At 70.9% G+C, this 57,671-nt stretch carries 50 protein-coding genes (2 of these 50 only partly in view); 25 read left to right on the top strand and 25 right to left on the bottom strand.

The annotated features are described in order from the left end of the window. Positions 1-499, top strand: partial view of a transglycosylase family protein gene (locus tag ACWGR4_RS09320; RefSeq protein WP_452128824.1) — the 3' portion only. Its footprint begins 122 nt before the window's first position; only the last 499 of its 621 coding nucleotides appear in the window; its start codon lies beyond the left edge, outside the window; its stop codon occupies positions 497-499. Positions 500-658: 159 nt separating this feature from the next. On the opposite strand, the gene ACWGR4_RS09315 is transcribed toward ACWGR4_RS09320, so the two are convergent. The 5 genes from ACWGR4_RS09315 to ACWGR4_RS09295 form a co-directional block, all read right to left on the bottom strand. Next, positions 659-1,408: a coiled-coil domain-containing protein gene (locus ACWGR4_RS09315; RefSeq protein WP_379998324.1), complete on the bottom strand. Its 750-nt coding sequence runs from the start codon at positions 1,406-1,408 to the stop codon at positions 659-661. Between the two features lie 87 nt (positions 1,409-1,495). Beyond that, complete coding sequence (locus ACWGR4_RS09310; protein WP_452128825.1) at positions 1,496-2,860, bottom strand: carotenoid oxygenase family protein; 1,365 nt, start codon at positions 2,858-2,860, stop codon at positions 1,496-1,498. A gap of 255 nt (positions 2,861-3,115) precedes the next feature. Next, a complete protein-coding gene (locus tag ACWGR4_RS09305; RefSeq protein WP_452128826.1) occupies positions 3,116-4,183 on the bottom strand; it encodes a threonine aldolase family protein in 1,068 nt (355 codons plus the stop codon). Continuing rightward, positions 4,165-4,866 (bottom strand): SDR family NAD(P)-dependent oxidoreductase, encoded by a 702-nt coding sequence (locus ACWGR4_RS09300; RefSeq protein WP_452128827.1) that lies wholly within the window; start codon positions 4,864-4,866, stop codon positions 4,165-4,167. Before ACWGR4_RS09300 ends, ACWGR4_RS09305 begins: the two co-directional genes overlap by 19 nt. 99 nt (positions 4,867-4,965) lie before the next feature. Beyond that, positions 4,966-6,351 (bottom strand): DUF6421 family protein, encoded by a 1,386-nt coding sequence (locus tag ACWGR4_RS09295; protein ID WP_452128828.1) that lies wholly within the window; start codon positions 6,349-6,351, stop codon positions 4,966-4,968. A gap of 730 nt (positions 6,352-7,081) precedes the next feature. Between ACWGR4_RS09295 and ACWGR4_RS09290 the strand changes: the two genes are divergently transcribed. Then, positions 7,082-7,831: a class I SAM-dependent methyltransferase gene (locus ACWGR4_RS09290; RefSeq protein WP_452128829.1), complete on the top strand. Its 750-nt coding sequence runs from the start codon at positions 7,082-7,084 to the stop codon at positions 7,829-7,831. A 184-nt stretch (positions 7,832-8,015) separates the two neighbouring features. Then, positions 8,016-8,603: a hypothetical protein gene (locus tag ACWGR4_RS09285; protein WP_452128830.1), complete on the top strand. Its 588-nt coding sequence runs from the start codon at positions 8,016-8,018 to the stop codon at positions 8,601-8,603. Here the strand turns inward: ACWGR4_RS09285 and ACWGR4_RS09280 are convergent. Together ACWGR4_RS09280 and ACWGR4_RS09275 are read right to left on the bottom strand one after the other, a co-directional pair. Continuing rightward, the gene (locus ACWGR4_RS09280; protein WP_452128831.1) at positions 8,595-10,382 is read right to left on the bottom strand and encodes a cholesterol oxidase substrate-binding domain-containing protein; all 1,788 of its coding nucleotides are present in this window, start codon (positions 10,380-10,382) and stop codon (positions 8,595-8,597) included. The genes ACWGR4_RS09285 and ACWGR4_RS09280 overlap by 9 nt on opposite strands. Positions 10,383-10,747: 365 nt before the next feature. After that, positions 10,748-12,241 (bottom strand): sensor histidine kinase, encoded by a 1,494-nt coding sequence (locus ACWGR4_RS09275; protein WP_452128832.1) that lies wholly within the window; start codon positions 12,239-12,241, stop codon positions 10,748-10,750. Between the two features lie 246 nt (positions 12,242-12,487). On the opposite strand from ACWGR4_RS09275, the gene ACWGR4_RS09270 reads away from it, so the two are divergent. The 4 genes from ACWGR4_RS09270 to ACWGR4_RS09255 all read left to right on the top strand — a co-directional run bounded on the left by ACWGR4_RS09270 (position 12,488) and on the right by ACWGR4_RS09255 (position 16,777). After that, positions 12,488-13,459 carry an alpha/beta hydrolase gene (locus tag ACWGR4_RS09270; RefSeq protein WP_452128833.1) on the top strand — a complete coding sequence of 324 codons (972 nt, stop codon included), beginning with the start codon at positions 12,488-12,490 and terminating at the stop codon, positions 13,457-13,459. After that, a complete protein-coding gene (locus tag ACWGR4_RS09265) occupies positions 13,452-14,585 on the top strand; it encodes an acyltransferase family protein (RefSeq protein ID WP_452128834.1) in 1,134 nt (377 codons plus the stop codon). The genes ACWGR4_RS09270 and ACWGR4_RS09265 overlap by 8 nt, the downstream gene beginning before the upstream one ends. Positions 14,586-14,658: 73 nt before the next feature. Continuing rightward, positions 14,659-16,041, top strand: a complete 1,383-nt coding sequence (locus tag ACWGR4_RS09260; protein ID WP_452128835.1) for a sensor histidine kinase — start codon at positions 14,659-14,661, stop codon at positions 16,039-16,041. Positions 16,042-16,111: 70 nt separating this feature from the next. Further along, the gene (locus ACWGR4_RS09255) at positions 16,112-16,777 is read left to right on the top strand and encodes a response regulator (RefSeq protein ID WP_452128836.1); all 666 of its coding nucleotides are present in this window, start codon (positions 16,112-16,114) and stop codon (positions 16,775-16,777) included. On the opposite strand, the gene ACWGR4_RS09250 is transcribed toward ACWGR4_RS09255, so the two are convergent. Continuing rightward, positions 16,774-17,418, bottom strand: coding sequence for a TetR/AcrR family transcriptional regulator (locus ACWGR4_RS09250; RefSeq protein ID WP_452128837.1), 645 nt, complete (start codon positions 17,416-17,418; stop codon positions 16,774-16,776). The genes ACWGR4_RS09255 and ACWGR4_RS09250 overlap by 4 nt on opposite strands. A 119-nt stretch (positions 17,419-17,537) precedes the next feature. Between ACWGR4_RS09250 and ACWGR4_RS09245 the strand changes: the two genes are divergently transcribed. Next, complete coding sequence (locus ACWGR4_RS09245; protein WP_452128838.1) at positions 17,538-18,413, top strand: NAD(P)-dependent oxidoreductase; 876 nt, start codon at positions 17,538-17,540, stop codon at positions 18,411-18,413. Here ACWGR4_RS09245 and ACWGR4_RS09240 read toward each other — a convergent pair. The 7 genes from ACWGR4_RS09240 to ACWGR4_RS09210 form a co-directional block, all read right to left on the bottom strand. Next, a complete protein-coding gene (locus ACWGR4_RS09240) occupies positions 18,373-19,377 on the bottom strand; it encodes a lactonase family protein (protein WP_452134193.1) in 1,005 nt (334 codons plus the stop codon). The two genes, ACWGR4_RS09245 and ACWGR4_RS09240, sit on opposite strands and share 41 nt — an antisense overlap. Before the next feature lie 50 nt (positions 19,378-19,427). Beyond that, positions 19,428-20,336, bottom strand: coding sequence for a GNAT family N-acetyltransferase (locus ACWGR4_RS09235; RefSeq protein ID WP_452128840.1), 909 nt, complete (start codon positions 20,334-20,336; stop codon positions 19,428-19,430). Between the two features lies 1 nt (position 20,337). Next, positions 20,338-22,359: a peptidase C14 gene (locus ACWGR4_RS09230; RefSeq protein ID WP_452128841.1), complete on the bottom strand. Its 2,022-nt coding sequence runs from the start codon at positions 22,357-22,359 to the stop codon at positions 20,338-20,340. A 246-nt stretch (positions 22,360-22,605) separates the two neighbouring features. Further along, positions 22,606-23,439 carry an SDR family NAD(P)-dependent oxidoreductase gene (locus ACWGR4_RS09225; protein ID WP_452128842.1) on the bottom strand — a complete coding sequence of 278 codons (834 nt, stop codon included), beginning with the start codon at positions 23,437-23,439 and terminating at the stop codon, positions 22,606-22,608. After that, positions 23,436-24,302 (bottom strand): amidohydrolase family protein, encoded by an 867-nt coding sequence (locus ACWGR4_RS09220; protein ID WP_379998284.1) that lies wholly within the window; start codon positions 24,300-24,302, stop codon positions 23,436-23,438. Before ACWGR4_RS09220 ends, ACWGR4_RS09225 begins: the two co-directional genes overlap by 4 nt. Beyond that, on the bottom strand, positions 24,299-25,489 hold the full coding sequence (locus ACWGR4_RS09215) for a mandelate racemase/muconate lactonizing enzyme family protein (RefSeq protein WP_379998282.1): 1,191 nt from the start codon (positions 25,487-25,489) through the stop codon (positions 24,299-24,301). The genes ACWGR4_RS09220 and ACWGR4_RS09215 overlap by 4 nt, the downstream gene beginning before the upstream one ends. Then, entirely contained in the window at positions 25,489-26,862 is a 1,374-nt protein-coding gene (locus ACWGR4_RS09210) for an aspartate aminotransferase family protein (RefSeq protein ID WP_452128843.1), read from the bottom strand. The genes ACWGR4_RS09215 and ACWGR4_RS09210 overlap by 1 nt, the downstream gene beginning before the upstream one ends. Before the next feature lie 204 nt (positions 26,863-27,066). Between ACWGR4_RS09210 and ACWGR4_RS09205 the strand changes: the two genes are divergently transcribed. The 11 genes from ACWGR4_RS09205 to ACWGR4_RS09155 all read left to right on the top strand — a co-directional run bounded on the left by ACWGR4_RS09205 (position 27,067) and on the right by ACWGR4_RS09155 (position 40,640). Then, entirely contained in the window at positions 27,067-27,900 is an 834-nt protein-coding gene (locus ACWGR4_RS09205) for an IclR family transcriptional regulator (RefSeq protein WP_379998278.1), read from the top strand. A gap of 734 nt (positions 27,901-28,634) precedes the next feature. Then, complete coding sequence (locus tag ACWGR4_RS09200) at positions 28,635-30,437, top strand: peptidase C14 (protein WP_452128853.1); 1,803 nt, start codon at positions 28,635-28,637, stop codon at positions 30,435-30,437. A 62-nt stretch (positions 30,438-30,499) separates the two neighbouring features. Then, a complete protein-coding gene (locus ACWGR4_RS09195; RefSeq protein WP_452128844.1) occupies positions 30,500-31,810 on the top strand; it encodes a Gfo/Idh/MocA family protein in 1,311 nt (436 codons plus the stop codon). Between the two features lie 101 nt (positions 31,811-31,911). Continuing rightward, entirely contained in the window at positions 31,912-33,171 is a 1,260-nt protein-coding gene (locus ACWGR4_RS09190; RefSeq protein ID WP_379998272.1) for an ABC transporter substrate-binding protein, read from the top strand. An 84-nt stretch (positions 33,172-33,255) separates the two neighbouring features. Next, entirely contained in the window at positions 33,256-34,161 is a 906-nt protein-coding gene (locus tag ACWGR4_RS09185) for a carbohydrate ABC transporter permease (RefSeq protein WP_379998270.1), read from the top strand. A 2-nt stretch (positions 34,162-34,163) separates the two neighbouring features. Further along, positions 34,164-35,138, top strand: coding sequence for a carbohydrate ABC transporter permease (locus ACWGR4_RS09180; RefSeq protein ID WP_452128845.1), 975 nt, complete (start codon positions 34,164-34,166; stop codon positions 35,136-35,138). A 31-nt stretch (positions 35,139-35,169) separates the two neighbouring features. Next, a complete protein-coding gene (locus ACWGR4_RS09175; protein ID WP_379998266.1) occupies positions 35,170-36,228 on the top strand; it encodes an NAD-dependent epimerase/dehydratase family protein in 1,059 nt (352 codons plus the stop codon). A 53-nt stretch (positions 36,229-36,281) separates the two neighbouring features. After that, the gene (locus ACWGR4_RS09170) at positions 36,282-37,313 is read left to right on the top strand and encodes a dihydrodipicolinate synthase family protein (RefSeq protein WP_395787038.1); all 1,032 of its coding nucleotides are present in this window, start codon (positions 36,282-36,284) and stop codon (positions 37,311-37,313) included. Further along, positions 37,297-38,379 carry a hydroxyacid dehydrogenase gene (locus ACWGR4_RS09165; RefSeq protein WP_452128846.1) on the top strand — a complete coding sequence of 361 codons (1,083 nt, stop codon included), beginning with the start codon at positions 37,297-37,299 and terminating at the stop codon, positions 38,377-38,379. Before ACWGR4_RS09170 ends, ACWGR4_RS09165 begins: the two co-directional genes overlap by 17 nt. Positions 38,380-38,519: 140 nt before the next feature. Continuing rightward, positions 38,520-39,371, top strand: a complete 852-nt coding sequence (locus ACWGR4_RS09160; protein WP_452128847.1) for a fumarylacetoacetate hydrolase family protein — start codon at positions 38,520-38,522, stop codon at positions 39,369-39,371. A 117-nt stretch (positions 39,372-39,488) separates the two neighbouring features. Then, positions 39,489-40,640, top strand: a complete 1,152-nt coding sequence (locus ACWGR4_RS09155; RefSeq protein ID WP_452134192.1) for a low temperature requirement protein A — start codon at positions 39,489-39,491, stop codon at positions 40,638-40,640. Between the two features lie 18 nt (positions 40,641-40,658). Here the strand turns inward: ACWGR4_RS09155 and ACWGR4_RS09150 are convergent, their stop codons facing one another. Next, the gene (locus ACWGR4_RS09150; protein ID WP_452128849.1) at positions 40,659-41,270 is read right to left on the bottom strand and encodes a TetR/AcrR family transcriptional regulator; all 612 of its coding nucleotides are present in this window, start codon (positions 41,268-41,270) and stop codon (positions 40,659-40,661) included. Between the two features lie 129 nt (positions 41,271-41,399). Here ACWGR4_RS09150 and ACWGR4_RS09145 point away from each other — a divergent pair, with 129 nt between their 5' ends. Together ACWGR4_RS09145 and ACWGR4_RS09140 are read left to right on the top strand one after the other, a co-directional pair. Then, on the top strand, positions 41,400-42,143 hold the full coding sequence (locus ACWGR4_RS09145; RefSeq protein WP_452128850.1) for an SDR family oxidoreductase: 744 nt from the start codon (positions 41,400-41,402) through the stop codon (positions 42,141-42,143). Positions 42,144-42,229: 86 nt separating this feature from the next. Next, complete coding sequence (locus ACWGR4_RS09140) at positions 42,230-42,718, top strand: isochorismatase family protein (RefSeq protein ID WP_452128851.1); 489 nt, start codon at positions 42,230-42,232, stop codon at positions 42,716-42,718. Between the two features lie 206 nt (positions 42,719-42,924). On the opposite strand, the gene ACWGR4_RS09135 is transcribed toward ACWGR4_RS09140, so the two are convergent. Further along, positions 42,925-44,640: a Cys-Gln thioester bond-forming surface protein gene (locus tag ACWGR4_RS09135; protein WP_452131790.1), complete on the bottom strand. Its 1,716-nt coding sequence runs from the start codon at positions 44,638-44,640 to the stop codon at positions 42,925-42,927. A 445-nt stretch (positions 44,641-45,085) separates the two neighbouring features. Between ACWGR4_RS09135 and ACWGR4_RS09130 the strand changes: the two genes are divergently transcribed. Continuing rightward, the gene (locus ACWGR4_RS09130; protein WP_379998250.1) at positions 45,086-45,787 is read left to right on the top strand and encodes a transcriptional regulator; all 702 of its coding nucleotides are present in this window, start codon (positions 45,086-45,088) and stop codon (positions 45,785-45,787) included. Between the two features lie 66 nt (positions 45,788-45,853). Here the strand turns inward: ACWGR4_RS09130 and ACWGR4_RS09125 are convergent, their stop codons facing one another. The 3 genes from ACWGR4_RS09125 to ddaH form a co-directional block, all read right to left on the bottom strand. After that, a complete protein-coding gene (locus ACWGR4_RS09125) occupies positions 45,854-46,708 on the bottom strand; it encodes a zf-HC2 domain-containing protein (RefSeq protein ID WP_452131789.1) in 855 nt (284 codons plus the stop codon). Beyond that, a complete protein-coding gene (locus tag ACWGR4_RS09120) occupies positions 46,705-47,268 on the bottom strand; it encodes a sigma-70 family RNA polymerase sigma factor (protein ID WP_126635762.1) in 564 nt (187 codons plus the stop codon). The genes ACWGR4_RS09125 and ACWGR4_RS09120 overlap by 4 nt, the downstream gene beginning before the upstream one ends. A 257-nt stretch (positions 47,269-47,525) precedes the next feature. Further along, positions 47,526-48,371, bottom strand: coding sequence for a dimethylargininase (gene ddaH / locus ACWGR4_RS09115; protein WP_452131788.1), 846 nt, complete (start codon positions 48,369-48,371; stop codon positions 47,526-47,528). A gap of 1,590 nt (positions 48,372-49,961) precedes the next feature. Here ddaH and ACWGR4_RS09110 point away from each other — a divergent pair. Then, positions 49,962-50,531 carry an LmbU family transcriptional regulator gene (locus ACWGR4_RS09110; protein WP_379998244.1) on the top strand — a complete coding sequence of 190 codons (570 nt, stop codon included), beginning with the start codon at positions 49,962-49,964 and terminating at the stop codon, positions 50,529-50,531. A gap of 141 nt (positions 50,532-50,672) precedes the next feature. Here the strand turns inward: ACWGR4_RS09110 and ACWGR4_RS09105 are convergent, their stop codons facing one another. Beyond that, positions 50,673-51,317 carry an FMN-binding negative transcriptional regulator gene (locus ACWGR4_RS09105; RefSeq protein ID WP_379998242.1) on the bottom strand — a complete coding sequence of 215 codons (645 nt, stop codon included), beginning with the start codon at positions 51,315-51,317 and terminating at the stop codon, positions 50,673-50,675. 414 nt (positions 51,318-51,731) lie between these two features. On the opposite strand from ACWGR4_RS09105, the gene ACWGR4_RS09100 reads away from it, so the two are divergent. Beyond that, complete coding sequence (locus tag ACWGR4_RS09100; protein WP_452131787.1) at positions 51,732-53,018, top strand: lysine N(6)-hydroxylase/L-ornithine N(5)-oxygenase family protein; 1,287 nt, start codon at positions 51,732-51,734, stop codon at positions 53,016-53,018. 18 nt (positions 53,019-53,036) lie between these two features. Here ACWGR4_RS09100 and ACWGR4_RS09095 read toward each other — a convergent pair whose 3' ends face one another. The 3 genes from ACWGR4_RS09095 to ACWGR4_RS09085 form a co-directional block, all read right to left on the bottom strand. Next, on the bottom strand, positions 53,037-53,759 hold the full coding sequence (locus ACWGR4_RS09095) for a hypothetical protein (RefSeq protein WP_452131786.1): 723 nt from the start codon (positions 53,757-53,759) through the stop codon (positions 53,037-53,039). A 126-nt stretch (positions 53,760-53,885) separates the two neighbouring features. Then, the gene (locus ACWGR4_RS09090) at positions 53,886-54,761 is read right to left on the bottom strand and encodes an SAM-dependent methyltransferase (protein WP_452131785.1); all 876 of its coding nucleotides are present in this window, start codon (positions 54,759-54,761) and stop codon (positions 53,886-53,888) included. A 203-nt stretch (positions 54,762-54,964) separates the two neighbouring features. Next, positions 54,965-56,740, bottom strand: coding sequence for a CDGSH iron-sulfur domain-containing protein (locus tag ACWGR4_RS09085; protein WP_452131784.1), 1,776 nt, complete (start codon positions 56,738-56,740; stop codon positions 54,965-54,967). Between the two features lie 118 nt (positions 56,741-56,858). On the opposite strand from ACWGR4_RS09085, the gene ACWGR4_RS09080 reads away from it, so the two are divergent. Continuing rightward, positions 56,859-57,467 (top strand): TetR/AcrR family transcriptional regulator, encoded by a 609-nt coding sequence (locus ACWGR4_RS09080; RefSeq protein WP_379998231.1) that lies wholly within the window; start codon positions 56,859-56,861, stop codon positions 57,465-57,467. A gap of 13 nt (positions 57,468-57,480) precedes the next feature. On the opposite strand, the gene ACWGR4_RS09075 is transcribed toward ACWGR4_RS09080, so the two are convergent. After that, positions 57,481-57,671: the final stretch of a hypothetical protein gene (locus ACWGR4_RS09075; protein ID WP_452131783.1), read on the bottom strand. 361 nt of this gene lie beyond the right edge of the window; the window shows 191 of its 552 coding nt (coding positions 362-552); its start codon lies beyond the right edge, outside the window; the stop codon is at positions 57,481-57,483.

The raw sequence follows: 57,671 nt of genomic DNA, 5'->3' as shown, positions 1-57,671 counted from the left end.
GAGCACCTGGAACGCGTTCGGCGGCAGCCAGTACGCGGCCAGTGCCGCGCAGGCCTCCAAGGCGCAGCAGATCGCCGTCGCCGAGCGGGTCCTGGCGAGCCAGGGCCCCGGCGCCTGGCCGGTCTGCTCCGTGAAGGCCGGTCTGGGCAAGGGCGGCGACGCCAACGCCACGGCCGAGTCCTCGACCACCGGCAAGACCAAGTCCTCGGTCGAGCCGAAGGCCGCGCCGACGTCCGAGGCCAAGCCCGCGACCGGCAACGCGCCGAAGCTCAACGTGCAGCCCAAGCAGGACGTCGCCAAGCAGGACGCGCCGAAGTCGGCCGCGACCGAGCGGGCGTCGGGCTCCGGCACCTACACCGTCAAGTCCGGTGACACGCTGTCCGCGATCGCGGCCAAGTTCGGTGTCAAGGGCGGCTACAAGGCCCTGCACACGGCCAACGCCGGCGTCCTCGGCGACAACCCGAACGTGATCGCCGTGGGCACCAAGCTCGCCGTCTGATCCATACCCTCACCACGTGGGCCCCGCCGAGACATTCGGCGGGGCCCACGCGCGTTCGACCAGGCCCGGCCGGGCCGTTGCACGCGCCCATCCCGATCCGGACATGCGCGCGATGGCGTTGGCGGTGAGCACCGGACGCGAGTAGGCCGAACGGCCCGGTCAGCTCTGCTCGGTGCGCAATAGCCGCAGGAACGCCTTGATGCCGGAGATGACTTCCTGGTTGTCCGTCAACTGGCTGATGGTGTCCTCGAAGCGGCGGCCGAGGGCGTCCACCTTGCGGTCCGCCTCCTGGAAGCGCTTGGTGGTGTCGGCCGCCCCGAAGACCGTCGTCTCCTTGAGCTGCTCGATGCTCTCCAGCAACTCCTTGGTGCGGGTCTCCAGGGCCTCGACCTTGGCCTTGAGGGCCGTGACGTCCTGGCTGACCGCGAGCACGTCGTCGCGGGGGTGGGTCACCTCGCGCAGCATGGTGCGCAGCCGCTGGGACAGGTGCTCCGCATACGCCTGACCGGGTCGAAACAGGGTGCTGAGCAGGTAGAACCCGGCGAACCAATAGCCCACCACGCCACCGGAGATCCAGGTGATCAGCGCGATCACGGCGGCGGAGAGCACGTGTGCGCCGATCGCGCCGTAGAGCAGTCGGCGGGCGATCCGCCGGGCCTCGACGTCACGCCCTTCCGGTACCGCCAGGCCCCGCTCCCGGCTGATCGCGATCTCCGTGATCACCCGCTGGGCCCGGAAGTACAGGTTCCACGGCGCGGTGAGCACCAGGATCAGCCAGAACAGACACACCGCCCCCGCCCCGAGCGAGAGCAGATCCGCCAGTGACGTGTCCTCGACGAAGTACAGCACGATGCCCAACGCCGTCGTGCCGACGAACAGCAGAACCGCAAGCAGCCTGGTCGCACCCACCCGAATCGCACTCCCACCCCACCCGGCGCCCGGCCCACCCGAGCACGCTGCTCGGACTGTAGAGCACGGAGATCACCGTGATCGGGTTCAGCCGTCGGCAACCGATCCGTCGGGGTCGGGGATCCACGAACCGTGGATCCCGGCCGGCACCCGGCGCGGCAATTCGACGGCCGCCATCGGCGGCGCGGTGATCCTGCGCGCGTCCAGTACCAGCAACTCCGAGGCATTCCGGGCCAGATCACTGACCACGGTGAGCAGGTAGCCGTCGTCCTCGGCGGTGCCGCCCTCGGCCGGCACGAACACCGCCTCGCCGGGCATACGGTCGCGCCCCTGTCCGGCGATCCACCGCTCCCCGCTCACCCGGTCGTACTTGACGATCGCGTACTCGCGCAGCCCCGCCCCGGGAAAGGCCGACGCGTAGCCGAATCGGTGCGGCCGGCCCACCGCGCGGGCGTCGATCGTGGGGAACTCGACGACCAGCGAGTCCAGTGCCTGCTCGCCCGCGACGCCCGAGGCCGGGTCCAGGATCCATCGGTGCGAGATCGCGCCGACCACGGGTGACTCGGGGTAGCCGGGCGCACCCACCCACCACCGCCAACTCGTCTCCCACGCGGCCCGATCGAACCTCGGTGCCTCCAGCACGATCCGACCGCGCGCGTCCTCGTACGCGTTGGCCACATGCAGCACCATCCCCGGCGACACCTCGAACCAGGTCGGCACGGCCGGGCCGGTGCGCGGCATCACGCCGATCCGGGGCGCGTAGGACTCGCTCCAGCGGTAGGGCACACCGGAGGACTCGGCCGGGTTGAACACCACCGGCAGGTCGAGCCAGACCACATGGCGTCGCGTCAGCCCGAAGTCGTGCATCAGCGAGGGTCCCGCGCCGCAGATCACCTCGCTGCGGATGATCCGCCCCCGGGGTGACGCGACGTGGTACGTCAGATACGGCGGGGTCGGCGAGTAGCCGAAGAAGTGCAGTTCGCCGGTGCCCGGATCGGTTTTGGGATGCGCGGTCATCGCGGTGGTCAGCCCGCCGGCGAAGTCGTACGGGCCGACCGTGTCCAACTCGCGGGTCACCTCGAACGGGAGGTTGGCCTCCTGGAGCGCGAGCAGCCGACCGGCGTGTTCGACGATGTGCGTGCCGGCGATGCTCGCGGTCAGGTCGACGCTGCCGTCCGCGCGCACATACGGCGCGCCGTTCCACGCGGGGGTGCGCACCCACCGGTTGCGGTACCACTCGGCCCGGCCGGCCCGCAGCCGGATGCCGTGCAGCATGCCGCTGCCCCGGAACCAGTGCGACGGCACGTCGCCGGGTCGCGGGTTGTGCCCGTTGCGGATGTAGCGACCGTTCAGCTCCGGCGGAAGCATGCCCCGAACCTTCAGGTCGCGCCGGTCGATCTCGTCGGCGACTGGTGCGAAGTGCTCGGCGAGATAGGGCTTTCGCAGGTCCACGACGGCGCGCTCCGATCACCTGGGTCGGTGACTGTAGCACCTGCCGCCGCTGATCCGGCACCCGATGTGAACGAGCCCTCGCCGACCCGTGCGCCCCGAAAGAAGTCCGCAACCGGCCGGAAACCGGCACCACTTCGAGGTCGATGCGACAAAGCCCCGGCACCACTTCGAGGTCGACCCGACAAAGCCCCGGCACTACGCGAAGGCGGGCCGGGGCACCCGCCCCGACCCGCCCACCGCCGTGCGCCCGTTCGGTTAGCGCGCGCCCAACTCCTCGGCCAGCGCGGTCGCGAAGGCCTCGATGTCCGCCTCGGTGGTATCGAACGCCGTCATCCAGCGCACCTCGCCGATCGACTCGTCCCAGGTGTAGAACCGGAACCGCTTCTGCATCCGCTCGGTCACATCCGCCGGCAGCACCGCGAACACCGCGTTGGCCTGTGGCATCCGAGACAGCGTCACCCCGTCCAGGTCGGCGACCTTCTCGGCGAGCAGCGCCGCCATCGCGTTCGCGTGCCGCGCGTTGCGCAGCCACAGATCGCCGGACAGCAGCGCCTCGAACTGCACCGACACGAACCGCATCTTGGACGCGAGTTGCATCGCCGCCTTGCGCAGATACTTGATGCCGCGCGCCGCGTCCGGGTTGAGCACGACCACGGCCTCGCCGAACATCAGGCCGCTCTTGGTGCCGCCGAAGGACAACACGTCCACGCCCACGTCCGTGCTCAGCGCGCGCAGCGGCACGTCCAGCGCGGCGGCGGCGTTGGCCAGGCGCGAGCCGTCCAGGTGGGCGAGCATGCCGTGGTCGTGCGCGTGCGCGACCAACGCGGCGATCTCGTCCACCGTGTAGACCGTGCCCAGTTCGGTGCTCTCCGCGAATGAGACCACCCGCGGCTGGGCCCGGTGTTCGTCGCCCCAACCCCACGCATGCGTATCCACGAGTTCGGGGGTGAGCTTGCCGTCGGGGGTGGCCACAGTGAGCAGCTTCAGGCCCGCCACCTTCTCCGGCGCGCCGCACTCGTCCACGTTGATGTGCGCGGTGGCCGCGCAGATCACCGAGTCCCAGCGGTCGGTCATCGACTGCAGGCCGACCACGTTGGCCCCGGTGCCGTTGAACACCGGGAACACCTCCGCGCGTTCGCCGAAGTGGGCGCGGAAGACCTCGGTCAGGTGCTCGGTGTAGACGTCCTCGCCGTAGGAGATCTGGTGTCCACCGTTGGCCGTGCCGATCGCGGCCAACACCTCGGGATGTATGCCCGCGTAGTTGTCGCTGGCGAAACCGCGCGCGTCGGGGTCGTGACGCGGGGTCAGGGGACGTTCAGGCACAGTCGTTTCCCGTTCAGGTCGATGGCCGGGGTGTTCCACAGACCCGCGATCTCGGCGGCGAGATCGGCGACGTCGGTGAATCCGGCGAACTTTGCGTTGGGTCGGGCCTCGCGCATCTCGTCGTTGACGAGCGCCTTGACCACCAGGATCGTGGCCGCCGCCTCGGTGTCGGTGAACGCGTCGGCGAGCGCGAGGGTCCAGGTCTCCGCCGCGGCCTTGGCGGCGGCGTAGCCCGCGTTGCCCTGGGTCGGCTGTCCGGCCGCGGCGGCGGAGATCAGTACGAACCGACCGCGCGGGCTGCGCGCGAGCGCTTCGTGGAAGGCCAGCGTGGTGTGCTGGAGGGTACGTACGAGCAGGTTGTGCAGCAGGGCCCAGTCGTCGAGCGAGTTGTCGCCGAACTTCTTGCCGCCGCGCCAGCCGCCGACCAGGTGCACCAGCCCGTCCACTCGGCCGTGCTCGCGCTCGACCTCCTCCGCCCAGCGGCGGGTGGCGTCCGGGTCGAGCAGGTCCACCACCGCGCCGTGCGCTCCGGGCGCGGCGTCCACGCTCGCCCGCAATCGTTCGGCGTCCGCGTCCGCGCCGTACACGCGGGCGCCGGCGCCGACCAGCCGTTCGAGCACCGCCCGCCCGGTGGGTCCACCCGCGCCCGCGACCGCGATCACCGCGCCTTCGAGACCGTTCATCACTGCGACTCCTCGTTCACGTGCCGTTCGTCCTGCCCCGTACCCCGGTGGGCGCACGTCGCACCCATCACGTCGGTCGCATCCGTCGCATCCGCACGGTCACGACACCGCGGCCTCCCGCTCGCGCGCCCCGACCGGGCCCGTGGGCGGGGCGTCGGCGGTGATCCCGCGCGTGGACGCGATCACGTCGCGCAGCCGCCGGTTCAGCGCCTCGTAGAACATGCTCAGCGGGAACTCGTCGGGCAGCACCGCGTCCACGAGCGCCTTCGGCGGGCCGTCCATCGGCAGCGCGGCGGTCCCCTTGGCCCACACCGACCCCGGGTGCGACGGCACATACTTGGCGACCAACTGGTAGCCGGCCAGCCAGTGGCCGACCTTCGGCCGGTCGACACCCTCGCGGTAGAGCCGGTCCACCTCGTCGAACAGGCCGAGCACCGCGTCGGTGATCCGGTCCCAGTCGATGGTGAGCCGGTTGTCCGACCAGTCGAGCACACCCGCGCGGTGCAGGTAGGCGAACAACAGCTGCCCGCCGAGCCCGTCGTAGTTGCGCACCCGCCCACCGGTGACCGGGAAGCGGAACAGCCGGTCGAAGATCACCGCGTAGCGCACCAGCGGCGCGGTCGGCTCGCCCTCCGCGGACAGCGCGACCGCCTCGCGGAACGCGGTCAGGTCGCAGCGCAGCTCCTCCAGGGCGTACATCCAGAACGGCATGCGCTGCTTGATCATGAACGGGTCGAACGGCATGTGCCCGCGCATGTGGCTGCGGTCGTGGATCAGGTCCCACAACACGAACGCGTTCTGGGCGAGCTGCTGGCTCTCGACCAACGCCTGTGCCTCCGGCGGCAGTTCCAGGCCGAGGGTGTCCGCCGCGGCGGTCCCGACCCGGCGGAAGCGAGCCGCCTCGCGGTCGCAGAAGATGCCGCCCCAGGTGAACCTGGGTACTTCGCGGACGGCGACGGTCTCGGGGAAGAGCACCGCCGAGTCGGTGTCGTATCCGTCGGTGAAGTCGACGAACGCGAGCGGCACGAACATCGCGTTGTCGTAGCGCGTCGCCTCCAGGTCGGCCAGCCACTGCGGCCACACCACGCGCAGCAGGACCGCCTCGACGTTGCGGTTCGGATTGCCGTTCTGGGTGGTCATCGGGAAGACCACCAGGTGCTCCAGACCGTCCCGCCGGTTCTGCTCGGGGCGGAAGGCGACCAGCGAGTCCAGGAAGTCCGGGCGCGCGAAGTCGGCCTCGGCCCAGCGGTGGAAATCGGCCACGACGGCGTCGAGGTAGGCCTCGTCGTGCGGGAACAGCGGGGCGAGCGCCGCGATGGCGGCGGTGATGTCGGCGACCAGAAGGCGGGCGGCAGCATGCCCGGACGGCTCGATCGAGCCGTCCTTGGCCTGAAGCGGACGCAGGTCGGCAACGGCTTCCTTGAGCACCGGCCACTGCGGGTGGTCGACGGCGGTACGGACGGCTACGCGGGTCATGTCGGACATGAAACCCCCTCAGGGAAACGCAGGAACCACGGCCAGGCGAACCTATGTCAAAAGAATTTCACGTGGCAAGGCCGATTCAAACGCAATCTTATCGTCTCCAGTGCGTTTTGCCCGAATAAGTTGAGAATGCGATCATCTTGCTCCCGGCAAGTCCACGGCCGGCCCGATGCCGACCGAAGCGCGGCCCGACCCTGATCGCCCGGGGAGAAGCCAGAAGATTTCCCGACCCAGCCGCCGAAGGTTGTCGCCATGGACCGTCGATCCGCTCTTCGGAATACTGATTCCGGATCACGAAACCAGTCGACCATGGGAACGCTCCCGGATCCGCATCCACTCTCACTGCCCGAACCTGCGATCCCGTACGCCGATGGGCCGGAGCACGAGCGTCACGGGCGGCAGGGGGTCACGCTCGGGCAGGAAGTGCGGTCAGCCCCGACCCGTATTGCTTCGGGCCGGGGCTGACACGGTGCGGTGCCGGCCGCGCCGGTCTGCGGGGTGGTACCAGCTCGGCGTGGCGGGATCGGGGGCCCTGATGACGAGGTCCGGGCCCAGACATACCGACGAACGCGGCCACCTGTGCGCCACGTGCACCGCTCTCGGGGACGGGCCGCACGAACCCGGCGCGTGCGTGGCACGGAGTTCGGCCACCAGGGCGGCACCGCCACACCTGCAGTGACCCACTCTCGATATTCGGGTGAACGCAGGGAAGGGGCTGCGTAGGGTGACGGGCGTGGACCCAGCGGACTTCTACACCGGCATCGTCGCGGAGCTCTACGGACCGCTGAAATCCTTCTCCCAGGATCCCGAACCCTACGCGGCCTTCATTCGTCAAGCCGGCATACCGGCACTGGAGCTGGGGTGCGGAGACGGTGACCCCCTGCTCGAACTGTGCCGACGCGGCCTGGACGTCGACGGCGTCGACTCCTCCGCCGACATGCTGGAGCGGCTCCGACGCCGGGCAGACGAACAAGGCATCCGTGCCACCGTGTTCCACCAGCGCATGGAGGCTTTGAACCTGCCCCGCCGCTACCGGGCGATCTTCCTGGCCGGGCCGACCTTCACCCTGCTTCCCGATGACGCCACAGCGCTCACCGCCCTGCGCGGCATCCGCGATCACCTGACTGAGGGCGGCACCGCCCTGGTGCCCCTGTTCACCCCCGCACCCACCCCCGCCGAACAGATCGGCCGGGTGCGCACGGCCGCCGCACCCGACGGCGCCGAACTCCGGGTATCCGTCGTCTCCGAGGAACGCGACGAGACAGCCCGGACACAGACGACTCTTCTACGCTACGAACGGCACCACGGCTCGGACAGCACCATCGAAGACCGCCCGTGGATCATGCATTGGTACCCCCGGGACCGGTTCGAGACGCTGGCCATGACCGCCGGCCTGACCGTGATCGCGGTCACCGACCCGGACGGTGAACCCGCCCTTGCCGATTCGACCGACCTGCTGCACTTCCGACTCCGAACCACCTGAGCGCCTCGCCTCCGAGAAGGCCCAGGATCACCCTCCGCGACCGCTCCCCAAGATGGGGCGCCGTCGATTATTGCGTCGTTCGTGGTGCCCCACCTGGGAGGATGGGCGTGTGTACGGGTCGGGTGAGGTTGATGGTGCGGGGTTTCCCGGTGCGGCGGTCGGGCTTTTCGAGACGCATGTCACCGTGGGGACCCCGGATGTGGACGGGTTGGTTCGGTGGGCCGCCGAGGCGGGCGTCGGGGTGACGCACATCGTGTTGGCGCGAGGGCGGACCGTGTCGCAGCCGATGGTCACCGAGCGGGCCACCACGACCCTGCCGGCGGCTCGGGAGCGGGCCGCGGAGTTGGCCGATGTGTTGGCGCGGGGCGGGCATCGGGTGACGCGGACCAAGATCGAGGTGGCGCCGTGGCATCCGGGGGTGCCTCGGACGGACGCGCGGGCGCGGGAACTCGGGTCCGGGATGTATTTCGAGCATCACGTGAAGCTGGTGTTGGCCGAAGGCGCCGCCGAGTCGGGCGGGTTGGTGGCCGCGGTGCTGCGGCATGGGGCGCATCTGTCGTACAACGCGCGACGGGTGCGGGCGGACGGGCGGGCCGAGCGGTTTGTCACGCAGCGCTGCCACGGGGTCGGGGACGTGGCGGCCACCCGGGCCGCGGAGGACCTGGTGACCGCCCTGGCCGAGTACGAAATCGCTTCGATGGAGCGAGAGTTCGTGGTGTACGACGACAACGGGTCGCTGGATGACGGCTGGTTGGGCGGGCGGTCAGGGTAGGAGCACGTCCAGGAACGGGTTGGCGAAGACGCGACTCGGGTCGTACCTGTTCAAGGTGGCGCGGGCCGTGTCGAAGTTCGCCGTCGTGGGCAGGCCGGCGCGGAACGCGTTCGGGATGCGGCCGGTCACGGCGGCCGTGTCGGTCCAGGCGCCGCCGAGGCCGTACGCCCAGCCCTTGGACCACTCCGGGCGGACACAGGCGTAATTGCCGGTGTAGTTGGCCCAGATCCAGGAGTCCATCTCCCGGTAGAAGTCGTGGTTGGCGGGGGTGCCGGGCAGGGTGGCGACGTCGAGCCAGACCACGGTGTCCCATTCGGGATGGTCGGGGCGCGGGCGGGCGGCGGACAGGGTCGGCTCGACCGCGTTCGCGACCACGACCTCGCTCGCCCGGTCCACGCCGGTCACCCGCAACTCGATCGGACTGTTGCACGGATACTGTCCGTTGGCCTTGTACGCGCTCAACAGGCCCGTGTAGCGCACGAAGAACTCGTTGAGCACCCGCTGCACATTCGCCCGCGCGGTCAGCACCGCCCAACCGCCCTCGTGGATGCGCAGCGTGGTCGGTTCGACGAAGAGCTGGGTGTTCTTCGACCAGCCCCAGATGTCCCAGGTCCAGGTCACGATCAGGCCCGAACCGACCACCGCCATCTCGGCGTTGGTGAACACCTCGGTGCCGCCGACGTTGCCGGTGGCGATGTCGGCGAGGAATTTCGCCTGGTCCTCGGTGACGAAGTTGGCGAACGTGTACGGGTACGGCGCGTTGATCTGGGTCGACACCCACGGCTTGCTCGGCGCGACGCTCCACACCTTGAGCCACGGCACCGTGGTGAACGGGAACCAGATCACCTCGACCCGGCCGGAGTCGCGCAGGTAGTCGGCGAGTTTCTTGCCGGAACCGCCGGGTGGCCCGAGCAGGGTGCCGATCTGGTCGTGGTAGAAGTTCTGGCAGCGCAGCCGCTGGTTCGTGTTGGTCTGGAGGGTGACCTCGGTGACGAAGGCCCGGCCCAGGTGCACCAGGAAGGGGCCGATCTCGGGGTTGTCGCGCCGGAAGGTCTTCAGGACGTACGCACCGGCCGCCGGATCCCACACCACGGCCGTCAGCGCCGTCACCAGGTTGCTCAACGTGCCGTAAGTGCCGCCCTGGGGCAGGGTTTCGCCGGGTGTCGGGATGCCGCTGCCGTGTGCGCCGATGGCCAGCACCCCACCCACGCTCAGCTTGCCCGGCGCGGTGGTCGCGATCATCCCGCGACCGACCTCCTCCAGTTTGGTCAGCAGGCGCTCGATGCTGCATCCGGTCTCGACGGTCACCGTGGTGGGCGAGCCCGGGTTGATCACCAGCGAGGTCAGGTTTCGTGTGGTGTCCACCATCAGGGTGCGCGAGGTGTCCGCGCCGGGCGGGATCAGGATCGGCGACCAGTTGTGGCTCATGCCGCGCGGGCGGAGCCGATAGCCCTTGGCGCGTGCCCAGTTGGCCAGGGTCACCACGTCGGAGGGGTGCGCGGGTACCGCCGTCCAGACGTCGTCGGCGCGCATCTCGCCGGACCAGTTCCGGTATTGCTGCACGCCCAGCGTGATGCCGGCCGGGAAGTCGGGCGGGGCCGGCGGCGCGGCGGCCCCGGCGGCGGGGGCCAGGCCGACGGGGGTCCACTGGGCCGCGACGAGCGCGGCGCCGGCGAGGCCGCCGAGCACCGCGCGGCGGGACGGGCTCGGGTCGGGATTCGGGTTCGGGTTCGGGTTCGAGTGGTTCGGGTTCGGACTCGGGTGGTTCGGTCGGGGCATCAGGATGCCTTTCGGGCGTCCCGAGGGCCTGCAGCCCGGGGGAATTCGACATGCGGAATCGGTGGCTCCGGTTCCGGAAGATCGATCTGCTGCGTGCCGAGGAGCGAGGTGGAGCGGTGATGTCGAACACCACGGCGCGGGAGCGGAGAAACGGATCCGGGCGCCGTGCGGTGCCGTGCCGGTGCGGGCCGTGCCGGGCGTGCCGAGGCGGCGGGTTCGGGGTGGTTCCGAACCCGGGGCCGGTCGGCCGAACGGTGCGACGCGGCTGGCCCGAGGGTCCATCCGGGGGCCGCGCAAGTCAACACCGAAAGGTGGGTGACACGTGTCGAGGATCGAGAAGTCGGCGCGGCCGGATCCTCCGGGTATCAGCCGGTTTCGGGGCGTGATCCCGTCAGTACTCCCGGTGTCGACGCCGGGGCGGAGTCCGAGCGCTCGTGGTGATCCGAACGGCCCGAACGCTCCGCGTGCTCCGGGCGGTCCACGTGCTCCGGGGCGGGGCGGCCCGCCTTGGATCGATCCCGGCCCGACCGCTCCCGGGCCGGGCGTACCGGACGCGCGCGCGACACCCGGGCGACCCCGCTCGGCGGCTCGACGGACGCGGCCTCGGCTTCGGCTTCGGCTTCGGTCGAAGTCTCGGCCCGTGGCGGCTCGTTCGGGTCACCCGGCGCACCGGAATCCACGGCCGCCGTCGCCGCGCCGGCCCCCACCGACAACCGCGCGTCCAACTCGAAGCCCCCATCCGCCCGCGGCCCCGCCCGGAACGTGCCCCCCGTCAGCTCGATCCGCCGATGCAGCCCGACCAATCCCGTGCCACCCGCGCCCAGTTCGATCTCCGGCGGCCGGGTGGGCGCGGTGTTCGTCACGGTGATCCGCAACTCGCCGTCGGTGTGCCGCACCAGGACCCGGACGAAGGCGCCCGGCGCGTGCTTGTGCACATTCGTCAGTGCCTCCTGGACCACCCGATACGCGGTGCGCACCACCACCGGCGAGGCCGGCCGGGCCGTACCCTCCACCTCCAGGCGCACATCCACCCCCGCCGCCACCGACTCCTCCACCAGCGCGGATGCGTCCAGCACCGCCGGTTCCACCGGGGCGCGCGCGTCACGCTCCTGCGCGGCGCGCAACACCGAGACCAGATCGCGCAGTTCGGCCAGCGCCTGACACCCGGTCGAACGCAGGTCCTCCGCCGCCCGCCGGGTCGCGTCGTCGACCGCCTGCGAACGCATCGCGCCCGCCTGGAGGACCATCAGGCTCACCCGGTGCGTGACGATGTCGTGCATGTCCCCGGCCAGCCGGTTGCGCTCCTCCTCCCGGGCCTGTTCGGCACGCAACTCCTGTTCACGCTCGGCCCGTTCGGCACGCTCGCCGAGGGCCGCGATGAGCCGGCGGCGTGAGGCGATGTAGAGGCCGTAGCACGCGGGAGTGAGTGTTCCGAAGGTGTTCCCGGTGTTGTTGGCGAGATCCCGCCAATCCCAAGGCTGCCACGTGGCCAGGCACAGGACGCCGATCAACAACCACATCCGCCGGCGGTCGCTCACGTAGACCGCGACCGCGTAGGCCGCCAAGAGGGCGCCGAAGGACTGACCCTGCAGCAGCGTGGGCGCGATGACCGCGACGCACACCGCGGGATGCCGGCGCCGGACGATCAGGATCAGCCCGGCGATCGCCTGGGCCACGTACGTCAGCCATGCGTTCGCGACGTCCGCACCCGACTCGTGCAGGTGCACCGCCAAGGCGATCGCGGGAACCAGCGGCCCGACCACGATCGCCACCGTGAGGTCGAAGGCGAACGAGCGTCGGGCCTGCGGCCAGGAGGGGAACGGGCGGCGGATCGACTCGGCGGCGGAGCGAAAAGTCACGGATGCCACGGTAGCCGGCCGCACCCGGCGCGCCGTCAGCCCAGCGGAGGAGAGCACGCGTGATACCTGAGGCGCGAACCACCCCCGGCGCGGGCCGCCCCGGAACCGTCCCCGCCGACGCTCGACCACGCGAGTGGCCCATGTAGTCCCCCAGAGCTACCCGCAGGGTCCACTCCCTGGCGCGACGCAGGCTACGGACGCCGATTCCTAGCTTCGAGTCCGGAACTTCGAGGACGGGAGCGGGAGATGCGTGGTCGGCTGCGAATGGGCCTGGTCTCGGTGCTGGTGGCGGCCGGGCTGGCCGGGCCCGGCGTGGGTGCGGCGGAGGCCGCCGCGGCGGCCCCGCCGACGCTGCCGGCGATGTCCGCGACCACCCTGGGAGAGCGCTACGCTGCCAACCAGCGGGCCATCGCCGACGCGGCCGGGCTGGCCCGGGACACCGGACACACCGGCCGGGCGGACAAGCTGGCGCGGATGGCCGACCCGGCCCGGACCTTCCTGTCCTTCGACGGCCGCGCGGGCCGGGTACGGGCGGTCGAGGTGGTCGGCGACCTGGCCGCCGCGGACCGGATCGCCGTCCTGGTGCCGGGCGCCGACACCGACCTGGACCACTTCGACACGCGCGGCGACAAGCCGTACTCGGCCCCCGGCGGCGGCGCGCGCGCCCTGTACGCGCAGATCCATACCCAGGACCCGACCGCCCGCGTCGCGGTGATCGCCTGGCTCGGCTACTCCCCGCCGCACACGATCAGCCTCGACGTGCTGACCACCGGCCGGGCCGACGACGGCGCGCGCGAACTGCGCCGCTTCGTCGCCGGGCTGTACGCGGTCGCGCCTGCCGCGCAGGTGTCGCTGCTGTGCCACTCCTACGGCTCGGTGGTGTGCGGGCGGGCGGTCTCCACGATCGACGTGGCCGATCTCGCCGTGTTCGGCAGCCCCGGCCTGGGTGTCGACGACCGGGACGACCTGGGCACCGGCGCCCGCGTCTGGGCCGGTCGCGGCGACTCGGACTGGATCGACGTGGTGCCGCACCTCAGCATCCCGTTCTTCGACACCACCGTCGGCTTCGGCGCGGACCCGACCTCGCGCGGCTTCGGCGCCCGCGACTTCGCGGCCGGCGGCGGTGGCCACTCGGACTACCTGCGGCCCGGCGGGCGGGCCCTGTACAACCTCGCGTTGATCGTGCGAGGCCGCGCGACGGAGGTGACCCATGGCTGAACCGGGCGTGCTGGTACGCCGGATCGAGCAATCGACCCCCGCCGACCGCGAGCGGGAGGTGGACGGTCTGCGGGCGTTCGCCATCCTCGGCGTGGTCCTCGGCCACTGGATCGTCACGGGCGTGTCCGCCGGCGCCGACCACTGGCGGACCGGCAGCCCGCTGCGCCGGCTGCCGGACTTCGCCCCGGCCACCTGGCTGCTCCAGCCGCTGGCGGTGTTCTTCCTGGTCGGCGGGTACGTGGGGGCACGCTCGTACGCCCACGCGAGGAGCCACCGGGCGTGGGCCCGGCGGCGGATGATCCGGCTCGGCCGGCCGATCGCCGCGCTGCTCGCGGTGTGGACCGTACTCGTGGCGCTGCTCGCCGACTTCGTGCCCGGCGACACCCTCCACACGCTCGGCAAGCTCGTGCTCTCCCCGCTGTGGTTCGTGCTCGTCTACGCGGGTCTGACCCTGCTCACCCCACTGGTGGTCCGCCTCGGCCGGGCCGGGCCGCCGCTCGCGCTCGCCGTGGTCGCCGCGGTGGACCTGACCAGGTTCGCCGCCGACGGGCCCGCCGCGCTCGGCTGGGTCAACGTGCTTGCCGGCTGGCTGGTCCCGTACAGCCTCGGGGTGCTCTGGGCCGGTCCGCATCGGGCCCGGATCGAGCGACTGGGCGGTCCGCTCCTGGTGGCGGGCGCGCTCGGCTGCGCCGCGCTGATCCGCTGGTGCGGCTATCCGGTCAGCATGGTCGGCGTCCCGGGCCAGGCGATCTCCAACCTCAACCCGCCCACCCTCGCGGCGGTCGCCTTCGGTCTTGCCCAGTGCGGCCTGGCACTGCTGGTCCGGGCCCCGCTGCGCCGGGCGCTGAGCCGGCATCCGCGCACGTGGGCGGCGGTGGCGCTGGTCAATCTGTCCGCGATGACGGTGTTCCTGTGGCACCAGAGCGCGATGCTCGCGACCACCGCGGTCGGCATCGCCCTGGGCGGACTGCCCGGCCTGGGTACCGCGCCCGACGGACTGCCGTGGGTGGCCGCGCGGATCGGCTGGATGCCGGTGTTCGCCGCCGTGCTGCTCGTGTTGTGGACGGTGTTCCATCGGTGGGAGACCGCCGGCGGGCGGTCGCGTGGCTCCTTGGCCGCCGCGTAGCTCCTGAGAGTGATATCCCGGATCACCCGGGTCGGGGACGCCGGGCTCCGGGCCTGGCTCTAGCCTGCTGTGGATGAGCACAAAGGCAGGCGGATCGGGCGGGCGGGACATCGACGTCGCGGATGCGGCGGGCGGCGCCGAGACCTCGACCACCGTCCGGGCCGGTGCGGCGGATCGGGTGCGGCGGGGGCTGACCACGCTGCGCGGCGACCTGTTCGACGCCCGGGTCCGAACCGAGCGACCGCCCGCCCCGTTCAGCAGCCGCGCGGTCGCCCTGGCGCTGCACTACCTCACCGTGGTGCTCGTCGTGGGCATCCAGGGAGCTGTGTTCGCCGGGTATCCCGGGGTGTCCGGCGGGGCGGCCTTCGCCCTGGGCCTCGCCACGGGTGTTCCGATCCTGCTCGCACCGCAACGACCGATCGTGGCCTGGTGGATGTCGCTCGGCTCGACCGCGGTGTGCGCGCTGGCCGCCACGCCGGGCGGGTCCGGGTCCGGCGGAACCCCCGCCATGCAGTGGCCGTGGAGCGCGGTCGGCGTGGTTGCCCAGGTGGTGGTGATGGCCCATGTCGCCTTCCACACCCCGGTGCGGATCGTGCTGGAGACGTGGGTGTGCACCGCGCTGCTCGGCGTGGTGCTGGTGCGCAACGCCCAGGACGACCCGTCGCGCTGGGGCACGATGCCCGCCGTGGCACTGCTGACCGCGACCGTGATGATCGTCGTGGTCGCCTTCCGGGGCCGCAGCGACGCGCGCCGCGAACTCGCCGTACAGTCCGACCTGACCGCCACCGAGCGGGAGCGCAGCGCACTCCTGGAGGAACGTGCGCGGATCGCCCGCGAGTTGCACGACGTGGTCGCACACCACATGTCGGTGATCGCGATCCAGGCCGAAGCGGCCCCCTACCGAGTCGCCGACCCGCCACCGGAGTTGGTGCGCAGCTTCGTCACGATCCGGGCCAACGCGGTCGACGCGCTGGCCGAACTCCGCCGTGTGCTGGGCTTGTTGCGTACCGAGGGCGACGGTGAGGGGGCCGCGGCGGTGGACCGGGACGGGCGACCCGCCCCGCTGCCGACGCTGGAGCGACTGCCCGAACTGATCGACAACGTGCGCGCGGCCGGGATGACGGTGGACCGCGTCACCGTCGGCGCCCCGCGCCCGCTGCCCCAGGGCGTCGATCTGTCCGCCTACCGGATCGCCCAGGAGGCGCTGAGCAACGCGCTGCGCCACGCGTCCGGCGCGCGGGTGCGGGTCGAGGTCGCGTACGTGCCGACCGGACTCGGCCTGCGCGTACACAACGAACCGCCGCCGCACCCGACGCCGCCCGCGCGCGAGGGCTCCGGGCAGGGCGTGATGGGCATGCGCGAGCGGGCCGCGATGATCGGCGGCACCCTGGAGGCCGGGCATACTCCCGAGGGCGGCTACCACGTCGAGGTCTTCCTGCCGACGGACGGGCAATGACGCCGCCCACCGGTGGGGGAGCCGGGACACCTGCCATGGACCGCGACCACGACCGAACGGTAGGGACACGATGGCCATCCGGGTGCTGATCGCCGACGACCAGATGCTGGTGCGCGAGGGCTTTTCGGTCCTGCTCGGCGCCCAGCCCGGGATCGAGGTCGCGGGCGAGGCGGTGGACGGGCGCGACGCGGTGGCACAGGTCGCGGCGCTGCGCCCGGACGTGGTGCTGATGGATGTACGGATGCCGGTCCTGGACGGCCTCGCCGCCACCCGCGAGGTCACCGCGGACCCCGACTGCGCGACCCGGGTCCTGGTGCTGACCACGTTCGATCTGGACGAGTACGTCTACGAGGCGCTGCGTGCGGGGGCGAGCGGGTTCCTGCTCAAGGACGCCTCGGCGCGGCAACTCGCGGACGCGGTACGGGTGGTGGCCGCCGGTGAGGCGCTGCTCGCGCCGACCGTGACCCGGCGGCTGATCGCCGAGTTCGCCCGGCTCGGCGGTCCGGGCGCCGGCCCGCGCGCCCGGGTCGAGCAGCTCACCGAGCGGGAGACCGAGGTGTTGTCGCTGATCGCCCACGGGTTGTCCAACGCGGAGATAGCCGCGCGATTGGTGATCGGTGAGCAGACGGTCAAGACGCACGTCAGCCGGCTGCTGGCCAAGCTGAACCTGCGCGACCGCACGCAGGCGGCGGTGTTCGCGTACGAGAACGGCGTGGTGCGCGCGGGCGAGCGCTAACGCGTGTCGGTGGTGCGCGGGTAGGTGTCGATCAGCCGGGTCAGGTGGGTGCCGGCGAGCAGCAGCGGTTCCTCGCTGCGGGTCACCTGGGCGGCCAGTTCGGCGCCTTCCAGCGTGCTGATCACGGTGTGCGCGAGTTCGCGCGCGTCGGTCTCGGCCAGGCCCGCCTCGATCAGCTTGGCGAGCACCGCCTCCCGCCAGTGCGCGAACGCCTCGGCCGCGGCGGCCTGGATGTCCGGCAGGCCGGCGGCGGTGCCGAGCGCGGTCGCGGTGACCGGACAGCCGTCGACCCAGTCGGAGGCGCGCAGCCCCTCGGCCAGACTCCGGGTGAGCGCGCGGATCGCCGCGCCCGGGTCCGGCTCGGCGGCCAGTACGGCGCCCAGGATGTCGACGAACTCCGCGTCCCCGTGTCGGATCGCGGCGACCGCCAACTCCTGCTTGCCGCCCGGGAAGAAGTGGTACATCGAGCCGAGCGTGGCGCCGGCCTCGGTGGAGATCTGCTTGATCCCGGTGCCGTCGTAGCCCTGCCGCTGCATCAGCCGCGACGCCGTGCGCACGATGCGCTCGCGGGTGCCGAGCGGAGTCGCCCCGGCGGCGGCCTCGGACTGATCGGGTCGGCTCTGCTGCGTCTTCGTCTGCACGGGCCGAGTCTACCGAATAGAGCGTTCGTTCCAGAGGCGTGCTACGTTTCTCGCACTGGATAGAGCGTTCGTTCTAGTTCGGGCATTCCTTTGCTCGTATCGCGAAAACGGGAGTACTCATGGGCGACAAGCAGGCGGTCACGGTCATCGGTCTCGGTCCGATGGGGCAGGCGATGACCCGCGCGTTCCTGGCGGCCGGCCACCCGACGACGGTGTGGAACAGGACCGCGAGCAGGGCCGACGCACTGGTGGCCGAGGGGGCCGTACGGGCCGACACGATCGAGGCGGCGCTGGCCGCGAACGAGTTGGTGGTGCTGAGCCTGACCGACTACGCGGCGATGTACGCGCTGCTCGAACCGGTTGCCGCGGCGCTGGCCGGGCGGGTGGTGGTCAATCTGAGCTCGGACACCCCGGAGCAGGCCCGCAAGGCGGCCGCGTGGGTGGGTCGGCACGGCGGCCGGCAGTTGACCGGCGGGGTGCAGTCGCCGCCCTCGGGCATCGGGTCGCCGGAGATGTCGACCTTCTACAGCGGCCCGGCCGACGTGTTCGAGGCGCACCGGGACACGCTGGCCGTACTCACCGGCACCGACTACCGGGGCGCCGATCCGGGTCTGGCCGCGCTGCTCTACCAGCTCCAGATGGACATCTTCTGGACCTCGATGCTCAGTGCGACGCACGCCCTGACGGTGGCCCGGGCGAACGGCATCTCGGCCCGGGAGTTCCTGCCGTACGCGTCCTCGACGGCCGCGTCGGTGCCGGATTTCCTCGCCTTCTACGCGCCCCGCCTGGACGCGGACGAGCACGGCGGGGACGTGGACAACCTGGCGATGGGCGTGGCGAGCGTCGAGCACGTGCTGCACACCACGCGCGACTCGGGCGTGGACACGGCACTGCCGGCGGCGGTCCTGGAGATCTTCCGCCGGGGGATCGCGGCCGGGCACGGCAGGGACAGCTTCACCAGCCTGACCGAGGTCTTCCGGTCGAGCCGGGGATGATCCGGGATGCCGGCAGGCCCGGGTGCAGCGGCAGGACGCAGCGCGGATCCGGGACGCGCAGCGCCACGCCGAGGGGGCGCAGCGTGCCGGTGCCCGGGGTCCAGGCGAACGCGGTGACCGCGTCGGCGTCGGGGACGGCCGCGTACAGGATCCGGCCGACGAAGGCCAGGTCCTGCGGGGCGGCGCCGCCGGCGGGGAGGTCGGACATCGTATGCGGGGCGCCGGCGGCCAGGGTGGCGATGGTGCCCGGGCCGCGGTTGGCCGCGTACACGTGGGCCCCGTCGGGCGCCGTGACGATCGCGGACGGCAGGCCGGGCGCGGCCAGCGGGTGGCGGGTGAGGTCGGGCAACGCCAGGATCACCGGGTCGAGTTCGCCCAGCAGCCAGCGACCGGACAGGTGCCGGGGGCCGGTTCCGGGCGGAACGGGCCGGGTGGTGAGCAACTGCGGCCGCCCCTGTGTGAGTCGGTAGGTCAGCAGTGCGTCGCCGCCGAGGTCGACCACGGTGAACGTGTCGGTGTCCGCGAAGACGATCTGGTGCGGATGCGCGGCGGATTGCCGGTCCGCGATCACGCCGGAGCCCGACCCCGGCAGCGGGACGGAGGCGGCCACACCCGCGAGCGCGCCGTCCGGGGCGAGCCGGTGTACGACCACGTCGCCGCTGCCGTAGTTGGCGGTGGCCAGCCGGCCGCCGTCGGGGGAGACCGCGAGATGGCAGGGGATCGCGCCGTGCGAGGGGGCCTGTTGCCGGATTCGGGCGCCGCCGGTCGTCGCGATCACGGTGATCGTGCCGACCGGCGCCTCGTCCACGCCGTAGACCAGATCGAGACGCGGATGGGCGGCGGCGTACGCGGTGCGGACCGGGGCCGGCGGGCCGACCGGGGTCAGTACGCCCGTGTCCGGGTCGGCGGCGCAGACCAGCGTGCCGGCGCCGCCGACCAGGACCGGCACCCGACTCGGCGGCACGGGGTGATTTCTCGCCGAGTCGGGTGGTATCGCAGCGTCCTGACGGCTCATCAGAACGCGTCCGCCGGCCAGTGGATCGCGCCAGGGGCGGTGATCGTGGCGCGCACCCGGGCCCGGTCGCTCTGGATCGGCCGGGCCAGCCCGAACGTGGTGTGCCCGGTGCTCAGGTCGGCGAGTACCGCGCCGACCGCCCGGGTCAGCGCCGCGTCGATCGGCACGTGCAGCGTCACCACCGTGCCGGGGCCGCCGAGTTCGCGCGTCGCCGCCCGCAACAGTGCGGGCAGCGCGTATGGGCGGCCCGGGCCGAGCGCGAGTTCGACCACCTCGCCGGTGTCCGGTCGGAGCACCACGTAGTCCCCCTCCTCGGTGACCAGAATCCGGGTCGGCGGCGCGTACCAGTGCGGGAAGCGGTGCGCCCAGTCGGCGGCGGAACGCACCGTGGTCAGCGGCCGGTTCGCATTCCAGGCGGCGTGCGTGGCGACCATCCCGGGCAGATCGGCGGGGGCGGCCGGGCGTACCCGACGATCCCCCCATGCCGCCTCGGGGCCGGCCACGCCGCGCAGATACGGGGCCGCGAAGGTCTCCCAGCCGGATCCCGTGTACACCCCCGGCGTACCGCTGAACATCAACGACCACGCACAACCGTGGCGCGTCATGTCGTCGACGGTCAGGGCGAGCAGCCGCCGGATCAACCCCCGGCCGCGGGCCCTGGGCGCACTGGCCACACTGCCGACGCAGCCGACCGTGTCCACCCCGCCCGCCGGATTGCGGATCGGGCGGGGCTGCCAGTGCACGACGGCGTCGATCCCACCGTCGTCGCCGGCGGCCACCAGGGTGCGCGGATGCCGGCCCGCGTCGCGCGCGTACAGCGCGGGCAGGTCGGGCGCGTCCGGGAAGGCCACCGCCCACAGGGCGCGCAGCGCGGGTTCGTCGGCCGTGGTGCTCGGACGCAGCCGCATCTCAGATCGCCAGGTTCCCGCTCGTGGCCACCCGCGCGCCGTCCGCCGGCATCGCGGTCCGGGTCACCCCGTCCTCGACACAACCGGTGTGCAGCGCGGAGGAGGCGCCGCCGAACGCCTCCGGGCGCAGCTCCAACCGGCCGCCGGTGAACCGGGTCTGGCCGGCCATCCAGTGGTTGACCCCGCCCGCCAGGCGCACATGCGCACCGTCGGTGGTCGAGGCAGCGTCGGCCAGGTGCCAGCGCAGCACGCCCGCCCCGGCGCCCCGGGACAGCAGCGCGCCCGCGCCGTTGCCGCCGGTCAGCCGGGTGCCGGCGCTCACGTGCAGGTTCTGGTCGCGGACGGCCGACAGCAGGATCCCGGTGTCGGTCAGGGTGCTCGCGGTCAGGCGCAGTACGGCCGAGCCGACCTCCAGGGGTGCGGCGGTCGGCCCCGCGCCGACGAGGGTGCAGGAGTCGAAGTCGACCTCGCCCGAGCCGCGCAGGATCGCGCCGTCGACGCCGGTGAACAGGCAGTCCCGAAAGTGCACGGTGTTGCTCACCGGCGTCTGGACCAGCACCTGCTTCGCGGGCAGGTCGAACGTGCAGCCCTCGACGATGTTCGGCCGGGTCGAGCGGTTCGAGCGCTGGCCGATCGCGAACGTGCGGGCCACACAGCCGCGCATCTGCACGCCGTCGGCGTTGACCTGGAGCGTGCCGCCCGGGTCGAAGGTCGGACGTGGGATCACCCGGACGTTCTCCAGGGTCAGGTCGGTGATCTTCGTACCCGCGACGAACCACGAGCAGGTGTGGTCGCGCACCGTGATGCGCTTGGCCGAAGTGCCCCACAGTGCACCCGAGTTGGCGATGTCCATCAGGCCGGAGTTGCCCTCGAAGAGCAGGTCGTGCTCGTACTGGCCGTGCGTGGTGAAGGGGTTGCCGCCCTGGTCGTCGCCGTCACCGTGACAATTGACGACGTGACAGTAGGCGGACGCGGTCAGGTCGTTCAGGTGTCGGGCGTTGCTGGAGACGCAGTCCTCGACCCGGCCGTAGAGGCAGTAGATCTGCTGGGTCAGATAGCCCGCGCCGCCGTACATCACCGTCGGCGGGTTCTTCAACGACGAGCGGGCGGTGACGAAGTGGGTGCACCAACGGCGCATGACCACCGGCCAGAACGAGCCGGTCGCCTCGATCCCGGCGACGTCGCAGCGCACCGCGTATTCGTACGCGATCGGGTGCGAGCCGGTGTACTCGTCGTCGCCGGCACCGGCCCCGAAGAACACCATGTTCCGGACGTCGGCGCGCCGCACGGGTTCCACCCGGGTCCAGGTGATGCCGCGCCCGGCGGCCAGTTCCCATCCGTTGAGGTAGTCGACCCGGATGTGTTTGCCGTCGACGACCTGGGTGATCTCGACCAGCTTCTGCAATTCGCGCTCGTAGGTGCCGCCGCCGGCGATCGGGTCGATCTCGACCGTCCACCACTCGCCGACCTTGAACGCGCGGGCGTCGGGAACCGGGAAGGCGTCGGTGAGTTCGATGACGGTCTCGGGCAGCGCGTATTTCACGACCGTGTCGGTGACCTTGCCCTTGAAGTACAGGACGGCGCCGAAGGGGTTGTCGTGGGTGTTCTTCTCGATGCCGGTGGTGCGCACGGTGTGGCCGCCGAAGTCGAGCACGATGCGCGAGCGGGCGAAGGTGTGGCGTTTGACGAAGAGCAGGTCGCTGTGCGCCTCGACGCGGTGGATGTACGGGTCGTTCACCATCGCGTCCAGCGCGGCGTCGGCCGGGACCTTGTCATCGAGGATGCCGAACCGGCGGAAGTCCATCACGCCGTCGTGCACCTGGATCCACCGACCGTCCCGGCCGGCGGCGGGATCGGCGAGCACGGTGCCGCCGTTGACCGCCAGCCTCGACCGCGGATCCCAGCGCACCACCATCGCGCCACCGTCACCCGCCGCGTGATAGCCGGCCACCAGCACCATCGCGTCGGCCTCCAGGGGCCTGACGTTCATCCGCAACAACGCGGCCACATTCGGCACACTCATCGACACATCACGCGAACCGGCACCATGCCGATCGTCATCGGAGGAGGCCGAGGCGGTCCCCGCGGCGGCCGTACCGGCGAGCAACAACCCGCCCAATCCGCCCGCGGCCAGCAGTCGGCGGCGGGACGACGAAGGGGAAGAACCGAGTGAGGACATGGGTCCCGCTCACTTTCTCGATCCGTGCACGAAGTGGGGTCGGGTGCGGGCCCGTCGGCCCTTTTCGGGCCGACGGGCACACACCGGTGATCAGAGCGAGCTGCGGTACGGCGGCATGTCGCGCATGCGCGGCATCTGGTCCGCGAGCACGCCGCCGTCGACGACGATGCGGGTGCCGGTCACGTAGGACGCGGCGGGCGAGGCCAGGAAGACCACCGCGCCGGCGCACTCGTCGGGGGTGGCGTAGCGGCCGAGCGGGATTCGTTCCCGGTAGGCGGCCTCGAACGGCTCCCGGTCCAGCGGGAATTCGCCGTCGATGGGCGTCTCGACCATGCCGGGCGCCACGGCGTTGACGGTGATTGCGTGCGGAGCGAGTTCGACCGCCAGGCTCTGTACGAGCAGGTCCACACCCGCCTTGGACGCGTTGTAGTGGGCCAACCCGGCTTCGGCGACGTGGGCGTTCTTCGAGGTCACCGCGATGATCCGGCCGGCGACCCGGTCCGCGATCTGGTGCTCGGCGACCCGCTGGGACAGGAAGAACACCGCGTCCAGGTTCACCGCGAGCACCCGCCGCCAACTCGCCACGGAGATCTCGTTGAACCGTTCCAGGGCGGCCGTGCCCGCGTTGTTGACCAGGATGTGCAGCGGCCCGGCCGCGGCCCGCACCTCGTCCACGAAGCCGGCCAGCCCGGCGGTATCGGCCAGGTCGAACGGCATTACCCGAGCGGCGCGGCCGGTCGCCTCGACGGCCGCGCGGGTCGGCTCCAAGTCGACGCCCGGCAGGTCGGTGAGCACGATGTCGGCGCCCGCTTCGGCCAGCGCGACCGCGAATGCCCGACCCAGGCCGCCGGCCGCGCCGGTGACCAGCGCGGTGCGGTCGGTCAGCGCGAAGTCCACCGTGCGCCCCGCCTCGCCGCCGGTCACGACAACCCCAGCAGGGGCAGCGCGTCACGGAAGATGATCGCCTCCACCGCGTCCCGGTCCAGCGGCGGCAGACCCGGGATGCCGGGCACGGCGGCCACTTCGCGCAGCCCGGTCACCGACGCGTCCACCGTGGTGAACGGGTAGTCGCTGCCGAACAGCAGCTTGTGCAGCACCCCGTAGTCCTGGGCGAGCCGCAGGCTGTGCCACAGCTGGAACGGCCGGTAGTGCAGCGCGCTGAGATCGGCGTACAGGTGCGGGTGCTTGCGGATCACCGCGATGCACTCGCCCTCGAACGGATGGCCCAGATGCGCGAGCACCATGCGCAGTTCCGGATGCCGGATCGCCACCGGGTCCAGCAACCTCGGCTGCGCGTAGGCGATCGGCGCCGCCGAGACGAACGTGGTCCCGGTGTGCACCAGGATCGGCAGGCCGTTGTCCTCGGCGTAGGCGAACAGCGGGTCGTAGTGCGGATCGCCCGGGTCGAAGCCCGCGTACATCGGCATCAGCTTGATCCCGCGAAGCCCCAACTCCTGGTGTCCGAAACGCAGTTCGTCCTGCCAGCCGGGTTGGGTCGGGTCGATCGACAGGTAGCCGATCAGCCGCTCCGGCTGCGCGCCGACATACTCGGCGACGGCCTTGTCCTCGACCCACAACCCGCTGCGTCGTGCCTTGCCGCCGACCACGATGGTGCGGGTGTCCGCCGGGCTGCTCGCCGCGTAGTCGGCCCAGCGCACGGTCAGGTCCACCTCGCCCGCGTGCGCGCGGGCCGACTCGGCCTTGAACGCATCGTCGAAGTCGCAACACTGCCGGAACAGATGGGAGTGCACGTCGACGATGCCGGGGCCCGCCGGCGCGGAGGTCATGTGCGGTTCCTCTTCTCCCAGCCGGCCGAGAACATGTTCCAGAACCGGTGCGTCGGCGGGTGTTCGGCGAACACGTCGTCGTCGAGTTCGACGCCGAAGCCGGGTGCGGTGGGGATCTCCACGTGGCCGTCGGCGGTCACCGGCAGTGCGCCGCGCACCGCGTCGAACACGTAGGGCTCCAGCAGGCCGTCGAAGGTCTCCAGGATCTTGAAGTTGGTGATCCCGAGCGCGGCGTGCACCGAAACGGTGGTGCACAGCGGGGAGTTGGAGTTGTGCGGGGCGACCATCACGCCGTGCGTGTCGGCGATCGCGGCCAGCTTGCGCACCTCGGTCAGGCCCCCGGCCATGGACAGGTCCGGCTGGATGATGTCCACCGCGTTGGTCGCGAACAACTGCTTGTACTCGTAGCGGTTGTGGAAGTGTTCGCCGCCGGAGATCGGGAACGGCGCGCGGGCGCGCAGTTCCGCGTAGCGCTCGATGTGCGTCCAGGGCATCGGCTCCTCCAACCAGCCGATGTCGAACGGCTCCAGCGCCCGCAGCAGCGCGGAGGCGGTGGTCATCGCGAACCGCGCGTGTCCCTCGACGAACAGGTCCACGTCCGGCCCGATCGCCTCGCGGACCGCGCCCACCAGCTCGACCGACTGGCGCAGTTCGGCCCGGGACAATTCGTGCAGCCCGGCGCCGAACGGGTCGAACTTGAGCGCCGAATACCCCTTGGCCACGGTCTCCTTGGCCTTGGCCGCGAACACCGCCGGGTCGCGCTCGCCGTTGTACCAGCCGTTCGCGTATACCCGGACCCTGTCCCGGCAGGCGCCGCCGGTGAGCCGGTACACCGGTACGCCCAGTGCCTTGCCCATCAGGTCGTGCATGGCCTGGTCGAAGCCGGAGAGCACGATGCCGCCGATGTCGCCGCCGCGCAGGAAGTCGCCCTGGTACAGGCGCAGCCAGATCTCCTCGGTGTCGAACGGGTCGGCGCCGATCAGGTGCCGCCGCGCCATCGCCTCGGCCAGTGCGGCGGTCTCGGCGACCCGGTAGGGGTGGGTGATCTCGCCGACGCCGGACAGGCCCTGGTCGGTGTGTACACGGACGTAGCCGAAGTCGCGCCACGCGGTGCCCAGGAGCAGGGTCTCGACGTGGGTGATCCGGCCGGCGGGTCCGGTGGGTCGGGTGCGGTCGACGACGAGCATCAGTGGGCCGTCCCCTCGGTCGCGCCGCCCATCGTGGAGGTGCCGGCGAGTTCGTCGATGCCGCCGTCCTTGATCGCGTCCTGCACGGCCAGTTCGGTGGCGGCGATCAGGTGGTCCACGTCGGCGTCGGTGTGCGCGTACGAGATGTGGCTGCGCTTGAGGTTCAACGGCAGTTCGAACACGCCGTGTTCGAGCAGGCGGCGGCGGTAGCCGATGAACAGGTTCGCGTCGTTGGCGAGCAGGTCGTCGTAGCTGCGCGGTACGCCGCCGGTCATGAAGTAGGTGACGAACACCGAGCCGTAGCCGGTGACCACGGCCGGGACGCCGAGCCGGGTGTACATCTCGGCCAGGCCGGTGCGCACCCGCTCGCCGAGGCGGAACACGTGCTCGTGGACCGGCTCCTCGCGCAGCTTGCGCAGCGTCTCCAGGGCGGCGGCGACCACCCACGGGTGGCCGTTGTAGGTGCCGGCGAAGAACGCGGGCGCGCCGGGGCGGGTGCTGAACTGCTCCATCAGGTCGGCCCGGCCGCCGAGCGCGCCGACCGGGGCGCCGTTGGCGATGGCCTTGCCGAAGGTGGTCAGGTCGGGGGTGATCCCGGCGATCTTCTGGTAGCCGCCGAGGTCGTGCCGAAAGCCGGTGATCACCTCGTCGAAGACCAGCACCGAGCCGTGTGCGGTGCACTGTTCGCGCAGCGTGGTGAGGAACTCGGCGTCGGGCAGCAGGCAGCCGACGTTGTGCGGGATCGGCTCCAGGATCACCGCGGCGATGTCCGCGCCGTGCTCGGCGAACGCGGCGCGTACCGCGGCCGGGTCGTTGAACGGCAGGACCAGGGTGGCGGCCAGCACCTCGGGCAGGATCCCGGTGGAGATCGGGTCGGGCGCGCCGACCGCCTCGGGCGAGGAGATCACGTTCAGGCTGACCGCGTCGTGCCAACCGTGGTAGCAGCCCTGGAACTTGACGATCAGCCGCCGTCCGGTCACCGCGCGGGCGACCCGCAGCGCGTGGAACGTGGCCTCGCTGCCGGTGCTGGTGAGCAGCACCTTCTCGACCGAGGGGACCAGTTCGACCAGGGTCTCGGCGAGAGTGACCTCGCCCTCGGTGACGGCGACGCCGGTCAGGTCCAGGCGGGTCGCGGCCTCGGCCACCGCGCGCTGTACGTCGGGGTCGTTGTGGCCGAGCAGCGGCGGGCCGAACGCGGAGTGGTAGTCGGTGTAGACGCGACCCTTCGCGTCGGTGAAGTTCGCCCCGCTCGTGCCGGTGACGATCAGGTCGGTCAGGCCCGGGATCCGGCGCTGACCGCTGTTCACCCCGCCCGGAATGACCCGAAGGGCTCGGGCGGGAAGGGAGTCGGTGGCGGCTGTGCCGACACTCATCGGTGGGCTCCTTGCGTCGTTCGTGACCGTTCGGATCCGCGGCCCTGCCAGGCCGTGGACCTCCGGCGCCATCCGCCTTCGGCACGCGTCGCAGGTGGTGCATTTTCGTTTTCTGAACACTGTTCGACAGAGCCGAACAGTGCAGGACTCTACATTTGGATGTACAAAGCAGTCAAGAGGTCTGGACCGGTAAAGTGTTCTGCTATGTCGAACAGCGTTAACGAGAATGTCGAGGAGTCGAAGTACTGGGTGAAGTCCGTCGCCCGGGCCGCGGACATCCTCGAAGTGCTCTCCGCACGTGGTCCGGGGGACGGCATGAGCGTCACGGAGGTCGGTCAGGCCTGCGGGATCTCGAAGAGCGCGACCTTCGGACTGCTCCAGACCCTGCGCGGCTACGGCCTCGTGTCCGACGACGGCGAGGGGATGAATCGGCGCTACCGGCTCGGGATGGGCCTGGCCCGACTCGGCGACCGGGCCCAGGCCCAGGTGTCGCTGCGCGACGTGGCCCGCCCGGTGCTGGCGGAGCTGACCCGGCAGACCGGCATGGCCGCCCGCTTCGCGGTGCCCGAGGGCGGGCTCGCGGTGGTGGTCGACCAGGTCGGCATAGAGCAGCGGGTCCGCCTGGACCTGCGCATGGGGGTACGGGAGCTGCCGCACTGCACCGGCCTGGGCAAGGCGATCCTGTCCGCGTTGCCCGAGGCCGAGGCGCGCGAGGTGATCCACCGTTCCGGGCTGCCCCGGCGCACCTCGCACACGATCACCGACACCGAGACCCTGATCGCCCACCTGCGCGACGTGCGGGCGACCGGCTACGCGCTCGACGACGAGGAGGACGCGGACGGGATCTTCTGCATCGGCAGCCCGGTCCGCGACCACCGCGACAAGTGTGTGGGCGCGATCAGCATCACCGGCCTCAAGCTCGACCTGCCCGGCTGGCGATTCCAGGAACTGGGCCGCCAGGTGCGGGCCGGCGCGCTGCGGGTCAGCCGCGAGTTGGGCAGCACGGAGAGTGGCGAAGGCGACATCGGCGCCGGCTGAAATCGGTGGGTGAACAATCGGGCGAAGGGGTCGTGGCGGAACAATCCGTCGCGACCCCTTCGTGTTCCCGCGATTACGGACGATGAAAGTCGGCCAGGAGGGCTTGACCAGGATCGATGTCCGGGCCTACGTTCCTGGACTCATCAGGGCCCGCACGTTCGCTGCCACGAATCGTGCCCGATCGCCGGCCCCGGGTTGACGGTCCGTCACCACGACCGCGCACCCCACCCCATGCCATCCGCCGCGCGTTTCCCTCCCCGGTCGGGAAACGACGTCATCGGCACGCGCCACGGGAAGCATCCTCCGTCGAAGGCCGAGGTTCCCCGATGAGCACGTCCCCCACTCCTTCCACCTCCACCGCCACGCCGTCGGCCCCCGCTCCCGGGTCGTCGCGTCGTCGGCTGCTCGCCGCCGGCGGTCTCGGCGGGTTGTTGCTCGCCGGTACGGCCGCGGTGGGTTCGGCGTCGGCTTCCTCCGATGACGATCGGCATGGCGCGGGTTCGCGTGATGTGTCGATGAGTGTGCCGAATGTGGCCGCGTTGTTGCGGATGAACGTCAGGCCCCTCGATGCCGACGCGATGGTGCTGGTGGCCGGCTATCACGCGGCGGGTGACGGTGGCGCGATGGTGGTGCGCTGGGATCCGCGGTCGAGGCTGGCGGTCAACGGCGGCACCGTGCTCGCCGATCCCGCCGCCGGCCGGGACGGACGGTGGATCCAGGTGCACGACGGCGTGATGGACTTCCGCCGGTTCGGCATCCTCGACGACAAGGTCCCGGCGGACGCCGCGCTGGACGCGATGGTGAACGACCCGTACATCCACCGCGTCGAGGCGCACAGCGACCTGCTCTTCGTCAAACGCCACACCTTCGCCCGCTCGCGCATCGTGCTCGACTTCGGCGGCCACACCGTGCGCACCACCGGCATCGAGAAGAACACCCACGACAACCCCTTCGGCGCCGTCCTGTACTTCAAGGGCAAGGTCACCGACACCGTGGTCAAGGCCAAGCTGTCCCAGCCGATGCCGGACCTCGCGGATGTGTTCGAGGTGCCGGACAGCGCGGCGTTCAAGGTCGGCGACTGGTGGGCGGTCACCATCGATCCCGAACCCGGCAAGGGCAAGTACGAGCAGGAGGTGCAGCGCCTGGTCGAGATCACCCAACTCGTCGACGCCACGCACATCCGGGTCGGCTACAAGATCGGGTGGGACCTCGCCGCCGGCCGCACCTTCACCTGGACCCGGATCGAACCGGTGGACCGGGCGCACGTGCGCAACATGGTCTTCCAGGGCATCGCCGACGGCGACCAGTACACCGGATCGCACCCGATCGCCTACGAGTACACGACCAACTGCGACGTCGAACACGTCGACGCGGTCGGCACGTTCTGGCCGGTGATCATGCGCCGCTGGTGCACCCACTACCGCACCCGCGCCTGCTCGCTGCGCAACCCGGCCAGCGTGACCTGGGGCGGCGCCGGCTATCTCACCCAGCAGATCTACTGCCTGTACGGGCACGTCGAGGACTGCCACGTGGCGAACAGCCGCCACCTCAACGACCTGACCGCCTCCGCCTACTGCTACGTGACGAACTGTCACGGCGACGGCGACGACCAGGGCCCGTTCGTGACACACGGTCAGTTCGAGCACGACCTCGTCTACACCGGCAACTCCGGCTTGATGACCTTCGCCAACTCCGGTGCCGCGTGGGGGTCGGTGGCCAAACGCATCACCGTCCGCAAGCACGTGTGCTCGTGGTTCGTGGCCCGGGTGAAGATCACCGATCTGACCCTGGAGGACATGCAGGTGATCGGCAAACCCGCGCTGTCCGGCTCCGGGATGCTCTGGGTCAACGCGGACGGCGTACAGATTCGCGGCTGCACCGCGTCGGGGCCGCTGATCGTCTCCCAGGCCTCCAACCGGTCGCAACGCGCCAACGTGATCGCCGACTCCACGTTCACCCTGGCCAAGGACGCCGAGATCACCCAGGCGAACGTGACCGGCGACCTGCACCTGGAACGGGTCACGCTCAAGGGACTGGACAACGCGGCGCTGCGCAACGCCGGTCGACTCGTGCTCACCGAGTGCACCCTGATCGGCGCGCCGAACGCTGCACCGGTCACCGTCACCGGCGCCGCGCTGGCCGTGTCCGGCGGTGAACTGCGGGACACCGGGCTGCGGTTGGCGGGCACCGGCGAACAGAGCGTGGCGCTGTCGCGCACTCGGCTCGGCGGCACCAACGCGGCCCGTGCGCTGCTTTCGCGCACCGGCGGCGCCCGCACGGTCCGTTGGCAGTTGGACGGCTGCGTGTCGACCGCCGCCGACGCGGCCACCGCCCACGTGCTGATCGGCGAGGGCACCAACCGCTACCGCGCGGCGGGCAACACCTTCGCCGGCGGCCGACTCGAACTGGCCGGCACGGCCTTCGGCGGGGCCGGCGCGTTGCTGCACAGCGGCTGCGTCGAGGACGGCGTCACCCGTACCGCGATGCCCGACGAGGGCCCGCGCATCGCGCACACCGCCGGCAACCAGCTGATCTGACCCGCCCGTACGAGCCCGCAGCACCCTCGTATCCGCACCGCCCTCGCACCACGGGAAGCACCATGACCGCCACCGGTTCGACCACGAACACCGCCACGCCGGCCCGCACCGACCGACCGGCCATCACCGACCGACCCGTACGGTTCGCGCTGGTCGGCGCGGGCAACCGGGGACTGACCTACACCGATTGGATCCGCCGGCACCCCGACCGCGCCGAACTGGTCGCGGTGGCCGACCCGCGCGCCTCGGCCCGGACCGCGTCCGGGGCGAGCACGCAGTTCGAGGACTGGCGACCGCTGCTCGACGAGCGCATCGCGGACGCGGTGATCGTGGCCACCCAGGACCGCGAACACGTCGAGCCGATCCCGGCGTTGGCCGAGGCCGGCTACGCGATCCTCACCGAGAAGCCGATGGCCGCCACCGAGGCGGACTGCCGGCGCATCCTCGACGGCGTGACCGCGGCCGGCGTGCCGTTCGCGGTGTGCCACGTGCTCCGGTACACCCCCTACACCGACCTGGTGAAGGGGGTCCTGGATTCCGGCGTGCTCGGCTCGATCGTCAGCCTGGACCTGCTGGAGCCGGTCGGCTGGTGGCACTACGCGCACAGCTACGTGCGCGGCCCGTGGAGCCGCGAGGCCGATTCGTCGCCGATGATCCTGGCCAAGTCCTCGCACGACCTGGACTGGATCGGATACGTCACCGGCGCCCGGATCGAGACGGTGGCGAGCTTCGGCGGCCTCGCCCACTTCAAGCCGGAGAACGCGCCGGCGGGCTCGGCCCGCAACTGCCTGGACTGCGCGGTGGAGCCGGAGTGCCCCTACTCCGGACCGAAGTTGTACTTCCCGGCGCTGCGCGAGACCGGCGACGCCTGGCCGATCAACCACGTCACCGACGCCGCGCACGGACCCGAGGATCAGGCGGAGTTGGTCCGGGCACTGCGCGAAGGGCCGTACGGGCGCTGCGTCTACCACTGCGACAACGACGTGGTGGACCACCAGGTGGTGGCCATGCAGCTGTCCGGCGGGATCACCGCGACCTTCACGATGACCGCGTTCACCGAGCAGACGCACCGTCAGGTACGGATCTTCGGCAGCCACGGCTGGTTGCGCGGCGACGGCGAGAAGGTCACCGTGCACACCTTCGCCGACGACCGGGTGGTCACCCACGACGCGGGCGCGTCCGGGTCGAATGCGGCGGACGGACACGGCGGTGGGGACACCGCGCTGATCGACGCGTTCGTCACGGCGCTCGCCACCGGCGATCCCGCGCACATCCGCTCCAACGGTGCCGACTCGCTCGGCAGCCATCTCGCCGCCTTCGCCGTCGAACGCTCCCGACTCGGCGGCAACACCGAAACCGTGCCGCGAAGTTGAGCGCCCGCGCGGGGCGAAAGGCCCCGCCGCCTCGGCCTCGCCCGGCCCGGCCCCCAGAACTGACACCCCGTCACATCTCGCTGTCAGGAGACGCGATCCCGATGAGAAGAACCATCCGCCCGCGCACCGCCCGCATGATCGCCCTCCCGGTGCTCGCCACCGCCCTCACCGTGAGCCTGGCCGCTTGCGGCGGCTCGTCCGGCCCGGGTTCGGGCGGCAAGACCGTCACCACCTGGATGTACCCGGTGATCGCCGACGAGGCGAAGAACAAGGAGTACTGGGCCGGGCTGAGCGACGCGTTCAGCAAGGCCAACCCGGGTTACAAGGTCAAGGTCGAGACCTACCCCTGGGCCAACCGGGACACCGCGCTCGCCACGGCCATCGCGGCCAACAAGGGCCCGGACGTGGTCTACCTGGTGCCGGACCAACTGCCCAAGTACGCGCGCAGCCTGGTGCCCGCCGACGACTACATGCCGCCCGCCGACAAGGCCGACTTCCGCAAGGCCGCGCTGGATTCGGTGAGCGTGGACGGCAAGCCGATGGCCACCCCGCTGCTGATGAGCGCCAACCCGCTGATCTGCGACAAGCGGGTGTTCGCCGCGATCGGCGAGACGAACTACCCGAGCACGTGGGACGACCTGCTGAACCTGGCGCCGAAGCTGAAGGAGAAGGGCTACCAGGCGACCAGCTACAGCGGCGACACCCAGCAGACGCTGAACCTGACCTGGTACCCGATGCTCTGGCAGGCGGGCGGGGACGTGTTCGCCGCCGACGGCAAGTCGGTCGCGTTCAACTCCGAGGCCGGCGTCAAGGCGCTGACCTACCTCAAGACCCTGGTGGAGAAGGGCTACACGGACAAGGACCAGGTCACCACCACGCCCAAGCTGGAGCAGACCCCGGTGGCCAAGGGCAAGGTCGCCTGCACCTGGCAGAACACCCCGGCCGACGTGGAGAAGTTCTGGGGCAAGGACAACATCGTGGTCAAGCCCCCGCTCAAGGACGCCAAGTCGGCGGGCTACGGCACGGTCGGCTCGTTCGCGATGCTCAAGGGCGCCAACAAGGACGCCGCGGGCAAATGGATCTCGTTCGTGTCCAAGCCGGAGAACAGCCTGGCCCTGGTCAAGTCCAACGGCTACTTCCCGGCCCGCACCTCGGCCGCCGATCCGTACCCGGGCGACGCGCTCCAGGCGGACGTGGCCAAGACGCTCGACGTGATGAGCTCCGGCCCGCTCAAGGAGAAGTCGCGGGACGTGATGGGCGTGCTCGCGCCGGAGATCCAGGCCGCGCTGATCGGCAACAAGAGCCCCAAGGACGCGCTGAACGACGCGGCCAAGGCGGCGAACGCGCTGCTCGCGCGCTGACCCCGACCGGGCGGCCCGACCCCCGCGCGGGCCGCCCACCCTCCCGTTGTGTTCCATCCGCTTTCCCAGCCCCAGGAGGTCCCCGTGGCCGCAGTCGCGGAACAATCCCGCAGGCTCCGCCGACGCGGGCCGCACGCACGCCGCGAGGCCCGGATCGGGCTGCTGTTCGTCCTGCCCGCCTTCGTGCTGTTCGTGCTGTTCCGCTTCGGCCCCAGCATCGCCGGCGTGCTGCTCGGCTTCACCGACTACTCGCTGATGGACTCGCCGACGTTCACCGGCCTCGACAACTTCACCCGGCTGTGGGACGACCCGGTCTTTTGGTCCTCGCTCAAGGTCACCGTGCTCTACACGGTGATCACCGTGCCCGGCACGATCGTCGCCGCGATGGGTCTGGCCCTGCTGACCCGGCGCGCGTTCCGCGGATCCAAGCTGTTCCGCTCGATCTTCTTCCTGCCGGTGGTCACCAGCCTGGTGCTCGCCTCCACGGTGTTCATCTGGATCTTCTCCACCGACGGTCCGTGGTCGACGGTGATGGGTTGGGTCGGCGGACACACCGGATCCTGGCTGGCCGACGACGTGTTCGTGGTGCCGGCGCTGGCCATCGTGGGCATCTGGTCGCGGTTCGGCTACGGCATGCTGATCCTGCTGGCGAGCCTGCAGAACGTACCGCGCGAGCTGGAGGAGGCCGCGCTCACCGACGGCGCCGGCCCCTGGCAGCGCTTCCGGTACATCATCCTGCCGAGCCTGAAGCCCGCGCTGTTCTTCCTGGCCGTGATCGAGACCACGGCCAGTTTCCAGGTGTTCGACGCGGTGTACGTGATGACCGGCGGTGGTCCGGCGAACGCCAGTTACACGCTGGTCTTCCAGCTCTACGACGCCGGGTTCAAGTACTTCGATCTCGGCTACGCCAGTGCGATCGGCCTGGCCCTGTTCGTACTGACGCTCATCGTCGCGGTCATCCAGCGCCTGGTGATCGGGAAGGAGAAGTGACCATGTCCCTGGATACACGTGGCACCCACGAGGCCCGCACGGTGACCGAGTCGCCGTCGGTGCCGGCGGTGCAGGGCGAACCCCCGCGCTCCCGGCTCGGGTTGCGCCGGCGCGAGCGCTTCGGCGCGGGACACGAACAGGACACCGTGCCGTACGCGCTGCGCGGCACCCGGCGCGGCAAGGTACTGCGCGGCGTGCTGCTCGGCGTGGTGGCGCTGGCCACGATCTTCCCGTTCTACGCGATGGTCGTGTTGTCCCTGAAGCCGTCCGGCGCGGTCGAGTTCCCGGGCAGCCTGCTGCCGTGGAACCTGACCACGAGCGCGTACAGCGACGTGCTCGGCTCGCAGGACGTGCCCCAGTGGCTGATCAACACGCTCATCTACTCGATCGTCGGCGTGCTCGGCACGCTGCTGCTCTCCGCGCTGGCCGGATACGCGTTCGCCAAGAAGCGTTTTCCCGGCCGCGAGGCGATGTTCTGGTCGTTCCTGTCGATGGTCATGGTCCCGTACCACGTGACGATGATCCCGACGTTCGTCCTGATCGCGAAGATGAACGGCGTCGACACCTACTGGGGTCTGATCCTGCCGTCGCTGGCCAACGCGCAGGCGGTGTTCCTGATGCGGCAGTTCATCCAGGGCCTGCCGGACGAGCTGTTCGAGGCGGCGAAGATCGACGGTGCCTCCGAGTTCCAGATCTTCGTCCGGATCGTGCTGCCGCTGATCAAGCCGATCATGGCCACGCTCGGCACGTTCGTCTTCCTGTGGCACTGGAACGACTTCCTGTGGCCGCTGATCGTCGGGCAGAGCACGGACATGCGCACGCTGACCGTCGGCATCGCGTCGCTGCAACAACAGAACGTGCCGCTCAACGTGGTCCTCGCGGGCTCGGTGGTCGCGTTCGTCCCCATCTTCATGGCCTACCTGGTGGGCCAGCGCTACGTCACCGAGGGCGTGGCGGCAACCGGAATCAAGGGCTGAGAGCTGATCACGCGTCATGAATGGTGTAGGGATGGCGGAATCGGCGCCGGCCGGGTCGACCGGATCGGTGTTCCCGGACGGTGAGGCCGCACTGGAGGAACTGCTCGCGACGCCGTCGGCCGGGCTGATCGCGGACCTGGCCGGGATCGAGGGCGACCTGGTCGTGCTCGGCGCCGGCGGCAAGATGGGCCCGAGCCTGTGCCGACTGGCCCGGCGGGCGCTGGACGCGGGCGGTCGCGGCGACGTGAGCGTGTACGCGGTCTCGCGCTGGTCGGACCCGGCGGCGGCCCGGTCGTTGGAGGAGGACGGCGTACGTACCGTCGCGTTCGACCTGATGGACGGGGATCCGGCCGAACTGCCGGACGCGGGCAACGTGGTGTTCATGGTCGGCGCCAAGTTCGGCTCGGCCGGCGCGCCGGAGCACGCGTGGGCGGTGAACGCGGCGCTGCCGGACCGGATCGCGCGCCGCTACCCGGCCGCGCGGATCGCCGCGTTCTCGACGGGCAATGTGTATCCGCTGGTCGCGGTCGGCTCCGGGGGCAGCGTGGAGAGCGACCCGGTGGGGCCGGTCGGCGAGTACGCGATGTCGTGCCTGGGCCGGGAACGGGTGTTCGCGCACGCGGCGAGCACTCGGGGCACCCGGGTGGCGCTGATCCGGCTGAACTACGCGGTGGATCTGCGGTACGGGGTGCTCGCCGACATCGCGGCGGCGGTGTACGCGGGCGAGCCGGTGGATGTGACGACGGGTCAGGCCAACGTGGTGTGGCAGGGATACGCGAACGAGGTGGCGCTGCGCTGCCTCGGGCACGCGGCGGCGGTACCGTTCACGATCAACCTCACCGGTCCGGAGACCGCGTCGGTGCGACGCCTCGCGGCCCTGTTCGGTGCGGAGTTCGGGCGGGAAGCGGTGGTGGCGGGCGTCGAGTCGGGCAGTGCGCTGCTGTCGGACGCGAGCCGCTGCCACGAGCTGTTCGGCTATCCCGACGTCCCCCTGCGCACGCTCGTGGCCTGGCAGGCGGATTGGATCCGGCGCGGTCATCCGCTGTCCGGGAAGGCCACCAAGTTCCAGGTCCGCGACGGAAAGTTCTGAGGCACAACGTGATCAACTCCGATACGGCCGCGTCGAGTGCTCCCGACTCGCGGATCGACTCGCCGATCGAGCTGCTGCTTTCGGGCACGGTGATTCCCGCGCATCCGCTCGCGTTGGACGCCGAGGGGCGGTTCGACGAGCGGCGGCAGCGGGCGCTGACCCGCTACTACCTCGCGTCCGGTGCGGGCGGCATCGCGGTCGGCGTGCACACCACGCAGTTCGAGATCCGCAAACCCGAGGTCGGGCTGCTGCGGCCGGTGCTCGAACTGGCCGCCGAGACCGTGGCGCGCGAGGCGGGGCGGCCGGTGGTGCGGGTGGCCGGCGCGTGCGGCTATACCGCGCAGGCGGTGGCCGAGGCCGAACTCGCCGCCTCGCTCGGCTATGACGCGGTGCTGCTGAGCCCGGCGGTGCCGGGCGCCGACGAGCAGGGGCTGCTGGACCGGGCCCGCGCGGTCGGCGAGGTGTTGCCGGTGATCGGCTTCTACCTCCAGGACGCGGTGGGCGGGCGGTTCCTGACCCCGGGGTTTTGGCGCGCGTTCGCCGACATCCCGTCGGTGGCGGCGATCAAGATAGCGCCGTTCGACCGCTACCGGACCGCCGACGTGCTCGGCGCGATCGCCTCGGCGGACCGGGCGGGCGAGGTCGCGCTGTACACCGGCAACGACGACGCGATCATCACCGACCTGCTGACCCCGTATCGGGCCGGCGACCGGCCCCGCTGGTTCGCCGGCGGGTTGCTCGGACAGTGGGCGGTGTGGACGTCGACGGCGGTCACCCTGCTCGAACGCGTCCGCCGGGCGCGTGCGGGCGATCACGAGACGATGGTCGAACTGCTGCGGCAGGCGCCCGAGTTGACCGACGCGAACTCGGCCGTCTTCGACGTGCGCGGCGGGTTCCGGGGCTGCATCGCCGGGGTGCACGAAGTGCTGCGGCGGCAGGGGTTGTTGGCGGGGACCTGGTGCCTGGACCCGGCCGAGACATTGTCGCCGGGGCAGGCCGCGGAGATCGATCGGGTGGCCTCGGCGTATCCGTGGCTGACCGACGACACGTTCGTCCGGGAGCACCTTGATGCCTGGCTCGGGTGAGGCGCGCTTCGACCGGACCGGGGCGGACGGGGGGCCGGCCGTGGTGGCGGTCGCCGTACCGCCGGGACTGCGGGCGGAGTTCTTCGGCGAGGCGGCGGGCGGCGGCTCGGGTGAACCCCACGTCGGCGCGCTGAGCGAGCGGCTGCGGGATGTCGGGCGGATCGTGGTCGTGGACGATCCCCGGGATCTCCCGGCCCTGCGGGCGGCGTTCGCGCGGGCGGACGTGGTGGTGTCCTCCTGGGGCATGCCGCGGTTGACCGGCGAACTGCTCGCGGCGGCGCCCCGGGTGGGGCTGCTCGCGCACACCGGCGCCGCGATCGCCCCGTACGTCGGCGCGGACGCCTTCGCGCGCGGCGTGCGGGTCACCCAGGCCGGGCAGGGCATGGCGCGGTCGGTGGCCGAGGTCGCACTGGCCTTCACGCTCGCGCTGCTGCACCGGACCCATCGCTACGACCACGCGCTGCGCGGCGGACGGGAATGGGCCGAGGCATCGGTGGCACCGCCGCGGCACGAGGTGTTCGGCGCCCGGATCGGTGTGGTCGGCGCGTCCCGCACCGGTCGGGCGTACATCGAGGTGGTGCGCGCTCTCGGCGCTCGGGTGCAGGTCGCCGACCCCACCCTGAGTGCGCCGGAAGCGGCCCGGATCGGAGCGGAACTCGTGCCGCTGGATCGGTTGTTGGCCACGAGCCGGATCGTCGCGCTGCACGCGCCGTCGTTGCCGCAGACGCGACACCTGATCGGCGCCCGCGAGTTGGCCCTGCTGCCGGACGGCGCCGGCCTGGTGAATACGGCGCGTTCGTGGCTGGTCGACGAGGACGCGCTGCTGGCCGCATTGCGCACCGGGCGGATCGATGCCGCGCTGGATGTGTACGACGCCGAGCCGTTGCCCGTCGGGCATGGGTTTCGGGCATTGCCCAACGTGCTGCTGACTCCGCATCAGGCCGCCGGTACGGTCGAGTGTCGCCGCCGACAAGGCGACATCGTCGTCGACGAGGTGGAGCGCTATCTGACGGGTCGTTCACTCAACCACGAGGTCGGCCCGGAGGCGCTGATCCGCGTCGGCTGAAGCAGGCCGTTCGTTGCCGTATGCCGTATGCCGTATGCCGTATGCCGTGTGCGCTATGGCATCTGCGGTGTGCGGTGCGTGGTCTGCTTCCGGTCATCATCCCCATACCCCTGTACCCATATGTATCTGGAGAGTTCACCGTGCGCCTGATGCGCGTAGGCGAGCCCGGCAACGAACGCCCCGTGCTGTTCGCCGCCGACGGCCGCCACTTCGACCTGGGCCGGCTCACCGCCGACATCGACGGCGCGTTCTTCGCCTCCGACGGCGTCGAGCGGGTCCGCGAGGCCGCGACGGCGGGCACGCTGCCGGAGCTGGACGTCGCGGGCCTGCGCGTCGGCGCCCCGGTGGCCCGGCCCGGCGCGGTCCTGTGCATCGGCCAGAACTACGCGGCGCACGCGGCCGAATCCGGCGCCGAGCCGCCGACCACGCCGATCCTGTTCTACAAGACACCGCACACCGTGGTCGGCCCGTACGACGACGTGTTGATCCCGCGCGGCGCGGTCAAGACCGACTGGGAGGTCGAGCTCGCCGTCGTGATCGGCCGCCGGGCCCGCTACCTCGCCTCGCCGAAGGAGGCCCTGGCACACGTCGCGGGATACACGATCAGCAACGACGTCTCCGAGCGCGCCTTCCAGCTGGAGCAGTCGGGCGGGCAGTGGTCCAAGGGCAAGAACTGCGAGACGTTCAACCCGCTCGGCCCATGGCTGGTGACCACCGACGAGGTCCCCGATCCGCAGACGCTCGGGCTGCGTTCGTGGGTCGGCGGGGAAGCCCGGCAGGACTCCACCACGGCCGACATGATCTTCGGCGTGGCGTACCTGATCCACCACCTGTCGCAGTATCTGGTGCTGGAGCCCGGTGACATCGTCAACACCGGGACGCCGCAGGGCGTTGCGCTGTCCGGCCGGTTCCCGTACCTGGCCGAGGGCGACGTGATGGAACTGGAGATCGACCGGCTGGGTCGGCAACGGTCGCATCTGGTCCAGGCCTGACGAACGCCGCACGCCGCGGGGGCGCCGGTCGGGGGAGCACCCGACCGGCGCCTCGTGCGTGCATGGGGTGGTCGTAGGATCGGCCGGCGTATCGGGCCGGTGTGTGGGGGGATTCGGGTGACCGAGGCGGTGGGGGAGCGGCGGGCCACCTGGTTCGAGTTGTTCTGTGACCTGGTGTTCGTGGCGGCCGTCGGGCAGGTCGTGCACCGGGTGGGGGAACAGCCCACGGGCGGTTCGGTCGTGGGAGCCGCCGCGCTGTTCGTACCGGTGTGGTGGACCTGGGTGTTGTACACGGTGCGGGCCAATCGTTTCGATCCGGACGACTCCGCGCATCGGTTGATCACCATGGTCGGGATGGCCGCCGTGGCCGCGATGGCGGTGTTCGTCGGCGGGGTCGGACACGGGACCGGGGCGAGTGTCGGGTTCGTCGCCGGATACCTCGGCGCGCGCGGGGTGATCGTGTTCTCGTACGCCTGGGGTGCGCGATCCGACCCGAGCTTTCGGCCGATCCTGCGCTCGTTCGGCACGATGTCGACGCTGACCGGTTCGGTGTGGGTCCTCGGTCTGCCGGCGCCTCGGGACTCGGTGCGCTACGGGCTCTGGGCGGTCGCGATGGTCGGCGAGTTGTCGCTGCCGTTCCTGGCCCGCCGCCGGATCGCCGCCGCTTCGCACGACGCGGAGCATCTGCGGGAGCGTTTCGGGCTGTTCACGATCATCGTGATCGGCGAGGCGGTGCTCGGTTGCACCGGCGGCCTCGCCGACGGCGGGCGCGGGGCGGTGTCCACGGGGCTGATCGGGCTGAGCGCGTTCGCGCTGTGCGCGTGCGTCTGGTGGATGTACTTCAACGCGAGCGCGACCCGGGTGGGCGGCCACGAGGAGATCGCCACCAGTCCGATCCTGCGCGATGTGTACGTCTTCGGGCATCTGCCCATGCAATGGGGCATCGCGGTGACCGGCGCGGCGATCGGTACGGTCGTCGGCGGCGACGACCGGCACGTGTCCACGGCGACCGCCGCGTGCCTGCTCGGCGGGATCGTGCTGTTCCTGGTCGCCGGGGCGGCGGTTCGCGCGGTGTTCGCCGGCTCGCGGGACGCGACGGTGTGGATCAGGATCGCCGCCGCGGTGGTGGTGTCGGCACTGCTGCCCGCCGCCGGGGTGCTGCCGGTGGCGGGCCTGATCGGCGCGACCGCTGCGGTCCTCGTCGTGACGGCGGCGGCCGAGGTCTCGGCGACCCACCGACGACCGGCGGAGTCGGCCGCGCGGGAGTGACGCGGGGGCCGGGGCCCCTCAGGGGCGGGCGGATGCAGCCCCGGCCTGGGCGGCGAGGGCCGCGCCGAGGGCGGCGGCGGCCTCGTCCGACAGGGGGCGGTGGGCCAGCAGGAAGCGGTACCAGAAGAGTCCGTACATCTGATCCACGATCAGGTCGAGGTCGGCGTCTGGTGCGAGTTCGTCGGGGTGCCCGGCCAGCAGTGCGCGCAGCGCGTCCCGGCGGGTCTCGGTGAAGGTGCGGACCAGGTCTGCGGCATGCGGATCGCGCGCCGCCTCGCGGACCAGCGAGCGCAGTACGGCGGCCGTCGACTCGGCCCGGGCACCGCGGAACGTGGCGGTGACGAAGAACGTCAGATCGGCGCGCAGCGTCTCGCCCCGGGGCGGTGACACGACGTCGCCCGCCAGGCCGATCAGGGCTTCGAGCAGGACCGCACCCTTCGAGGGCCACCAGCGGTAGATCGTCTGCTTCCCGACGCCGGCCGCGCGCGCGATGGTGTCGATCGTCACGGGCGCGCCGCCCGACTCGGCGAGCAGGACGAGCACGGCGTCCAGGATCGCGCGGCGGGCGTCCTCGTTGCGGCGCCGACCGGTGTGCGCGCGGCGCGGGGTGTCGTCGTCGGGGTTCGTCATGGGATCAGCATAGCCGCTTGACGAGACCGTCGGTCTCGGTAATGCTTTGTCGAGACGGAAGGTCTCGGTAAAGCGAGAGCCCTCCCGTGGTCTGCATCGGGTGGTACGAAGAGAAGGCAAGGCACCGTCATGGCTCTGTCCCGTTCCCTGCATGGTCAGCACGTCGTCGTCATGGGCGGCACCTCCGGAATCGGCGAGGCGACCGCGGCCCTGCTGGCCGCCGACGGCGCGGAGGTCGTGGTCACCGGCCGCGACCGAGCGCGGCTGGACGCCGCCGTCGAGCGCATCGGCGGCAAGACCACCGGATACCGGCTCGACGGCGCGGATCAGGCCGAGGTGGCCGAGTTCTTCGCGGCGTCGGGCCGGCCGATCGACCACCTGGTCCTGGCGCTGAGCGGCGCCGCCGGCAGCGGCCCGATCGCCGGCCTGGACCTGGAGCAGTTGGCGGCCGGCTTCGCGGGCAAGTTCTGGCCGTTCATCCGGATCGTCCAGGCGGCGCTGCCCAGGCTGGCCGCGCACGCCTCGGTGACGTTCGTGACCGCGGCCTCGGCGCGGGCGGCCTTCCCCGGTACCGCCGGACTGGCCGCGATCAACGGCGCGTTGGAGGCGATGGTGCCGCCGCTGGCGGTCGAACTCGCGCCGATCCGGGTCAACGCGGTCTCGCCGGGCGTGATCGACACCCCGTGGTGGGACGCGATCCCGAGCGAGGCCCGCACCGAACTCTTCACCGGGATCAGCGCCGCGACCCCGGTCGGCCGGGTCGGCCACGCCGACGAAGTGGCCGATGTGATCCGGATGCTCGTGGGCAACGGCTTCATGACGGGGACGGTGATCGACTGCACCGGGGGCGCGAACCTGGCCTCCGGCCGGTAAGCACCGACGCGCCGGTGGCCGGCCCGTCACGGTGGCCGGCCGGCCGGGTCCGGCGCCGAGCGGACGGCGTGTCTACGATCACGACCGTGACTACCGCCCTGATTCTCATCGATCTCATGCCGCGCATCGTCGCGTTGCCGGTGGCACCGCACTCCGGCGAGGACGTGCTCGCCCGCTGTCGCCGGTTGGCCGACGTTTTCCGGGCCGACGCAAACCCGGTGGTCCTGGTGCGGGTGGACCGACCCGGCGTCGCCGAGCAGCCACCCGGAAGCGACTTCGCGGAGGGGCTGGTCCGCCCCGGCGACGTGACGATCGTGAAGCACACCGTCGGCGCGTTCCACGGAACCGACCTGGACGCGCAGTTGCGGGCGCGCGGCGTGGAACGGCTGGTGTTGGCGGGCCTGGTCACCACCATGGGTGTGGAGTCCACGGGCCGGGCGGCCGACGACCACGGCTACGAGGTCGAGTTCGTGGCCGACGCGATGTCCGGATTCGCGGCGGACGAGCACGACTTCACCGTCGAGCGCATCTTTCCGCGCTTCGGGACGGTGCGAACCACGGCTTCCTACGGCTGATTTCGAATGCCCCCGCGCGACGTGATTCAGGAAATGAATCGTGCTGTCGACAAATAGGGATCGCATTCGAGGTGGTGTGGAAAGGGAGTTCGCGGACGACGAAGGCCCCGCCGGTACACCGGCGGGGCCTTCGTCGTCGGAACGGGTCACATGACGGGACCCGATTCAACTGCCTTGCGTGGTGGTGCGATCACCTCAGTGGACGGTCACGCCTCGTGACGGCCGCGGCGGCGGTTCAGGTAGAGCGCGCCTCCACCGGCCAGCAGCAGGCCGGCGGCGACGCCGGTGATCAGGACGACGTTGGAGTCGTCCCCACCGGTGTTGGCCAGGTCCTTGCGGCTGCCCGCCGGGGCGACCGGGAGCCAGGGCACCTCGATCGGCGGGTTGTCCGTGCCGGGCTCCACGATCGGCTTGGTGGGTGCCTGGCTGCCGCTCGGGCTCGCGCTGCCCACCGGGGCGGACGAGGAGGTCGCCGGTGTGCCCGTGGTGGCGGGCGCGCCCGTGGTGACCGGAGCCGACGTGCTCGGCGGGATGGTCGGCGTGACCGGGGGAGCCGAAGTGGTCGCCGGGGCGGAAGTGGTCGCCGGGGCCGAGGTGTTCGACGTCGGCGGGGCCGTCGTGGTCGGCGGCTTCGAGGTGGCGGGCGGCGTGGTCACCACCGGCGGCGGCGTGCTCGCGGGAGCCGTCGGCGGCGTGGTGGTCGGCGGGATCGTCGGGGTCTCGACGCAGTCGAGCCGGCCCGTGTAGGTCTGCGCGTAGTCGCCCGGACCGGTCACGGTGATGGTGTAGTTCGTGTCCTCGGCGACCTTGACGAACTGCGTCTTGGTCGAGTTCGGCGGAACGGTCACCTTCTCGCCGTTGAGCTTGAAGTCGGCGGGGCCGTCACCGGTGTTCTTCAGCGTGACCGTGACCCCGCCCTGGACGCAGTCCTCCTTGTACGCCGACGAGGGGACCGGAACCGGCTGGTGGCTCCACTTGACCTGGGCCGCGGCGCCGACCGAGAACGGCTGCGAACCGGCCGCGATCAGGGTCTGCGAGTGCTTGCGGTCCTTGGCCAGGAACACCCGGCCGATGTTGACGCCGGCCTTGGTCGAGGCCGCGATCCGAGCCTCGCCCGGGTTCTGGCTCTTCGGCACCTTGACGTACAACTCGGTGCCGTTGCCGGCGGTGCCGAGCAGGTTGCCGTCCTTGCCGACCAGCGAGACGCCGGCGGGGACGGTGCCGTCGAGCTTGACCGCGACCGGCTCGGTCGAGGTGGTCTTGACGGTGACCGGACCCACGCCCGGCGTGTCGCCGTCCTTGCCGCTGGTCACGGTCGGCGCGAGTTCGAGGGAGGCCCCCGGCTCGCTCGCCTCGCCCTTGTTGGCGTCGCCCGTCAGGTACTTGTACAGGTTCACGACGTCTTCGCCGTTGTCCGAAGTGGACAGGTTCACGCCGTTGCTGTAGTGCCAGATCGCGGCCTGGGTGGCCGCGACGGCCTCCTGCGCGTCGAGCCGGCGTTTCTTGTCCGGCAGGCCGGCGGTCTTGGCGAGCGCGTCGAGGTCGTTGATCTTGGGGTACGAGTGGTTCAGCACCCAGTTGATCTTCGCGACCTTGGCGGTGTCCTTGAGCCAGGAGTCGGCCCACGCCCCCTCGCGGTAGTCGACACCGCCGTGGACGGAGGTCTCCAGGTCGATGCAGTACACGAGAACCTGGGGGGCGTGGCGTCCCTCCGCGCTCAGGATCATCAGCTCGGTCTGCTGCAGCCACCGGAAGCCGGACAGGGCGACCGCGCCCTCCGTGCGGTCGACGTGCCCACGGAATTGCAGCGCGGCCGTGTCCGCCTGCGCGACGGGCGCGAACCCGACGAGCGCGACGGCCGCCAGACCGGCGACGGCACACGCCGACGCCGCGCGGGATATACCCCGCTGTGCCAGGAACATGAAAAGACGACTCCCTCACGAAAAAGCGGCCCCCGCAGCCCGGGCCTGTTCACCGGGCTCCCCACCCCTGGGCCACCGCACGCAAGAATCGTGGCGACGGCATGTTTAGTCAATTCGGGACGGGGGAAATTCGGCGTCGAATTGTGGCCGGTTCGACGGCCGAACAGGAGCGCACCGGAACGGTGTTGGGCTTTCTCCGGATTTATGCCCGAGTCGGTGTGCGGAGGGTGATCGGCACGTCGCTCGGATGCTTCGCGGAAGTCGCGAGAAGCGTGCATACCGACCGTGCGCGGTCTGTATACCATCCGTGAACCATCCGGACCCGATCGATCGACGATCGATCCGGACCGGATGGCCGGTCGGTCCGGCTCGCCGTCGGTGCCGGTCCGCCCCAACACCCGGACGTCGGCTCGGAGTCGCGGCCCGGACTTTCTATGCTTGCCGCGTGACCGACCCCAATGACCTCGATGTCCCACCGGCGTTCTCGCCGTCCGCAGCCGCCTCCGCACGGGGGGTGATGGCGCTAACCTGCGAGCGTGTGGCCGCGACATTGGCTTCGTACGAGCTGCGGGTGATGCCGTCGACCGTGGCCCAGTGGGAAGCCGGTACGGAACGCCCGAACGAAGCCGAACTGCTCGCCCTCGCCAAGTCCTTGGTCGTGCCCGTGAGCCGACTGATGGGCGGCCGGCCGACCAACCTCCAGGACCACCGGATCGCGGCCGGCCTCACCCGCGCCGAACTCGCCAACCGGGTGCGGATGCGGGAGGTGGGCTACACCCGGCTCGAACGGGCGAACAAGTGGCGGGCCGACGAGGAGCGCACCGGATTCCTGGTCCGCGCGCTCGGCCTGTCCATGCAGGGCCTGGCCGAAGTGTCGGGCGTGGGCCCGGAGTTGGAGAACCTGCTGGCCGAGGCCGTGGTCGGCCGGTGGAAGACGCAACTGCCCGACATCACCCGGCTGATCGGGATGCGCCGCAAGCGCATCGGCGAGGTGCTCGAGGTGCTGAGTTCGGTCTTCCCCGAGGGCATGGATGTGGCCGACGTGCCGCGGGCCGCCGTGGTGGAGCGATTCTGGGGCCTGCTCGGCGACCCGGTCGCCGACCCGGGCGCGCCCGGGGTCTGGTTGCTCCAGGGCCGCTTCGCCTAGAACCCGTCCGGTGTGCCGGTGCCTCGGAACGGGTGTCCCGAGGCACCGGCATCGGTATTGCCGCCGCTACACCGGCACGCTGACCAGCGTGCCCCCGTCGGACGTGCGTACGTCGAAGCGGGCCAGATTGTCCTTCGTGGTCCACGTCCCGGTCTGCAGCACCAGCGGGGCCTCCGAGCCCGGGACGCCGTAGCCCTTCGGTGGCACCATCCAGGAGGAGATCTGCTGCTCCTTCCCCGCCTTGTCCACCGCGACCAGCGAACACTTCAACGGGCCGCGGACATTGCGCAGTTCGAGCGCCAGGTTGGTGCCCCACGCCTTGCTCTCCAGGGCGATCCGCGCGGCGGCGCCACCGTTCGGCCCGGTCGCGCCCACCACCTGCCCGTTCGCGGCGATCACCGCCATCGGGTCGCCCGGCACCGCCCGCGTCGCGGTGGACGAGTCGTCCTTGAACCAGGTCCGCCCGGTCAGTACGCCGGCGCCCAGGCCGATCACAAGGAGCGCCGCGCACGCGGCCACCAGCAACGAGCGCCGCGGCGCCCGGCGGGCCGCCCGGCGCGTGGCGAGTTCGTCCACGGGAGCCGAGCGGGCCGCGGGGGCCGAGCCGGCCGAAGAGTCCGAGCGAGTCGAACCGGCCGGGGGAGGCGGAGCGGCCACCCGCAGCGTCGGCGGTTCCGGAGCCGCCGTCGGCGAGGGTACGGCCGACCCGGTCGGCTCGGGTTCACCCCTCGCCTCCGGCAGCTCGTACACCCCCTCGTCGCGCAGCTCCGTCAGCAGCGTGGCCATGCCGGAGAAATCCGCCAGCTCGTCCAGGCAGCGGTCGCATGTGGTCAGGTGCTCCTCGAACGCCTCCCGGTCGGCCGGTTCCAGCAGTCCGAGGGCATACGCGCCGACATCCGCGTGTTCGGGTTGGACGCTCATGACGACACCCCCCTCTCCTCCAGGACGACCCGCAGGGCGCGCAGCGCGTAGTACACGCGCGACTTCGCCGTACCGGCCGGGATGCCGAGTACGTCGGCCGCCTGATTGACAGTACGGTCGCGGAAGAAGGTTTCGATCAAAATTTCCCGGTGCGATGTGGAAAGCGCGTCCAGCGCGTCGCCGACCACGACCGAACGCAGCAGGCGGTCGACCTCGTCGCCGGTGGGCAGCGTGGCCAGCGGCTCGTCGCCGACCTCCGGCGGGCGGGCCGATCGGGCCCGCTGTTCGTCGATGACCAGGCGGCGGGCCACGGTGACCAGCCACGGCAGCAGCGGAGCGGCGGGATCCAGCTTCTCCCGATTGCGCCAGGCGCGGACGAGCACCTCCTGCACGCTGTCCTCCGCCCGCTGGCGGTCACCGCCGTTCAAGCGCGAGACGACCGCGAGCAGCGGTCGGGAATACTCGCGGTAGAGCATCGCGACGAACCTGGTCTCCTCGTCGCCACCCGGCGGGTCGTCGGCACCCGGCGGGCCCGACCCCGGTGTGTCCACATCGGACATCCGCGACGGCCTCCTCACCCCGTAGTCGGGATCCGAGTCCCCGGAACCGCACTCACCGTCCCCGGAACTGGCAATACCCTAGGGGAACCGGGAGCCCGCTTCGGCCGGATCGGCCCGGCGCCATCGATGGCGCCGGGGTGGCAACGCGGTGTCCGGGGTGGCCGCGACGGTGCCGGCGCGTGGCCGGAGGGCCGTCTCGTCGACGGGATCCGGGCATTTCGGGTGGCCCGGCCGGCACCGATTCGACAACCGGTCGATCAGCGACGCAGTTCCAGCGTGCAGCACTTGGTGTTGCCGCCGGCCTTCAGCAGTTCGGTCAGGTCGATCCCCTGGGGGATGTAGCCGCGTTCGCGCAACTGCGGACCGAGGAGCGGGACGGCGCGCTCCGGGAGCAGTACGTGCCGGCCGTCGGAGAGCGCGTTGAGCCCGAACGTGGCGGCGGCGGCCTCGTCGGCCAGGATCGCGTCCGGGAAACGTTCGGCCAGGACGCGGCGGCCGGCCTCGTCGAATGCCTCCGGGTAGTACATGATTTCGTCGGGGCCGAGCACGGACAGCGCGGTGTCCAGGTGGTAGAACCTCGGGTCGACCAGGGTCAGGCCGAGCACGGGCAGGCCGAAGTACTCGCGGGCCTCGTCGTGCGCCCGCGGATCGCTGCGGAAGCCGCTGCCGGCCAGCAATTGCCCGCCGACCAGGAGGAAGTCGCCCTCGCCCTCGTTGATGTATTCGGCCTGGTGGACCTCGGCCCAGCCGTCGGCACGGAACCAGTCGAGATAGGCGGCGGACTCGTCGACGCGCTGCGGGTGGCGGAACCGGGCCACCAGCACCCGGCCGTCCACGACGGTGGCGCCGTTCGCCGAGAACACCATGTCGGGCAGTCCGGGCACCGGTTCGATCAGCGCCACCTCGTGCCCGAGCGCGACGTAGGCGTCGTGCAGGCGTTTCCACTGGGCCAGACCGGTGTCCGCCGACGTGGGCACACTCGGATCCATCCACGGATTGATGGAATAGGTGACGTCGAAGTAGGTCGGCCGGCACATCAGATAGCGGCGCGATCCAACCGTTCGGTTGTCGTGTGTGGGTCGTTCGATCTCTGACTGGGGCACGTTGATTTCCTTTTTCTCCGTGATTGTGTCCGGGGGATGAAATCAATGCCGAATTCGGCGGTGTGCGACACCGGAGGAAAACACGGTGTGCGCCCGATGATGCGGGCATACCGGAAAAGAGCGGGATTGCCGCCGATCGAAACTAGCACGAGGTTCGACCGATATCCGTCCCGTTGACAGGACAGCCGCCGTTTCGGTCGGCGCGGCACCGTGAAGGGCTCCACGACGGATCGCGCCGGAGACCGACAATCGCGCATTCCGGCGACTCGCGGCCATATTTCCCACCGAAGCGAGCGTCGCAGCCCCGAAGCGGTGGGGGCGGGGTCCCGGGCCGGCGGGTCACGCGGGGAGGCGCCCGGAGCCGAGCCGGCACGGGCGCGCCGGATCGACCCCGGGACGGCCGAGTCGAACGCCTATACGACCGAGCCTGCGCTCACGCCCGCGCTCATGACCGAACCCGGGTCCACACCCACATCCGCACCCCGGAGCACGCCTCACGACTCCCGTGCCCGCTCCCGCGCGCGACACGTCGCACACCCCGGCGGCTCCTTCGAGGCCGTTCCGGCACTTCTCCCCCTCTCGTTGCACCCCGCTGCGACCCCGACACCCCGCGTGTTCGCCGGCCGGATCGCGCCGCCGGCGCGGCGCCGATCGAGGCTTCGACCTGATGTTCGAAAAAACCATCCGGATGGTGATCGGATGTCTCGGGTTGCGTCCCATCGTAAATATCTGCGGGTGGTGCGTTAGGAAGACGTCAATACGCATGAGTAGCCGAGTGGGGAGCAGATCATTTCGTCTATAGTGACCGCCCCGCGAGAATGGTTGAAGTGAACGATCGAGTACACCGGATCCGGGCCTGCGGCCAACCGATTGCCTTTCCTACGGGTTGGGTTGCGGGACGATCCGGTTGGTCGATTCATTCCCGCCGTCGGCAAAATGTCGATGAACACCAACCAAACAGTTGCGTAGCCAGTCGGTCGCGAAGTGTTGGTGGTTGGTTCCTTGATTTCCGGGACCTGCTGAGATCTACTCGGGTAGGCCCGAAGAGCACCACTCTGAATGTGGATCTTCGGGAGTCGGCGGGGGTGTGCCGCCGACAGCCGCAACGCCAACGGGGATCTGTAAAGAGGCGAACGGGGCAAACCGTTGATGCACGCATTCGTACACATGTCGACTATGTCCGGCCCTGATACCGCGCCCTCTGCGTGGTGTAGCCGCATGCTTCCGGAAGTCGTGTCGCCGATCACCCGGGTGGGGGTGATCCGTAGGCGACCGGCGACACCGGAGCCGCGGCGGGGCCGATCGTCCACTGAATGCAGATCGGATATCGGGCACACCCCGTAGCAGAACTCCCTGGGGCAACGCACTGCGCAAACAGCGGTTATGGCCTGCGCATTATTTGCTTGTTCGAGCATGCACGCACATGGAGGCATGGTGGCGAACCAGACGAGAGTTCACGAACGCGAGAGAGAGGCCCAGCTGCACTCGGGGCCGGGAGTGGTCGCCCGCCCGCGAAGAGCTGTCAGGGAACATCCGCCGCATTGCGGACGATTGCTCACCACAAAGGTGGGTCTGCAAATCCCGGCCGACATGACCTTCGAGGATTGGGAGCAAGCCGGGCGTAAGCTCTCGGGAATCCTTGATTCCTCGTCGTGGTGGCTCGGCGACTGGTTGGTATACGGAAAAGATCACTATACCGACCTGTATCAGCGAGGGATACGCGCAGCGGGGTTAAGCTACCAGACGCTCCGGAATTATGCGTGGGTCTCCAGGAGGTTCGACTTCGATCGACGGCGATCCGCGCTCAGTTTCCAGCATCATGCCGAGCTGGCCTCGTTGCCGGTCGGTGAACAGGAGCTGTGGCTGGATCGCGCGGAACAGATGAAGTGGACCACCAAGCAGCTGCGCAACGCTATCCGCGACGCGCGAGCGGACGAGGGGCGCGACGGCCGGCAGATCGAGGCGACCCGTCGTCTCGCGGTGCCCGGGGATCGTATCCAGTGGTGGCACAAGGCCGCCGAACACTCCGGGATCGACTTCGAGCAATGGGTGCTCGCGACGCTCGACCACGCCGCCGAGCGGGTGCTCGAGGACGCCATCGAGGTCGCGTTGGAGGACGTACAGGAGGGCGTGCCGCAGGAGGCCGGCGTCGGCGTCTGACCGATCCGGACGCAGGTCGGCGGGCGGGGGCGGGCGGGGCGGCCCGAAGCCCGGTACGCCCCCGCCCGACTTCCCGCTTCGGTGGGCCGAGGGGCCCGTGCTCCGGATCGAGCATGGGCCCGTCGGCAGGTCGGGCCACGGTCAGGGCAGGCGGCTCATCAACTCGGCCGTGGCGCGATGCCGCGTGCACCCGCGCTCGTCGAACGAGCGCTGCACCCGGTCCCGCACCTCGCCGGGTTGTTCCTGGCTGAGCTTGAACATGCCGTCGGCCCGGGTCACCCGGATCCGGAAGGCGCCCACGCCGGCCACGATGCTGCGGAAGTACTCCACCGATTCGGTCATGTCCCATCCGGTGCCGTGCTCGCTCTCGAACGCCCGGACGGTGGACTTCACCACGCCCAGCGTCTCGTCCAGTGAATCGATCTTCTCCACCGTGCCGCGCAGATGAACCGAGGTGAAGTTCCAGGTCGGCGCGGCCGGCGTGATCTCGTACACGGTCGGCGAGACGTACGCGTGCGGTCCGGTGAAGGTGAGCAGCACGGTGCAGCCGTCGGTCAGCGCCCGCCAATGCGGATTCGCCCGGTTCATGTGTCCGAGCAACGTGACACCGACCAGGTCGTCGCTCCATTCGGTGTGCCGCTCGGGGTCGAGGATCACCGGCAGGTGTGTGGCGAAAGGCCCTTCCTCGGGGCTGCCGTTCAGTGCCACGAGCGCCAACGGATTACTGCGGATCAGCTCGACCATCCACGAACCGTCCGGTTCGCGATACTGCCCGGGAACGAACATCCGGAACTCACCCTTTCGGTGACCTGGTGCAGGGCGCGGCTCCACGACGACGGAGCCGGAGTGCTTGGCATGGATACGAGCGGGGCGCCGCTCCGGCGGGGGTGTTGTCCCGTCGGCAGGACGGCGTACTCCGCTGCATTGCGACCGAGCCCTTGAAAGGTGTGCTCGGCCCCTCTAAGTTGAAGCTGCGGTGCTTCCCGGCGCAATACCGAATGCGTTTCTCCCGGTTCTCCGGTCGAGCGATGCGGGAACAGCCGACAACGCTCGACGAAGTTTTCCGCTGAATTCCAGGACGCCCGATCAGGGTCCCTTCCCGGTTTCCGTGACCGACCCGTCGAAGTTACCGAAGCCCCTGTCGCCGCCACGCTAGCGAGAGAGTATTCTATGGGTACTTTTGCACATGAAATCTACGACGTGGCGGGCATTGGATTCGGGCCCTCCAATCTGTCCCTGGCCATCGCCCTGGAGGAGTACGGGGGCGCCGGGGGAAACGGATCCCCGGACGGACCCGGGGCGATATTCTTCGAGCGGCAGCGTGCGTTCGGCTGGCATCGCAATATGTTGCTGCCGACCGCGACCATGCAGATCTCGTTCATGAAGGACCTGGCCACGTTCCGGAATCCGGCGTCGCGGTTCAGCTTCGTGTCGTATCTGCACGAGGTGGGCCGGCTCACGCAGTTCGTCAACAACCAGGACTTCTTCCCGACCCGCCAGGAGTTCCACCAGTACCTGGAGTGGGCGCAGGCGAGCTTCACCGACCGGGTGCACTACGGCTCGGAGGTGACCGCGATCCGGCTGCCGGGGGGCGTCGACCCGGCCTCGGCCGAGCATCTGCGCCTGGAGATCCGCGACGGCTCCGGGACCCGCACGGTCGATGCGCGCAACGTGGCCATCTCCACCGGCCTGGTACCGCGCCTGCCCGACGGTATCCAGGCCGACGAACGGGTCTGGCACAGCTCGGAGTTCCTGGACAAGTACAGCCGGACCGACCCGACCGGGCTGCGCACCGTGGCGGTGGTCGGCGCGGGCCAGAGCGCGGCCGAGATCACCCGGTTCCTCTACGACGAACTCCCGCACGCCCGGGTCTACTCGATCATCCCGTCGTACGGCTACTGCGTGGCCGACGACACCCCGTTCGCGAACCAGGTGTTCGACCCGAACGCGGTCGACGCGTACTACTTCGGGACCGACCGCACCCGCGAGGCGTTCTGGCAGTACCACCGAAACACCAACTATTCGGTGGTCGATGCCGAGGTGATCCGCGACCTGTACCGGCGCTCGTACGACGAGGAGGTGCGCGGGGCCGAGCGGTTGCACTTCCTCAACCTGACCCGGGTCGACGAGGTCAAGCGGGCGGGCGACGAGACGCGCGTGTCACTGCTGTCGTTGCTCGACGACGAATCGCCCGAGCTGGACGTGGACGCGATCGTGTTCGCCACCGGCTACGAGGCGATGGAACCGAGCCGCCTGCTGGGCGAGTTGGACCGGTACTGCCTGCGCGACGAGGCCGGCCGGCATCGGGTGGGCCGCGACTACCGACTGGTCACCTCGCCCGAACTGCGCTGCGGTATCTATCTCCAGGGCGGTACGGAGCACACCCACGGGCTGACCTCCTCGCTCCTGTCCAATCTCGCCATCCGCAGCGGCGAGATCGCCGAGTCGATCCTCGGCCGCCGTCCGGCGGAGGCCCTGCACGGCTGACGTCACCGACCCGAGCCGCTACTTCCCCGCGGGCAGGCGATCCACGACCTCGCCCGCGGGGGGTGCGGCGGGCACGCACGAGCGTTCGCTGCGGGTGATCCTCGCATTCTGCGGACGGGTGCCCTCGGAGCGGATGACGACGGGATACGGCTTGCCGTACGCCCGCACATAGACCGTGCGCGACCGCCGCCGGCCCTGCGCGTCCCCCTCCCCGTCGACCCGGGTGAGGGGGATCAGCGTACGGCCGTCGATGGTGACCGGTTCGCCCTTGGTGTAGCCGTCGACGCCGGGTTCGAAGATCACGCCGACCGTGTCCAGGGGATTGGTCGGGTCGTACGCGAGCATCGCGTAACGATCGGCGTACGTCCGCCTGTTCGCGGCGGTGTCGGGCAGGCTCGTGCCGGCCCACTCCCAGAACTCGGCGCCGGCCTTGAGGTAGGACTTCCCGCCGACCACGATCGCCTCGCCCGGGCGCCCGTTCATCTCGAACGAGCCCCGGTAGTCCCGGCCTTCGCGCACACACAGGTCGAAGTCGACGCGCCTGGTGGAGGTGAGCACCTGGTCGCCGACGATGCGGATGTCGTCGGCGCCGCGGACCAGACTCGCCGACTCGCGGACCAGGTCCCGCGCGTCCCGGTCGACGTTGGACTCCAGCGCGTCACCGACACCGGCGCAGCCGGCGAGCGCGGCGCAGCAGAGGACGACCGCCGTGGCGGTCACGGCCATTCGGGATGTGTACACGACGTTCCTTGCCTGCGAACCCGGGAATCCGACGGGTAAGTATCGCGGGTCGGATCCCGTCGGGCGCGGGCGGCCCGTCCGCATCGTCGATCGCCGCGCACGCGGGCCCGCGCGGTGTCGCGAGGGTCAGGGTTTGATGCCGACGGCGCCGTAGCCCCAGACGTTCTCGACCTCGTCCAGCGGGTGTTCGGGCTCCCCGTCCGGGTTCCAGTGGGTACGCAATCCGGGTTCGACCAGGTCGAACCCGGCGAACATGGCGCGGATCTCGGCGTAGGGGCGCATGGTCATCTCGGCGGAGGCGTTCTTCCAGCCCTCGGCGCCCTTGCGGCCCTGGTTCGGGTTGGCGTCGAAGGAGGCGTGCGAGAGCAGCAGCATGCTTTTGGAGGGCAGCGCGTCGCGGAGTCGGGCGACGATGTCGTGCGGTTTCTCGTCGTCCCGGATGAAGTGCAGGATCGCCACCAGCATCAGCGCCACCGGCCGTTCGAAGTCGATGACCTCCAGCACCTCCGGCGCGGACAGGATGTCCTCGGGCGCGCGCAGGTCGGCCTGGGTGAACGTGGTCCGGCCCGGATCCGCGTCGGTCATCAGCGCCCGGCCGTGCACGAGCACGATCGGGTCGTTGTCCACGTAGGCCACCCGGGCGTCCGGGGCGATCTCGTGGGCCACTTCGTGGGTGTTGCCCGAGGTGGGGATCCCGGTGCCGATGTCCAGGAACTGACGGATGCCCCGGCGGGCCGCGTAGCGCACGGCGCGACGCAGGAAGAGCCGGTTGAGCCGGAGGCTGACCGCCAGGTCGGGGATCGCCGCGACGATGGCGTCGGCGGTGGCCCGATCGACCGCGAAATTGTTCTTGCCGCCGAGAAGATAGTCGTAGATCCGGGCGGTATGCGGAACGGTCGTGTCGATCCGGGTGGGCAGTCCGCTCTCGATCTCGTCGAGTCGCGGCAACCGCCAAGCGTTCTCGTCGCCTTCGCCCGCGTGCCCCGCCGGTATGGATGTCACGCCGCCTGCCTCCGCACCACAGATTCCGTACGTGCGCCGAGCGTACCGGGGACGTTCGCGGTTCGGGTCGACGGGCAACCGCTGTCGAGGAACCGGGACATACCCGAGGCCGGTCGGCAACCGGCCGGTGTGCCGGGCGAGTACGATCGGTGCCGGCGGTCGGCCCCCGTGGCGCGGACCGCCGGCACCGGCGTATACCGGCGCTACGCCGGGGTGCCCTCGTCGACCCAGCGGGCGAAGACGTCCACCCGGTCGGCGGGCCAGGCGCCGTCGCAGGGCATGCTGCCCTGACGCAGCCGGGCCAGGATCGCCTGCGCGTGCGCGCTGACGTCGTCGTGCGACCACAGGTCGAACATGAAGCTCATCGACTTGCGGTCCATCTCCCGGAACAGCGGCTTGATGTGCTCGGCGAAGCCGATCGGCTGTTCTTCGGTCGGCAGGGGCATCTCGGTCGTCTCCTCGGTCGCGACGGGGGCCAGTGCGGAGACCCGGGCGCCGGGGGTGGCGCCGCAGACCCACCACCACCGGGGTACGGGCATGTGGGCCGGCGGCCGGGCGCCGGGCTGGGAGTTCTCCACCGCGATGCGCGAGCCCCACTCGACGTAGGCGACGAACGCGGCGCGGAACTCGGCGTCGGTGGGCAGGCCCGCGTCGTTGGCGGCGCGGCCGATCAACTGGGTCCAGCGGGTGCGCCATTCCTCGGTCAGGGCCTTGCCGGCGTGCTCGCCCACCATGTGGTCGTAGCCGCCGTACTGCTCGGTGTACAGCTTGGGGCCGCCGAAGGTCTCGACCAGCCACGCCGCCACCCGCTCGGGGTGGTCGGGTGCCATCCGGGCGAACAGCGGGCCGAGCAGCGGGTCCTGCGGTACGTACTTGTCGTAGAAGATGTGCGTCATGCGGGTCAGCGCGGGCAGTCCGCCGGCCCATTCGTAGAGCGTGGGCTCCTCGGAGCGCGGCGGGTCGGCGAAGTTCACGTACCAGTGCATGCCGCTGCAGAACGGCTTGTTCTGCGAATGGCCGCACCGGCACAGGCTGTAGTGCTCGGTCGGGGCGCCCGGACCGCGCGGTTCCGGTTCGCCGTCGGCGCCGACCAGCGCGATCGAGCCGGTCACCCGGTACGGGCCGTCCTGCGAGACCTCGATCGTGGGGTCGCGCGGTTGCGGCGGCGGGGACTGTCCGTCGATGAGGTAGTCGAGCGCGCCGGACGGGCAGGCCCGCACGGTGCGCACGATCTCGTCCATGCGGTCGCCCGAGGGCGCCACGAACGGCTCCTCCTTGTGCCGGAAGACGGTGGAGAGCCGATCGGTGCACAGGCCCGAGTGCGCGCAGATGCCGCGGTTGTCGGTGACCGCGACGGGCGCGCCGGGGTACGTGCGCCGCTCGTCGGGCACGCGGCCGGGGTCCTTGGCGCCGGTGAACCCGTTGCGGGCGTGGCTGCCGTCGCACAGCGGCTTGGTGGTCGACTCGCCGCACCGGCACAGCGCGGTCTGCGGCAGTACCGGGATCGGCTCGCCGAGCCGGTCGGTGACGCGCGTGGCATTGGTGACCAGATACGGGCCGTTCGGCGCGACCACGATCCGGCTCTGCAGGCCGGCCTGGAGCGCGGTGAACTCCTCGACCAGCGCGACCCGATCGGCCTCGTCGGCGAACAGCCAGGCCAGGTGTTGCAGCGCGGCGGCGGCCTCCTGCACGCCGAGCGGCGGCTCGGGGTCGACCTCGGCGCGCAGCCGGGTGACGTCCGCGGCGAGGGCGCGCACGAGGCCGGCCGGATCCGCGTCGGCGGCCGTCGGGTCGACCGGCTCCGGCCCGACGGCGCTCCCGCCGACCTCGGCCAGTGCCTCGGCGAGCGGGCGGATCACCGTGTCCCGCAGCGGCTCGCCCGCGTCGGCGTCGGTCATCCGGCGGGTGAGCGCGTGGTCGAGGGTGTGTGCTCGGGTCAGCAGCGACCGCAACCGGCTCGGGATCGGCGCGCCGGTCATGGGGTTCCGCCGGTGGATCGGCCCGACGGGATGATGGGACGGTTGAACACGATGATCACGCTCGCTACCCCTGTTTCTCGGTGCGTTGCCGATCAATACAATACAGGAGTGTATTGAAATGGAAAGTGCCAGCCGCGGTGCCGGTCGGGCGCGGGACAGCGCGATCGACGCCCGCATCCTGGCCGTCGCGGGACAACATCTGGCCCGGGACGGATACGCCGCGATGTCGCTCGCGGCGGTCGCCCAGGAGGCCGGCACGACCCGCCAGGCGCTGTATCGACGCTGGCCCGGCAAGGCCGAGTTGGCCGCGGCGGTGGTGACCGCGCTCGCCGAGGAGGAGCACGATGTCGGCGCCGCCGACCCGTTCGGCACGCTGGTGGCCGAACTCGCCGACTTCCAGCGCGGCGTCGGCAAACCCGGCCGGATGTCCCTGGTCGGCACGATGCTCCAGGACACCACCGACCCCGAACTGCGCGCCCGCTACCGCTCCCGGGTGATCGCCCCCCGCCGCGCGCGCCTGCTCGCCGCGCTGGAATCGGCCCGCCGCCAGGGCCAACTCGACCCCGACGCCGACCTGGAGGTCGCCCTCACGATGTGTACCGGCTCCTGGTACGGCCGCGAACTGGCCGGCGCGCCGGTCCCGACGAATTGGCCGTATCGCACCGCGGCGTTGCTCTGGCGCGCCCTCGGCGGCACGGTCCCGCCGGCCGACCCCGACACGCCGTAGCGGATCGGCCCGCTCACGTCGCCGGGTCGAACGGTCGGCAACCGGCGTCCGGTTCGGCCGCGAGCCAAGCGGACCGGGGCCGGGCCAGAACCCGCTCCCGCAGCCGAGCAGCGTCGGCGGCGAAGCCCCGGGCCGCGGCCGGCGGCGTGTCGTACTCGCGGGACCACTCGGCGTCGGGATGACCGCCGCAGTCCGCCGGCGGCG

It is taken from the genome of Embleya sp. NPDC055664 (genome assembly GCF_053618075.1).
The sequence above is the reverse complement of the archived record's forward strand: the minus strand, read 5'-3'. Positions and strand labels throughout refer to the sequence as shown.

Excerpts from the sequence above, each read along its gene's own strand:
- ACWGR4_RS09300 (WP_452128827.1), bottom strand. The coding sequence starts at position 4,866 with ATGAACGGTCTCGAAGGCGCGGTGATCGCGGTCGCGGGCGCGGGTGGA.
- ACWGR4_RS09295 (WP_452128828.1), bottom strand. The coding sequence starts at position 6,351 with ATGTCCGACATGACCCGCGTAGCCGTCCGTACCGCCGTCGACCACCCG.
- ACWGR4_RS09280 (WP_452128831.1), bottom strand. The coding sequence starts at position 10,382 with ATGCCCCGACCGAACCACCCGAGTCCGAACCCGAACCACTCGAACCCG.
- ACWGR4_RS09270 (WP_452128833.1), top strand. The coding sequence starts at position 12,488 with ATGCGTGGTCGGCTGCGAATGGGCCTGGTCTCGGTGCTGGTGGCGGCC.
- ACWGR4_RS09265 (WP_452128834.1), top strand. The coding sequence starts at position 13,452 with ATGGCTGAACCGGGCGTGCTGGTACGCCGGATCGAGCAATCGACCCCC.
- ACWGR4_RS09260 (WP_452128835.1), top strand. The coding sequence starts at position 14,659 with ATGAGCACAAAGGCAGGCGGATCGGGCGGGCGGGACATCGACGTCGCG.
- ACWGR4_RS09255 (WP_452128836.1), top strand. The coding sequence starts at position 16,112 with ATGGCCATCCGGGTGCTGATCGCCGACGACCAGATGCTGGTGCGCGAG.
- ACWGR4_RS09245 (WP_452128838.1), top strand. The coding sequence starts at position 17,538 with ATGGGCGACAAGCAGGCGGTCACGGTCATCGGTCTCGGTCCGATGGGG.
- ACWGR4_RS09235 (WP_452128840.1), bottom strand. The coding sequence starts at position 20,336 with ATGCGGCTGCGTCCGAGCACCACGGCCGACGAACCCGCGCTGCGCGCC.
- ACWGR4_RS09230 (WP_452128841.1), bottom strand. The coding sequence starts at position 22,359 with ATGAGTGTGCCGAATGTGGCCGCGTTGTTGCGGATGAACGTCAGGCCC.
- ACWGR4_RS09220 (WP_379998284.1), bottom strand. The coding sequence starts at position 24,302 with ATGACCTCCGCGCCGGCGGGCCCCGGCATCGTCGACGTGCACTCCCAT.
- ACWGR4_RS09215 (WP_379998282.1), bottom strand. The coding sequence starts at position 25,489 with ATGCTCGTCGTCGACCGCACCCGACCCACCGGACCCGCCGGCCGGATC.
- ACWGR4_RS09210 (WP_452128843.1), bottom strand. The coding sequence starts at position 26,862 with ATGAGTGTCGGCACAGCCGCCACCGACTCCCTTCCCGCCCGAGCCCTT.
- ACWGR4_RS09205 (WP_379998278.1), top strand. The coding sequence starts at position 27,067 with ATGTCGAACAGCGTTAACGAGAATGTCGAGGAGTCGAAGTACTGGGTG.
- ACWGR4_RS09200 (WP_452128853.1), top strand. The coding sequence starts at position 28,635 with ATGGACTTCCGCCGGTTCGGCATCCTCGACGACAAGGTCCCGGCGGAC.
- ACWGR4_RS09195 (WP_452128844.1), top strand. The coding sequence starts at position 30,500 with ATGACCGCCACCGGTTCGACCACGAACACCGCCACGCCGGCCCGCACC.
- ACWGR4_RS09190 (WP_379998272.1), top strand. The coding sequence starts at position 31,912 with ATGAGAAGAACCATCCGCCCGCGCACCGCCCGCATGATCGCCCTCCCG.
- ACWGR4_RS09180 (WP_452128845.1), top strand. The coding sequence starts at position 34,164 with ATGTCCCTGGATACACGTGGCACCCACGAGGCCCGCACGGTGACCGAG.
- ACWGR4_RS09175 (WP_379998266.1), top strand. The coding sequence starts at position 35,170 with ATGGCGGAATCGGCGCCGGCCGGGTCGACCGGATCGGTGTTCCCGGAC.
- ACWGR4_RS09165 (WP_452128846.1), top strand. The coding sequence starts at position 37,297 with ATGCCTGGCTCGGGTGAGGCGCGCTTCGACCGGACCGGGGCGGACGGG.
- ACWGR4_RS09150 (WP_452128849.1), bottom strand. The coding sequence starts at position 41,270 with ATGACGAACCCCGACGACGACACCCCGCGCCGCGCGCACACCGGTCGG.
- ACWGR4_RS09145 (WP_452128850.1), top strand. The coding sequence starts at position 41,400 with ATGGCTCTGTCCCGTTCCCTGCATGGTCAGCACGTCGTCGTCATGGGC.
- ACWGR4_RS09135 (WP_452131790.1), bottom strand. The coding sequence starts at position 44,640 with ATGTTCCTGGCACAGCGGGGTATATCCCGCGCGGCGTCGGCGTGTGCC.
- ACWGR4_RS09125 (WP_452131789.1), bottom strand. The coding sequence starts at position 46,708 with ATGAGCGTCCAACCCGAACACGCGGATGTCGGCGCGTATGCCCTCGGA.
- ACWGR4_RS09120 (WP_126635762.1), bottom strand. The coding sequence starts at position 47,268 with ATGTCCGATGTGGACACACCGGGGTCGGGCCCGCCGGGTGCCGACGAC.
- ACWGR4_RS09110 (WP_379998244.1), top strand. The coding sequence starts at position 49,962 with ATGACCTTCGAGGATTGGGAGCAAGCCGGGCGTAAGCTCTCGGGAATC.
- ACWGR4_RS09105 (WP_379998242.1), bottom strand. The coding sequence starts at position 51,317 with ATGTTCGTTCCCGGGCAGTATCGCGAACCGGACGGTTCGTGGATGGTC.
- ACWGR4_RS09085 (WP_452131784.1), bottom strand. The coding sequence starts at position 56,740 with ATGACCGGCGCGCCGATCCCGAGCCGGTTGCGGTCGCTGCTGACCCGA.
- ACWGR4_RS09080 (WP_379998231.1), top strand. The coding sequence starts at position 56,859 with ATGGAAAGTGCCAGCCGCGGTGCCGGTCGGGCGCGGGACAGCGCGATC.